Origin of the sequence: Geobacillus proteiniphilus (genome assembly GCF_001908025.1) — a bacterium.
GTDB lineage: Bacteria > Bacillota > Bacilli > Bacillales > Anoxybacillaceae > Geobacillus > Geobacillus proteiniphilus.
The window spans coordinates 1-45,595 of sequence record NZ_MQMG01000028.1 but is presented as its reverse complement, the minus strand read 5'-3'; the positions used below and the strand labels follow the sequence as shown (position 1 = coordinate 45,595).

The following is a 45,595-nucleotide window of genomic DNA, read 5'->3' as shown; positions in this document are numbered from 1 at the left end:
GACAATGACGACGAGAATCGCCACTCTAGATGTGTTTCGCAACAAAACCCCTCCACTCGGCTCTTCATGATGGCCGTTTTTCTTCCGCTAACGTAGAAAACGCCGATTTCTGGCGGCGAAATCGGCGGAATGGAAACATTATGGGGCTGGAAAATACGTTTTGATCGTTTCGAGTGCATTGTCGCCCATAATTTCAGTTCCGTATTCTTCAAGTCGATAAATCGTCAGCTGGGAATCGCTTCCGTATTCCAACAGAAGGCTGAGCATATTGTCCACTTCCTGCTCGGTGTAGCGCTCGTCAAACTCGACGAACAAGTAATAGCGGCCTTCAAATTGGAACAGGCGGTTCGACAACTCAGAGAAGTCAGCGCGATGGGCCAAGGAAATGACATCCTCGATATCCTTGAACGAAAGGATGAATTGAAGGACATCTTGCTCTTCTCTCTCCTCGGCGTCCCCGTTTTGACCAAAGTGGAAATGGTGGCCGAACAGCGATTCCACCTTTTCATCAGCTGACAGCGGAAACTCGCGCCATTTCTCTTCTGGAAGCGGCAGCTCGAGCTTGCTTCCGTCTTTAGACAACTGCGCTTTCGTCACGACGACTTCAAGCCCTTTTTCGAGCGCCTGCACTTGGATCCAAAGCGGGCCATCGAGCGAAAAATCGCTTTCCCCATGAACTTCATCCATCATTTCCCAAAATAATTCTTCGCTTCGTTCCCGATTGTACCAAATTTCCTCGCGGTCAAAGCCGCGCTCCTCTATATCAACATATGAAATGTAAAATTTCACGGTATGCTCGTTGATGCGTTCGATTTCCATTTTCTCAACTCTCCCTTCTAAAACAGAGAAATAAAAAAGGAAGGGATTGTGCCCCTGAAACTATTTAAATAAAAACTTATGATCTTGTACTTTTATTTTATGATAAAAAGCGAAAGAAGGGAAATAAAAAAACGCATTTTTAAAAATTGGTTATGAAACCGGCCATGCCCTACTATAATGATGATGAACACGGACGGAATGAGGGACGCCTATGGTGGATGAATACATCGTTTCCATCTTGCTGATTATCGGCATTGATGTCATTCTTGGCGGGGACAATGCGGTTGTCATTGCGCTAGCAAGCCGCAACTTGCCGGAACAAAAGCGGAATGTGGCCATCATTGTCGGCACCGCGCTGGCGATCGCTGTTCGCATTGTCTTGACGGTGGCCGTCGTTTGGCTGTTGACGATTCCGTTCTTGCAGCTCGCTGGAGGCGTCGTCCTCTTTTGGATCGCCTTGAAACTGATCGGGCAAAAAGACGAAAAACCGACTATGATCAAAGCCGAACCGTCGCTTTGGAAAGCTATCCAGACGATCGTCGCCGCCGATGTCGCCATGGGTCTTGACAACGTCATCGCCATCGCTGGAGCGGCTCAAGGCCATATCGGACTTGTTGTGTTCGGTTTTCTCTGTTCCGTTCCTATCATCATTTTAGGCAGCAAAATCATCCTTTATGCCATGGAACGGTTCCCGATTCTCATTTATGCCGGCGGCGCCCTCTTGGCGTACACCGCTGGAAAGATGATCGCTGCCGAAGAGCGGTTGCGCCCGTTTTACCCCCCGAATGGGGAGGCGCTGTTTCCAATGGCGGCGGCCGTTCTTGCCGTTTTGCTCGGCTTGGCGGCCAACCGCCGGTCGCGCGCCGCATAAAGCAAATGATAAAAAACTTCTACATGGCAGACCATGTAGAAGTTTTTTTATTACCCGTTCACCAGCCGCTGCGCTTCACGAAGCTGATACGCCCGCACTTTCCGCGGCAGGAAGCGGCGGATTTCATCTTCGTTGTAGCCGACTTGAAGCCGCTTTTCATCAATGATGATCGGCCGGCGCAAAATGCCTGGGTTTTTTTGAATGAGTTCGTACAAGTCTTGCAACGGCAGAGCTTCCAAGTTAATGTTCAGCTTTTGGAATACTTTCGAACGGGTGGAAATGATCTCATCCGTCCCCGTTTCCGTCATCCGCAAAATCTCTTTAATCTCCTCGACCGTGAGCGGCTCAGAGAAAATATTGCGCTCGACATAAGGAATATTGTGCTTCTCGAGCCACGCCTTCGCCTTCCGGCATGACGTGCAGCTCGGTGATGTGTATAGCTTGACCACTTCGATCACTCCTTTTGACAAGGAATCCCTTGCTTCCCTCGTCCGTCAGACGACAGACGTGCACCGCTATGCCGGTTTGACGTCTGACAGCATAGCGACACGGCCTGAACGCCAGTCTGGCGATCAGCCGCTTTGCCAATCGTTTGCAAATTGAAATGACTTTAACATGATATATTATACAATACATCAGACAAGAAAGATATAGTTTTTCGATGATAAATGCAATTTTCTTTCTTTCCCCTTCCAAAGTGAAGGAAAATCCTCTACAATCAAAGTAGAAGAGGAAAAGGGAGGAAGAACCGATGGCCGGCTATTTCATCGACTTTGCCATTGCTTCGGCATTGATCGTCGCCCTCACCGCATTGATGGGGAACATCAGCAACACGATCGGAGAGCGGATGTTCGGCCGAAACAAAAGTGGAAAGCATGTCGAGGCCTCTCGCCGCATCCAACAAGGATGGAAAGTCGTCGGGGGAAAAAAATAACGCGCCAAAACAGGCGCATAGTTGGGCGCCGCCTCTTTCACCGTTCGCATCACACGGCAGTGAAGGAGCAGCGCTCTTTTCTATTCTGCTAGGCATACATCGCCCGATACCGCTTATACTCTTCCTCCGAACAAAGCACAAAATGGCCAGGCGTAATTTCACGGAATTCAAGTTCCTCTCCATCTCTGTAGCCATGTTGCGCCGGGTCGTAAACGATCCGCTTGCGCGTCCGCTCCGTTTCCGGATCAGGAAGCGGAATGGCCGACAAGAGCGCCTTCGTGTACGGGTGGATCGGATTGCGGTACAGCTCTTCCGATTCGGCGAGCTCGACCATTTTTCCGAAATACATGACGCCGATCCGGTCGCTGATGTATTTGACCATCGACAAGTCATGGGCAATAAACAAGTACGTCAACCCTTTTTCACGCTGCAGGCGCTTCAGCAAGTTGACGACTTGCGCCTGAATGGAAACGTCAAGCGCCGAAATCGGCTCATCGGCGATGATGAATTCCGGCTCGACGGCAAGCGCCCGGGCGATGCCGATCCGCTGGCGCTGACCGCCCGAAAACTCATGTGGGTAGCGGTTCGCGTGTTCACGGTTTAAACCAACCGTCTCAAGCAATTCATACACGCGCTGCATCCGTTCTTCTTTCGTTTTCGCCAGCCCATGGATGTCGATGCCCTCAGCGATAATATCCGCGACCGTCATCCGCGGATTAAGCGACGCATACGGATCTTGGAAAATCATCTGCATTTTCCGATTTAACTCTTTCAGCTCTTTTTTTGATTTTTTGCCGTGCACATTGACGCCGTTAAACAGCACTTCTCCTTCCGTCGCTTCGTACAGCCGGATGATCGTCCGTCCTGTTGTCGACTTGCCGCAGCCCGACTCGCCGACAAGGCCGAACGTTTCACCTTTATAAATGTCAAAGGTGACGCCGTCGACCGCTTTCACCACTTCACCGCGGCCAGCAGGGAAATACTGTTTCAAGTTTTTGACTTCAAGCAGCTTTTGTCTAGCCACGCGGTTTCCCTCCTTTTCGGGCGACGATGTCAGCAAACCGTTCCATCCGCTCGCGCACAACGGCCGGCGGTTCCACTTTCGGCGCCATCTCATGCAACAGCCATGTCGCCGCATAGTGTGTATCGGACACTTGGAACATCGGCGGCTCGAGCTCGTAGTCGATTTTGAGCGCATACGGATTGCGCGGCGCAAACGCATCGCCTTTTGGCGGATTTAACAAATCCGGCGGCGAACCCGGAATCGAATACAGCTCCGTATCTTTATGATCAAGGCTCGGCATCGAGGCCAGCAATCCCCACGTGTACGGATGTTTCGGATTGTAAAAAATTTCATCCACCGTGCCGATCTCCACGATTTTCCCGGCATACATCACGGCCACTCGGTCGGCCATGTTGGCGACAACCCCTAAATCATGGGTGATGAAAATAATCGACATGCCGAGCTTTTTCTGAATGTCTTTCATCAACTCCAAAATTTGCGCCTGAATCGTCACATCAAGCGCTGTCGTCGGTTCATCGGCGATCAAAATTTTCGGATTGCACGCCAAGGCGATGGCGATGACAACACGCTGGCGCATCCCGCCGGAAAATTGGTGCGGGTATTGCTTCATGCGCAACTCGGCGTTTTTAATGCCGACCAGCTGCAATAGTTCAATCGCCCGTTTGCGCGCTTCATCTTTCGACAGCTTTTGATGCTTTAAAATCGCTTCCATAATTTGTTTCCCAATCGTCATCGTCGGATTGAGCGACGTCATCGGATCTTGGAAAATCATTGAAATTTTCGCACCGCGGATCGATTGCATTTCTTTCTCCGACAGCTTGGTCAAGTCTTTTCCTTCAAATAAAATTTCCCCTTGCTTAATCCGGCTCGGCGGTGTCGGCAACAGGCGCATCAACGCTTTTGAAGTCACTGATTTCCCAGACCCTGACTCGCCGACGATCGCCAGCGTTTCTCCCTTATACAAGTCGAACGTGACGCCGCGAACCGCCTGCACTTCACCGGCGTGGATGTCAAAGGAAATATGCAAATCGTTCACCTGCAAAATTTTCTCCATCGGTTTCACCCCTTCCGTCGGTTATTTGCGCATTTTCGGGTCAAGCGCATCGCGGATTCCGTCTGCCACCAAGTTGAAGCTTAAAATGAGCAAGCTGATGACAATCGCCGGAATAATCATCAAATGCGGATATGTTTGGATCGATTTGTATCCATCATTGACAAGCGAGCCAAGCGACGCTTCCGGCGGACGGATGCCAAGGCCGATAAAGCTCAAAAACGCCTCAGTGAAGATGGCCGATGGAATCGTGAACATCGTCGTAATAATGATCGGGCCGATGACGTTCGGGATCAAATGTTTGAAAATGAGCCGTGATGTCGGCGCTCCGAGCGTCCTTGCCGCCAACACGTATTCCATGTTCTTTAATTTCAACACTTGTCCGCGCACGATCCGCGCCATCGTCGTCCAACCGGTAATGACCATCGCCAACGTGATGGAAATGATTCCAGGCTCAAAAATCAAAATGAACAAAATGACCATAATTAAATACGGGATGCCGTTTAAAATTTCGATGATCCGCTGCATCACATTGTCGACGCGGCCGCCATAGTAGCCGGAAATGCCGCCGTACGCAATCCCGATCAATAAGTCGATCAACGCCGCCAGCAAACCAATGTAAAGTGAGATGCGCGTGCCATACCACGTTCTCACCCACAAGTCGCGTCCTAAGTCATCCGTGCCAAACCAATAGTACTCTTTCACGCCGCGCTGTTTATACACATCAACGCCGTTCGCATCCCGGCCGTCAAACGGAAGCCAATGAACATGCTCGAGCACCGGGATTTTCGGCGGAAGTTTCGCATGCCGCAAGTTTTGATCTTTATACGTCCGGTCGCTCGCCATCGGGGCGATGATCGCCATGAGCGTCAAAATGATAATCATCACGAGCCCCACGATCGCTGCCTTGTTTTCCCGAAGGCGAAGCCAAGCATCCTGCCAAAACGTCAAGCTCGGACGATTGATTTTTTCCTGCTCACCGACGTTCGGCGGGGCGGGCTGAAACCATTCCGGTGAAAGTTGTTCGTATTGTTGTTTCGCCATCATTTTTTCCCTCCCGCTAACCGGATGCGTGGGTCGACAACCCCGTACAACACATCAACGATAAAGACTGCCAAAATCAACAAGGCGGAATAAAACAACGTCGTTCCCATAATAACCGGGTAATCGTTCAGTTCAATCGAACGGACAAACTGCTCTCCAAGACCAGGGACAGCAAACAGTTTCTCAATGACAAGCGTTCCCGTCATTAAATTGACGGTCATCGGTCCTAAAATGGTAATGACGGGGATAAGCGAGTTGCGGATGGCGTGCTTGATGATAACCCCCGCCTGGCTGATCCCTTTCGCCCGAGCCGTCAAAATGTAGTCAGAGCTTAACACTTCAAGCATTTCCGTGCGCATAAAGCGGGCGATGCTGGCGATGACCCCGACAGACAGCGCCAATGTCGGGAGAATCGTATATTTGAAGCCTTCCCAAAAGGCGACCGGAAGCCATTGCAGTTTCACAGCGATAAAATATTGCAAAAACCCCCCTAACACAAACGACGGGATCGAGGCGCCCAACACCGCAATGACCGTAGCTGTGTAATCTTCCCAATGATTATGTCGAATCGCCGCGACAATTCCGAGAATCAACCCAACGATCGTCCCAAAAACAATCGCCTGAAACCCGAGCTGGGCCGACGGGCCGATTCGATCGCTGATGAGCTCTGTCACTGGGCGGTTGTCATATTGGAACGATACCCCCAAGTCTCCTTTCAACAAATTCCCTAAATATTGAATGTATTGAACAGGCACGGGCTTATCCAATCCGTACTCTTTTAAAATAAGCGCCTTCTGTTCCGGCGTTAATTTCTCTTGGTTTTGCAGCGGCGAACCAGGCAACAGCTTCATTAAAAAGAACGTCAACGTAGCAATGATAAACAACGTGATAATCATATAAACGAACCGCTGAAGCGTATACCGCGCCATGACCGCACCTCCTCTGCTTTTCTATAATCTTCGTTGTTTTTCGACATTTTTCGCCTTGGCAGGCAAAAGGAGAGTATATGCCTATGCATATACTCTCCTCCGCATCTCTCAAGAGAACGGTTACTCAATATACGCCCATTTCAAGCTGTAGTCGGCGCCAAACGTGTGCGTGACGAAATCTTTGACGTATTCGCGTTGCAAATACGCAGCGCCGCGTTGGTACAGCGGAGCGATCGGCATTCCTTCAAAGACGATTTTTTCTGCTTTCAGCATCGCATCCCAACGAGCTTGTTGATCGTTGGCAAGCGTCGTTTGCGCGTCTTTGATCAGCTTGTCGTACTCAGGATTCGACCAGCCTGTTTCGTTGTGCGGGCTTGTCGACGTCCAAAGCTGCAGGAACGTCATTGGGTCTTGATAGTCCGGACCCCAGCCGGAGAACGACAAATCATATTGCATGTTGCTTTCGAGCTTCAGTTTTTGTGCAAACGGTTGTTGCTTAATGTTGATCGTCAAGCCCGGCAAGTTTTGTTCAAGCTGCGCTTTCACATACTCGCCGATTTTCTTCGCGTTGTCGGTGTCATAGTTCAGCAGTTCAAGCGTAAATTTGTCTTTGCCCAGCTCTTTTTTCGCTTGCTCCCACAATTTTTTCGCTTCATCCGGATTGTAATTGACCAAATCGCCATTCACATCGCGGAAGTCTTTGCCATCCGGACCGGTGACGAAGTCTTTCGGAACGGTGAACTTCGCCGGAATCGAACCGTTGTTCAGCAGCGTATCGACCATCGCTTGCGTGTCGATTGCCATCGCAATCGCTTTGCGGGCATTGACGTTGTTCAACGGTTCTTTTTTCGTGTTCATGCGCAGCCAGAAGAGCGTCGGTTCCAATTTCGTATGGAAGTTTTTATCGTTTTTGTACTTATCAACGAACTCCGCCGTCAAGCCGACGCGGTCCGCTTGTTTTGTTTCATACAAGTTGACGGCCGTTGCCGTGTCTTTCACAACTTTCACATTGACTTTTTCCAGCTTGACGTTGTCTTTGTCCCAGTAGTTCGGGTTTTTCGTATATACCCAACCTTGTTCGTGCTTCCACTCGCTCAACACGAACGGACCGTTGTACAGCGTCGTGTTGGCTTCAAGTCCGTATTTTTCGCCTTGAGCTTTCACAAATTTTTCGTTTTGCGGCATAAACGTGCCAAACGCTGTCAAGCCGACGAAATACGGAACTGGGTTTTTCAGCTCGACTTTAAGGGTGTAGTCATCAAGGGCTTTGACGCCGACTTGGTCAAGCGGCACCTTGCCTGTGTTGGCTTCTTGCGCGTTTTTAATGTCGTACATAATGTACGCATATTCCGATTTCGTCTTCGGATCAAGCACGCGCTTCCAAGCGAATTCGAAATCGTGCGCCGTCACCGGATCGCCGTTGGACCACTTCGCATCTTTGCGAAGCTTGAATGTATACGTTTTGCCGTCTTGGCTCACTTCATAGCTTTCCGCGATCCCTGGCACCGGCTTGTTGTCTTTGCCTAAACGGTACAGACCTTCCATGACGTTGTTCAAAACGATGAACGACACCGCATCAGTGGCGAGCGCCGAATCAAGCGACGGGATCTCTTGGGTTTCAAGCAAGTTCAGCACCTGCTCCTTCTTCTCCGCCGGCTTTTCGCCGCCCTGGCCGCCTTGGGCGTTGTTGTTGTCCTTGCCTCCGCCGCACGCCGCTAAAAACGTCGACAGCGCGAGAAGCAGGACGAGGAATAAAGAGAATCGCTTCTTCACTAAAAAACCCCCCTTAAAATTTATGTAGCGTATTACAAATCTTCTGAACCATTTGATTTCAGAAGATTGTACTTACATCGCTTATTATATCCTGTGTTAGTATATTTGAAAAGGATTTTTTTATTTTATTAAATAAAAAAATTTCAAACTACTTACAAACGGGATGAGGACGGATTGCATTTACACCTGCATTGTAACGACTTTTGCCACAATTGTAAACAAAAAATTTCTGCCTACAGAAAAAAGAAAACGCTTACAATATAATTTTTTTGCCCTTCCTCTCAGCTTCGAAGCAAATCTCTCCTGAACTTCCAGGTTTCTTCTATATTTTTCAATATAATTTTGTTAATAATTTTGACAACCTTCCCGCCCACATGATTTATGATAAAATAAGCAGTGAGAAGGGAAAGGCGGGAACAGACGACATGAAACAAACGGCTGTGCGGACTGGATGGCTCGTCGCCGCGATGCTGGCGGTGAGCGCACTCATCGTAATAGGGCAAGGAGCATGGACCACGGTGGCCTTTATTAACGTTTCGTTTTTGCTCTCCCTTTTGCCTCTGTCGCTTGGCGGGCTTTTGTTTGTTTATGAACGCGGGTTTTTCAGCGGATTCGCATACGGGTTTCGCCGATTGCGCAGGAATCGAACGAAGGTGGAGCGGTATCTTGAGGAAGCGGCAGCAGAACATGAATCGGATGAGCTGCTCGGTCCGCGGCGTTTCGCCATCACGTATCCGCTTCTCTTTTCTGGTCTGCTTCTGTTTCTGGCGATGATTGCCGCCGGATATGCCGTGCAATAAGGTTGCAACAGCTGAATGTTTTCCGTATAATATAAGGCAAATCTAGGATCAACCGAGCGATGAGAAAGAAGAGTACATATGGGCGATGCCTTCAGAGAGCTTGTGGACGGTGCGAACAAGCGGCTAGCCATATGGAATGGGCTTTCGAGCTTCCCGCCGAACCGGCGACGCAGTAGGCGAGGACGTTTCCCCGCGTTACAAGGGGCCATGCGCTAAGCATGGGCTGAGCGATTGCGCTTGTCGGCGCAATAAGTAGGGTGGCACCGCGGTCCTACCGTCCCTATCAGAGGGCTGGCAGGGCCTTTTTTATTTTTTGCTTGAGGGAGTGAAGATCGATGAAAACCATTTTTTCCGGCATTCAGCCAAGCGGCGTCATCACCCTTGGCAACTACATCGGGGCGCTGCGGCAGTTTGTCGAGCTGCAGCATGAATACAACTGCTATTTTTGCATCGTTGACCAACACGCCATTACCGTTCCGCAAGACCCACACGAACTGCGGCAAAACATCCGCCGCCTCGCCGCTTTGTATTTAGCAGTCGGCATCGACCCGACGCAAGCGACGTTGTTCATCCAGTCAGAAGTGCCGGCGCACGCTCAAGCCGCTTGGATGCTGCAGTGCATCGTTTATATCGGCGAACTTGAGCGGATGACGCAATTTAAAGAAAAATCGGCCGGCAAAGAGGCGGTCAGCGCCGGACTGCTCACGTACCCGCCGCTGATGGCCGCTGACATTTTGCTTTATAACACCGACATCGTCCCGGTCGGCGATGATCAAAAGCAGCATATCGAATTGACGCGGGATCTAGCCGAGCGCTTCAACAAACGGTATGGCGAGCTGTTCACCATTCCCGAGGCGCGCATTCCGAAAGTCGGCGCCCGCATCATGTCGCTTGTCGACCCGACGAAAAAAATGAGCAAATCCGACCCCAACCCGAAAGCGTACATCACACTGCTTGACGATGCGAAAACGATCGAGAAGAAGATCAAAAGCGCGGTCACCGACTCGGAAGGAACGATTCGCTACGACAAAGAAGCGAAGCCAGGCATTTCGAACTTGCTCAATATTTATTCGACGCTATCCGGTCAATCGATCGAGGAGTTGGAGCGGCAATACGAAGGAAAAGGATACGGCGTCTTCAAAGCCGACCTCGCTCAAGTCGTCATCGAAACGCTTCGACCGATTCAAGAGCGGTATCACCATTGGATGGAAAGCGAGGAGCTTGACCGCGTGTTGGATGAAGGGGCGGAAAAAGCAAATCGGGTTGCATCGGAAATGGTGCGCAAAATGGAGCAAGCCATGGGGCTCGGGCGGCGGCGGTAAATAGCCGCATCCAGCGAAGCCATACAAAAACGGGCTGGCGCCTATCGCCTTGGCCCGTTTTTTAATTGACTTTTGGTTCTTGCTCCATTTCCCACAGTTTTTCGAAAAATGGCTGCCCTTTGATCAAGTTTTCGCACAGCTGCTCATGCCGTTCGGACCACCCGTATTTCGTCTCGTTATACAATTGTTCCCACGCTTCATCAAAAGACATTTTTTGAATAGCGGCGTATTTTTCCGGCGCCCATTCCGTATACCAATAGCGCATCTGGGCAGTATTTTTTGTCGAATAAAGCTGGTCAAGCGCCATAAACAACAGCTGTTTCAACTGCCGCTCTTTGCGCGTGAGTCCGCACATCAGTTCCGGAGCCGGCGATAAAATGTGGTATTCTTTTTCATACCTCTGCAGCGGATAGTCCCGTTCCTCCGCTTCGGCCGCCATTTCGTAGACGAGTTGTTCCTGACGCGGAATGAGACGGCTTTTGCGAATCGGGATTTGATAACCGATTGTATCGACAGCCAAAACGCCGGCGCCGTCCGTGACAACGAAACAATAGTCCAGCTGAATGCGTTCATGGTTTTTGCGGACATACGCCTTCTGATGCACATCGTCTAGCAGCGGTTTTGGAAGATCGGACAAGCTGTTTTCAATGTAATGAAACAGGGCCGGGGATACTTTTAACAGCGGCACTTGGTCGAGCAGCTCGATTTGATCGTCCTTGCGCCATTCATGGAAATGGCAGACGTTGTATCCGTTCTCTTCTCCTTCAAACCAGTTGACCCAAATGTCGTGCAGATAAAGCATGCGAGACCCCTCACTTCCAGACGTGTTTGTCCATCAGTATAGGCAGAGGGGGAGAATTTTATTCCATTTCGTCCTCTTTTCCCCTCTAGGGGCTGCGGCTTGGAAACGTCAAGCTCCCCCACATCAAAAGAAGGCCAATAGGGAATAAATAGCATTCCACCCTTGTCGAAATATAAGATAAGTATTCGCTAAAACCGCGCTCTGGAGTGATGATGTTCAAATAGGCGATCACCATCATGCCGCCGACGACCGAAAAACCGAAACCGACCAAATAAAAAAACAGGCGGACCACCGGGCTTTCCCTTCCTTCTTGTCCACGTCCTTGTTCTACATATATGTCGGCGCCATGGACAACATGCCTGTTTGCGCCCGATGTCCCTAAGATTCTTGTGATAACCGGACAGCGGCGGTCGCCATGCGGTTTCGAGCTAAGACGCTCCTTGCTGTTTGCCTGAAAAGCCCGCCAACTCCGCGATGTCTTTCGCTTCCATCGTCATCAATTGGGCGAGCGAATATCCTCTTTCTAGGCAACGACGGATGATGGCATACCCAACGGCATAGCCCCCCATTTTCGGATGCCATCCAAGTCCGTACAAAATGCGGGAAGTATGTGGGTGCGAAACGGGCAAATGTTGGTTCGGGACAATATAACGCCGCCAAAACCGTTCAATCTCTCGATCGGTGTAATACTTCGTCCAGACCGCGCACTGCTTGACGCCGACCGTCTCGGCGACCGCATGCTCCGCCAATCCTTCCATAACGACTGCATCCAGCAACGTCGCATCTTCGCCTTCGTTCGGCAACTGCTTGAGACGGCATACATGGTTGTATTCATGCGCCACCAACGCGGCGATCTCCTCGTCGCAATGATCAGGCAGCAAGAAGAAAAACAATTTATCGGCAAACGCCACCCCGCCTTTTCCTTGGAATTCGCGCGCAAGCTTCCGGTTTTCGTCATCGGCCGGCAGCAAAAATACCGGAACGTCCGGTCCCTTCCATATCCCCCGTTGCCGTTCGTACAAACGGCCAAGACGTTCCCAAAGACGGCGCTCTTTCATCTCCGGCAAAAGCCGCTCGGCCTGCCGAGTGCTTCGGTACATGCCATACAGCCGTAAATAGCTGTAAATCTCACGCGCCGGCATCTTGCCAAAAAGCGGCGCCAACCTCGCGCACAACCGGAGCGGATCGCCTTCATCCTCTTCAAGCCATCGATCGGTTGGAAGCAATCCCATCGCTTTTCCCTCCTTTTCTCCTACGTTATGTCGGCAGGGAAAAGACGGTGAAACAAAACAAAAAAAGAGAGCCCGGCGCTGGACCGAAACCGCCGTCAGTCACGCGTTTTCGGCTCCGCTTAACCAAGGCTCTCCTTTTCATCCATTACGCATATTTTTGAAAAATCAATGTCGCATTATGGCCGCCAAATCCAAATGAGTTGCTTAAGACCGCACGCACGTCTTGCTTGCGCGCTTCATTCGGCACATAGTCGAGATCGCATTCCGGATCCGGCGTTTCGTAGTTGATCGTCGGCGGAATGATGCCGTCGCGGATCGCCAGCACGGAGAAAATCGCTTCCACCGCGCCGGTCGCCCCGAGCAAATGCCCGGTCATCGACTTCGTCGAGCTGACGGCGAGCTTATATGCATGATCGCCGAATACTTCTTTGATCGCCGCCGTCTCATACTTATCATTATACTCGGTGCTCGTGCCGTGGGCGTTGATGTAATCGATCTCCTCCGGCTTCAAGCCAGCGTCTTGAAGCGCCTGGCGCATCGCCCGCACGCCGCCTTCGCCGCCCGGCGCCGGCGCGGTGATATGGTACGCATCGGCGGTCGCACCGTAACCGACAATTTCTGCGTAAATCTTCGCGCCGCGGCGCAACGCGTGCTCCAATTCCTCAAGAACAACGATGCCTGCTCCCTCACCCATGACGAAACCGTCGCGGTTTTTGTCAAATGGGCGGCTCGCCGTTTTTGGATCTGGATTGGTTGAGAGAGCCGTATTGGCGCAAAAACCGGCGAACGACATTTTCGTAATCGGCGCTTCCGTCCCGCCAGTGATCATGACATCGGCGTCGCCGCGCTGAATGACTTTAAACGCATCACCGATCGAGTTCGCCCCGGTCGCGCAAGCGGTCACCGTGCACGAATTGATCCCTTTCGCTCCGAGGATGATCGATACTTGCCCAGCGGCCATATCCGGGATCATCATTGGCACGAAAAACGGGCTCACTCGGCGATAACCGCGCTGCTGGAAAATCTCAAACTGCTGTTCAAACGTCTCCATGCCGCCGATGCCAGAACCGATCCAAACACCGACCCGTTCAGCGTTGCTTTCATTAATGTCGAGATTGGCATCTTTGACCGCCATGAGCGCCGCAACGACGGCGAATTGGGTAAATCGGTCCATCTTCCGCGCCTCGCGGCGGTCGATAAACAGCGACGGATCGAAGTCTTTCACTTCCGCCGCCACTTTCGCCGGAAAATCGTCCGGATTGACGCGGGTGACAATGTCGATGCCGGACTGGCCGGCGATAATGTTTTTCCACGTCGTTTCTGCGTCATTCCCAAGCGGGGTGACGGCGCCTATGCCTGTCACGACGACTCGTCTTTTTTCCATCGTTTCCGTCTCTCCTTTTATTTCGATAATATACGTGCCGTTAACGGCCCCAGCGCAAAGCGATCGCGCCCCACGTCAGCCCGCCGCCGAATCCGACCATAATGATGAGATCATCGTCATGGATTTTGCCCGCTTCCAACTCTTCGACAAGCGAAATCGGAATGGATGCGGCCGACGTGTTGCCATATCGACGGATGGTTGTCGATATTTTCTCTTCCGGCAGCTCGAGCCGCTGTCTGGCCGCTTCGACGATGCGAATGTTCGCTTGATGCGGAATGAGAAAGTCGACATCGTCTTTCGTGAGCCCGGCTTTTTCAAGCACACGCACGCTTGATTCTCCCATTTGCCGGACGGCGAACTTGAATACTTCACGGCCGTTCATGACGATATATTCGTCTTTGTATAAATGTTTTCCTCCTGTTCCGTCAGCTCCTAATTCGAAAGATAAAATCCCGCGCCCGGGCGACACCGGACCCATGACGACCGCTCCGGCGCCGTCGCCGAACAGCACCGCCGTGTTGCGGTCGGTCCAATCGGTGATTTTCGATAGTTTGTCTGCCCCCACTACTAATATATACTTGTAGGCGCCTGTGTCAATAAATTGGGCGGCCGTGACCATCCCGTACATAAACCCCGCGCAGGCAGCGCTAATATCAAGCGCAGCGGCGTTGACGGCGCCAAGCCGCTCTTGAAGCATGCAAGCGACCGACGGAAACGGACGGTCCGGAGTGACGGTGGCAACTAAAATGAGATCAATGTCCTTCGCCTCCATGCCAGCGTCTTGAAGCGCCTTTTCTGCGGCAAAATACGCCATATCGGACGTATCGATGTCATCCGGAGCGATGCGGCGCTCCTCAATCCCTGTGCGCGTCCGGATCCATTCATCCGATGTATCCATCATTTTTTCCAAATCAAAGTTGGTCAACACTTTTTCCGGCACATAGCGGCCGACCCCGATAATTCCTGCTCCCATATCATCCATCTCCTCTTTCTTTCCCAAAATGAAAAAAACGCTCGCGCTGACAACCAAACTTGAATGTACAATCAGTCTACATCACCAATTATTATTACTTGGTACTAATTTTAGCCGAAAGAGCGTGGATGCGCAATAGAAAACGAAAGTTGAACCAGCGCTTTCCGTGCCCCTAAGGCATTTGTCCAAACCGCTTTTTCCTTTCTGCCATACAATACAAATACGAGCAACCATCGCATGAAAGGGAGGATCGCCCATGGCCAACGGCGAAGCACGAGAACAACATCGCGAACGACAAGACCGTTTTTCCCGCCTAATGTTCGGATCTTTTCCTTCTCGCGCAACCGGCGAGCGCGAAGATCAAGGGAGCGGGGCAGAGCAGCCTTTACTGCCGAACATCGATTTCATGAAGCTGTTTGAAAACGTCAATACGCTAGCCGACTCATTGCAACAATTAAAACCGCTCGTGAAAAAGATCACCTCGCTCGTCGACTTATTGAAAAAATAGCAGACGCACCGGTCGATGCGTCTGCCCTTGTCGTTTACGGGAGTTCATTGTATTGGCAGAAAAATTGCCCGATTTGCCGAGCCAGTTGGCGCCGTTTCTCCGGCAGCTCGTAAACGACGCGCACCCGGTTGTTTGTCGTTTTCATCCATTGTTCATATTTACGGCTATGCAAGGCGGATGGATACGGGCTCACTCCGGCCAGCTGCCAAATCGTCACCGGAACGTCATGAGGACTGAGAAAGAGGGACGGAACAGCCTCCAGCACCTCCTCTTCTTTCAAGCCATAGGCAGTCGCGATTTCCTTCACCATCCGCCGGTACACGAATGGATGTTCCTGTTTATAGTCAAGCTGGGCGCGTACGTCAAGGCAAGGGTTGATCATGGCGACGGCGCGGATTTGACTTGGCATGGCGCCAAGCAGTTGCAAGGCAACGAGCGCGCCCATTCCTTCGGCAACGATATAGATGCGCTGGTTCACAATTTCGCTTTTCAACACCGAGTAAATGAGCTGGCGCGCCAGCCGGACCGCTTTCGGACTTCCCCAATGCCGGCCGTACAAATGGGACGAAAAGACCGTGTATCCGCGTTCCAACCAATCTTCCAGCCATTGGCGCCGCCCCGGATGCTCGAGCCAAAAACTCGTCTGTTCGTTCACAAAATGGTCGCCGTCGCCCATTAAAAAAAGGGCAAACCCATTTGGGCGCTCCGGCACGTGAACGATGCACCATTGCTCATCGAGTTGAAAAAACCGCCGTTGTCCTGCCATCGTTTCCATTCACCCTTGTTTGGCAATGCATAATGGTACAGTATACGATATGCGCGGCCAAAAAAAATCGTCCGGGTATATGCCTACGCGACAAATTGTGATAAGATAAGAAAAGGAATGACGAGAAGATGGGAGGAACAAAGATGCGCTTGTTTTGGACGTTTTTTTGGACGTTTTTGCTCGTGCAAATGGCAACGTACGTCATGGGCTCGATGCAAGGGATCGGCTATCACTTCGCGACCGGTGCTTTGCTTGGCGTCATCGTGACGATCTTAGTCTTCGTGATTGCAGCCTTGATTCCGGACGAGCCGGCCGGGGATCACCATCATTGATCATTCGCTTCATAAGACAACGCCTTGAGGTGAAAGTCCCAAGGCGTTGTTTTTTGTCATCTCTAACCGAGAATCCCCCCCACTTCAACACCTATATAGGGTAAGTGGAGGAGCACTCCATCCCTATTGATCTAGACTTGTGTTTTCCGTCCATGCTCAAACAATGCGACCAACCCCGGCAGACAGGAAGCACGTCTCTCCGCGTCGGCGGCGCCCCCTTCAGCTCGTTTGCGCCGACGGACGAATGACGATCTGCCCGTTGTCAACATCGACCGTGACGGTGCTGTAATCTTTCACCCGCCCAGCGATCAGCTCTTTCGCAAGCGGCGTTTCGATCTGCTTTTGCATAAACCGCTTTAAGGGGCGGGCGCCGTAGACCGGATCGAAGCCCGCTTCGGCGATGTATTGCTTCGCCGCTTCGGTCAGCACGAGTTCGATATGCCGATCGGCCAAACGGGCCGACAGCTCGCGGGCGAACTTTTCGACGATGCCTTTCACTTCATTCATCGACAATGGCTTAAACAAGACGATATCGTCGATCCGGTTTAAAAATTCTGGGCGGAAATGGGCGCGCAGTTGGTCAAACACTTGTTTGCGCGTTTCTTCATCGATGTCGCCCTGTTTGTTTTCCAACAACAGCGGCGATCCGATGTTCGATGTCATAATGACGACCGTGTTTTTAAAGTCGACCGTCCGCCCTTGCGAATCGGTGAGCCGTCCGTCATCCAGCAGCTGCAGCAGGATGTTGAACACTTCCGGATGAGCTTTTTCGATTTCATCGAACAACAGAACGGAATACGGCTTGCGCCGCACTGCCTCGGTCAGCTGGCCGCCTTCCTCATAGCCGACATAGCCGGGCGGCGCTCCGATCAAGCGGGAGACGGCGTGTTTTTCCATATACTCGGACATGTCAAGACGGATGAGCTGCTCCTCACTGTCAAACAGCGCCTCGGCGAGCGCTTTGGCCAGTTCCGTTTTGCCGACGCCGGTCGGTCCGAGGAACAAAAACGATCCGATCGGGCGGTTCGGGTCTTTCATGCCGGCCCGCGCCCGCAAGACGGCGTCAGCGACAAGCTCGACCGCTTCGTCTTGACCGATGACCCGTCTATGCAGCAATTCATGAAGGCGAAGCAGCTTTTCCCTCTCTCCCTCGACGAGGCGGGTGAGCGGAATGCCAGTCCAGCGTGACACGATTTCGGCAATCTCTTCTTCCGTCACTTCCTCGCGCAGCAATTTCCCTTCACTTTGCTCACTGATTTCTTGCTCGAGCTGTTTGAGTTGCTTTTCCAACTGCGGAATGCGGCCATGGCGAAGCTCCGCCGCCTTGTTTAAATCATACTCGTTTTCCGCCTCTTCCAGTTCGCGTTTTGCCCGCTCGAGCGCCTCGCGCAAACGGCGGACGCGGTCAAGCGCCTCTTTTTCTTTTTGCCATTGCGCTTTCATGGCGTTCGCCTTTTCACGCAAATCGGCAAGTTCTTTTTGCAATGCCGCAAGCCGCTCGCGGCTCGCTTCATCCGTTTCTTTGCTTAAGGCCGCCTCTTCAATTTCAAGCTGCATGACGCGGCGCATCACTTCGTCCAGCTCCGACGGCATCGATTCCATTTCCGTCCGGATCGTCGCGCACGCTTCATCGACCAAATCGATCGCTTTGTCAGGCAAAAAGCGGTCAGAGATGTAACGGTCGGACAAAACGGCGGCCGCGACGAGCGCGCGATCGTGGATTTTCACTCCATGGTGCACTTCATACCGTTCTTTCAATCCGCGCAAAATCGAAATCGTGTCCTCGACACTCGGCTCTTGGACAAGCACTTGTTGGAAGCGGCGCTCGAGCGCCGGGTCTTTTTCGATGTATTGCCGGTACTCATCAAGCGTCGTCGCCCCGATGCAGCGCAACTCGCCGCGGGCAAGCATCGGCTTGAGCATATTGCCGGCGTCAATCGCCCCTTCCGCTCTGCCGGCGCCGACGATCGTATGCAGCTCGTCAATGAACAATATGATGCGGCCGTCGCTTTTTTTGATTTCGTTTAACACCGCTTTCAGCCGTTCTTCAAATTCACCGCGAAACTTTGCTCCGGCGACGAGCGCGCTCATATCAAGAGCGAAAATCGTTTTGTCTTTCAGCCCTTCCGGGACATCTTTGCGCACGATGCGTTGAGCGAGCCCTTCGACAATAGCGGTCTTCCCGACGCCCGGCTCGCCGATCAACACCGGGTTGTTTTTCGTCTTCCGCGACAAAATGCGGATGATGCGGCGAATTTCACTGTCGCGGCCGATGACCGGGTCGATTTTTCCCGCTTTCGCTTCCGCGACAAGGTCGCGCCCGTATTTTGCCAACGCTTCATAGGTTGCTTCCGGATGTGGACTCGTCACGCGTTGATTCCCCCTTACGTTTCTCACTGCCGCTAATAGTGCTTCCTTCGTCAGTCCAAACGACGCCAGCTGCCGAGCGACCGGCTCGGCGCCATGAGGCAACGCGAGCAGCACATGTTCGACCGATATGTACTCGTCTTGCATTCGCTTCGCTTCGTTTTCCGCCTCCTCAAGCAGCCGCGCTAAGGCGGGCGCAACATACAGCTGCCCGTCCGCCCCATGCACTTCAGGCTTTTGGCGAAGCTGGCTGCGAAGCCAGTCAGCGGCCTTTTCCTTGTCGGCGCCGGAAAGCTCCACGAGCCGCGGCGCCAGGCCGCCTTCTTGTTCGAGCAGCGCAATCAGGAGATGCTCGACATCAAGCTGTTGATGATGTCGTTCTTTGGCGAGCGACTGCGCCGCCATCAGCGCCTCTTGCAGTTTTTCCGTCAAACGGCTTGCGTCCATGCCGTTCCCTCCATTTGACCTTCTTTGACCATAAATCATTATAGCCGATCGCGAAGCACACGGCAAATCAAAAGCCACTCCATACTTGGAATGGCTTTTGTTGTACTTCACGGTTTGCGCAAATACGTCCAATGCCGATTATGGTTCGACGTTTCCGGGAACGTATCGCCGGCTTTCAGTTTCAGCTTTTTCGGGTGTTTTACATTGTCGCCCGTTTCGCCGATTTCAATGTACACGCCGTTGTTCGGCGCTTTATCCCCTGGTTTGAAATGGCGCGGTTGGCCCATTTGTTTCATCCCCCTTGCTTCGATTGCATTTGTTAGCATTCCCGGTTTTGCCGCTGTTCATAAGAAGGGAAATGATGGGGCCGCCGCACACGGAGCGTCAAGCCTTCACAATAAAAACGTTTTTTCTCATGAAAATCCTTTTCCTTGCAAAGAACAAAAAAGGAACTCCCGAAACGGGAATTCCTTTTTCCTATAGGATCGACACTAAAATCGCTTTTTGGGCATGAAGCCGGTTGCCGGCCTGCTCAAATACGACCGAGTTCGGGCCGTCCATGACGCCGGCCGTCACTTCTTCGCCTCGATGGGCCGGCAGGCAATGCAAAAAGAGGTAATCGGGTTTGGCCGCTTTGGCGAGCTCTTCATTCACTTGGTACGGCTGGAACACTTGAAGCCGCTCGGCGCTTTCGCTTTCTTGGCCCATGCTCGTCCATACGTCCGTATAAATCGCATCCGCTCCGGCCACTGCCTCAAGCGGGTCGTGCGTCACAACAACTGTTGCTCCGGTTTTCTCGCCGATCTGGCGCGCCGCCTCGACGTATTCCGCCTTCGGCTCATAGCCTGGCGGACAGGCGATGGCAACATCCATGCCGACTTTGGCGGCCGCAACAAGCAAGGCGTTGGCGACGTTGTTCCCGTCGCCGACATAGGCGAGTTTGACGCCTTGGAACGTTTTCTTCGCTTCGTAAATCGTCAGCAAATCCGCCAGCGCCTGGCACGGATGATCGTCGTCCGTCAAGCCGTTGATGACCGGAACGGACGCATACTCGGCCAATTCCTCGACTTTTTGATGGGCAAACGTCCGAATCATAATGACATCGACGTATTGCGACAAGACGCGCGCCGTATCCGCAATCGTTTCACCGCGGCCAAGCTGCAAATCGTTGCCGTTTAAATACATCGCCTGGCCGCCAAGCTGGATCATGCCGACTTCAAACGACACGCGCGTGCGCGTTGAGGGCTTTTCAAAAATCATCGCCATTGTTTTGCCGGAAAGCGGCGCATACGGCACGCCGGCTTTTTGTTTCGCTTTTAAATCGGCTGCTAGCGCCAACAAGTCCATAATTTCGTCTGTTGAAAAATCGAGCAGCGTTAAAAAATCTCTCCCTTTTAATGACATCACTGCATTCATGCGATCACCGCCTGTTCTGCCTGTTTTTTCTTTTCCAACCAGCCGTGGATCGGCTGCACATCAAGATGATCCACATCGAGCGCCTGCAAGAAGAGCTTCAATGTCTCACGTTCCGTGAAGACGAGCAATTGTCGGGACAACGCAGTCATTCGTTTGTTTGCCTCGTCTTCCTCTTTGCCCAAGTTGATCACCGCGAGCGCCGTGTCGCGCTTCACCCAATCGGCAAATGAACCATCTGAAACGATGGTCAGCTGTTTCGCTGTCATCTCCGCCTCCAGTTCGGCGTCGATGTTGCCGATGACGTAGATCTCGTTCGCGTTCGCTTTCTTTTGCAAATACGGATAAAATGCTTTATACGCCGCTTCTTCCTTCGTCGCGGCGATGCTGATGCCTTCACCGGTCGATTTCATCTCCGGTCCAACCATCGGGTCAACCCCCGGCAGCTTATGGCTCGAAAAGACCGGATACTTTAACACGGCGTACGGCATGACCGCCAATCCGCGAGCTTTTTCGTCAACGATGTCGACGAGTGATTTCCCAAGCAATAACTTTGTCGCAATTTGCGCCAATGGCACGCCGGTCGTTTTGCTGACGATCGGCACCGTCCGGCTGGCGCGCGGGTTCACTTCCAGGACGTATACATTGCCGTCCGCAATGACGTATTGAATGTTCATGATTCCTTTAAAGCCAAGTTTTTTCGCAATCCGGCCCGCATAGTCGATGATTTTCGCTTTTTCTTCGTCTGTGAGCGTCTGCGCCGGCAGCCAAGCATAGCTGTCGCCGGAGTGGACGCCGGCTTTTTCGACATGTTCGATAATCGTCGGCAGTAAAATGTCCGTCCCATCCGTGGCGATGTCGGCCTCCGCCTCTTTCCCGTCCAAATACGCATCGATCAAAATCGGATATGTCAACTCGCCTTGCTCAATCAAAGCGGCGAGCTGCGCCTCGCTATGGACGATAAACATGCCGCGGCCGCCGATGACATACGACGGGCGAAGCAGCACCGGGCAGCCGATCTCGGCCGCTTTGGCGGCGAGCTCCTCGGCGTTGTTCGCCATCAAGCCCGGTACGTGCGGGATGTCAAGCTCCTCGAGCAACTGGTAAAAACGATCGCGATCCTCAAGCTGGTCAATCATATCGTACGTGACGCCCAACAGCGGCACACCTGCTTCTTCGAGTCCTTTGACCAAATTGATCGCCGTCTGTCCGCCAAACTGAACGATGACATGCTTGATTTGTTCCGCTTCAATGACATCCAAGACGCTCTCTAAGGTAAGTGGCTCAAAGTAAAGGCGGTCGGCGACGGCAAAGTCCGTGCTGACGGTTTCTGGATTGTTGTTGATCATCACCGTTTCATAGCCTTCTTTTTGCAAGGCGAACACGCTATGAACGGAGCTGTAGTCAAACTCAATGCCTTGGCCGATGCGAATGGGTCCAGCTCCAATGATCAGCACTTTCTCCTTGCCGCTCGCTTTCTTCCGCTCGTCTTCGCCGAAATAGGTTGAGTAGTAATAATCCGTTTCCGAATGAAATTCGGCCGCGCACGTGTCGACCATTTTGTATGACGGCACGATGCCAAGTTCCTTCCGCTTGTTGCGCACATCAAGCTCCGTCACGCCCCACGTTTCGGCCAAAAAGGCGTCGCTTGCCCCTTTTTCTTTCAAGAAGCGCAACGTCGGCTCATCGATCGTATCGATCGTGGTGGCTGCCGCCTGTTTTTCGAGCGCCACGAGCCGTTCGAACGAAGCAAGGAAAAAGCGGTCGATTTTCGTCCATTCGTGAATGGCTTCGACCGCCACCCCGCGGCGGAGCAGTTCCAAAATGGCGAAAAAGCGGCGGTCGTCTTTGTCGACAAGCAGCTGTTTCAGCTCGTCATCCGTTTTCGCCGAAAGCTCCGGCAAAAACAGTCCGTTGTTTTTTCCCTCGAGCGACTGCACCGCTTTTTGGAATGCCCGCTCCATATTGCGATCGATCGCCATCACTTCCCCGGTCGCTTTCATTTGCGTACCGAGCTTCCGGTCCGCGTGCGGGAACTTGTCAAACGGCAAGCGCGGAAACTTGACGACGACGTAGTCCAAGGCCGGCTCGAAGCTGGCGTACGTCGTTTTCGTCACCGGATTGACGAGTTCCGCGAGCGTATAGCCGACCGCCAGCTTCGCCGCAATGCGGGCGATTGGATAGCCGGTCGCTTTCGAGGCGAGCGCTGACGAGCGGCTGACGCGCGGGTTGACTTCGATTAAGTAATATTGTTTGCTGTTCGGGTCAAGGGCGAACTGAATGTTGCAGCCGCCGATGATCCCTAATGCGGAAATGATCTTCACCGCCGACGAACGGAGCATTTGGTACTCCTCATCGGTCAACGTCTGCGACGGTGCGACGACGATCGAATCGCCCGTGTGGATGCCGACTGGATCGACGTTTTCCATATTGCAAACCGTGATGCACGTATTCGACTGGTCGCGCATCACTTCGTATTCAATTTCTTTAAACCCGGCGACGCTCCGTTCGATCAAACATTGGCGGATCGGGCTTTCGGCCAGCCCTTTTTCCACGAGCGCGAGAAACTGCTCCATGTTTTCGGCAATGCCGCCGCCCGTCCCGCCGAGCGTATACGCGGGACGAATAATGATCGGAAAACCGATTTGTTCGGCAAACGCGACCGCTTCCTCAACGCTTGTGACAATTTCGCTCTCCGGCACCGGTTCGCCAAGCTCATGCATTAACGCGCGGAACGCTTCGCGGTCTTCCCCGCGCTTGATCGCTTCAATCGGTGTTCCGAGCAGTCTCACCCCATACTTTTCAAGCACGCCGGCTTCATGCAGCTGAAACGCCAAGTTGAGCCCTGTCTGGCCGCCAAATGTGGCGAGCAGCCCGTCCGGGCGTTCTTTGGCAATAATCGCTTCGACCGCATCGACGGTGAGCGGTTCAAAATACACGGCATCGGCATGAACTTCATCGGTCATGATCGTCGCCGGATTGTTGTTCACTAAAATGACGCGGTATCCTTCTTCCTTTAAGGCGATGCACGCTTGTGTGCCGGAATAATCAAACTCGGCGGCCTGGCCGATGACAATCGGCCCCGACCCGATCAGGAGAATCGACTGAAGCGAAGAATCTTTAGGCATAGACGTTCTCTCCCTTAAACACGGTTTGCAAAAATTCGTCGAAAATATAGCCGGTATCGTGCGGCCCCGGATGCGCCTCCGGATGGTATTGCACGGACAAAATCGGTTTATGGCGATGGACGATGCCCTCGACCGAACCGTCGTTGACGTTGATGAAACGAATGTCAAACGGTTTGCCCACCAAACTGCCTTCTTTGACGACATAACTATGGTTTTGCGATGTCATCATCACGTTTTGTTTCACCGCGTCCCACACCGGTTGATTGGCGCCGCGATGCCCGAAGCGGAGTTTTTCCGTATCCGCCCCGTACGCCAAGGCAACGAGCTGATGGCCAAGGCAAATCGCAAGCGTCGGATACCGGTCGATCAGCTGACGGATAGCGGGAAGCTGATGGCGTAACTGTTTCGGATCGCCTGGGCCGTTCGAGAGGACAAGCCCGTCCGGTTTCAGCGCGTCAATCGCTTCCGGCGCCGTATCATGCGGCACAACCGTCACCCGGCAGCCGCGTGCAAGGAGCGACTGCAAAATCGACTTTTTATAGCCGAAATCGATGAGCACCAAATGCGGCCCGGCTTCGCCGTATGTTTCGATCGTTTTCGTTGACACCGCGCGCACTGGAAACGCCGCTTCCTCATCAGCAACTGCTGGAATCGGCGACAAACTTAATTCCGCCATCATCGTCCCAGCGGTGCGGATTTCTTTCACAAGGGCGCGCGTGTCCACGTGCGTGAGAAGCGGAATGTTCCAGTGCTGCAAGTATTCTGCCAAGCTGTATTTCGCCCCGTAATGAAATCCTGTGCCGCTCGCTTCGTAGACGACGACCGCTTCGACGTGCGGCCGCTTGCTTTCAAAATCGTCTTCATTAATGCCATAATTGCCGATCAGCGGGTACGTAAAAACGATGATTTGGTTTTTATACGACGGGTCGGTCAACACTTCTTGATAACCGGTCATGCCGGTGAAAAAAACGATCTCCCCGCTCACCTTTTCTTCAAGCGGAGCGGCGAGCTCGCCGCTGAACGTTTTTCCGCTCGCCACATGCAAGTACGCTTTCATTGGCGCCACCTCATCGTTTGAGTTTTTATAACCGTTCAAGAATTTTTATGCATGAACAGGAATAAAAATTAAGCCGTCGGCCGTCCGTTTACAAGACGGCTGAGGCGTTGGCGTTGTTCAACACGTTTGTCAAAATGTCCACCGCTTCATCGATTTCCGCTTTCGTCACGACAAGCGGCGGCAGCAGGCGGATCACGTTCGGCCCCGCCGAAAGGACGAGCAAGCCGTTTTCATGAATCAATGGCAACAGCGGTGCGACGTCCGTTTGGCACTCGATCCCGACAAGCAGCCCGAGCCCGCGCACGTCCTTGACGATGTCAAGCGGGGCGAGCGCGTCATTGAGGCGCTCAAGCAAATAGCTGCCTTTCTCCTGCACTTCTTGCAAAAATACCGAATCGAACACAACTTCTAACGTCGCCTTGGCAGCGGCCATCGCGATCGGGTTGCCGCCAAACGTCGACCCGTGCACGCCAGGCCCAAACGACTCTTTCAAAAACGCTTTGCCGATCATCGCACCAACCGGAATGCCGCTGCCAAGTCCTTTCGCCACGGTGATGATGTCGGGCTCCACGCCGAAATGCTGGTAAGCAAACGGCTTTCCGGTCCGGCCGATGCCGGTTTGCACTTCGTCAATGATCAGAAGCGCCCCATGCTGTTGACACAGCTCCGCCGCTATTTGCAAAAACGCCGGGTCAACCGGGCGGACGCCCCCTTCCCCTTGGACGACCTCAAGCATCACCGCGGCCACTTCTTCGTTCATTGCCTGCTTGAGAGCGTCGACATCATTCAGCGGCAAGTGAATGAATTCCGGAAGCAGCGGACCAAAACCGCTATGCACTTTCTCCTGCCCGGTCGCGGCCATGGTCGCGAACGTCCGGCCGTGAAACGATTGGGAAAACGTGATCACTTTGTGTCGTCCGGTATGTTTGCGCGCCAGCTTCAGCGCCGCTTCGTTCGCCTCGGCTCCGCTATTGCAGAAAAAGACGCAGTCGCCGGCGCTGTGGGCGACAAGCAAGGACGCGACCTCTTCTTGAACGGGAATCGTAAACAAGTTCGATACGTGCCAATATTGATTCAGCTGCTTTTCAATCGCCTTTTGGACGTGCGGATGGCGATGGCCGAGATTGCAGACGGCAATGCCGGAGACAAAGTCGAGATATTGTTTTCCATTTACATCGGTCACAACCGTCCCTTCCGCCGCTTGGACGGCGATCTTCCAACGGTTGTATGTCGGAAACAGCGCGCTCATAAATATACCCCCACTTCTTTGCGAATCGTTGTCCCGTGCCATGTTCCGTTCTGGTAAAACGGCGTTTTGCCGCTGACGATCATCACCTCGGGCAGCGCATCGGACAAGGCGGACAGCGCCGCTTTCACTTTCGGAATCATCCCGCCAGTGATGACGCCGTCTTCGATCAGTCGTTCAATCGTTTCCGCCGTCGCCTCGGCCACGAGCGCGCCGTCTTGCAAAATGCCGGGCACGTTCGTCACAAACGCGAGCTGGCTGGCGCCGATGGCGGCCGCGACCGCCCCAGCCGCCGTGTCGGCGTTAATGTTGTATGTTTGCCCGCTTTGGTCGATGCCAAGCGGCGAAACGACCGGAATGTAGCCCGCCTCAAGCAGCGTGCGCAAAAGACGGGAGCGAACCGTTTTCACACGGCCGACATAGCCAAGTTTGGCAAAGTCAATCGGTTCAGCTTCAAGCAGCCCCCCGTCCACGCCGGAAACGCCGACCGCCGGCAAGCCGTTCTGCCTGAGCATCGCCACAAGCTGTTTGTTCACTTTGCCGGAGAGCACCATTTCCACAACGGCAAGCACCTCTTTCGTCGTTTTCCGCAAACCGTTGACAAACTCGCTCGGCACCGCCAGTTTTTTCAACATTTGCCCGATTTCCGGCCCGCCGCCGTGGACGATGACGACATCCATCCCTTGTTCCCGCATCATTTTCACGCTGGCAAAAAAGGCGGGAGACAGCTCATCGAGCACGCTGCCGCCGCATTTGATGACGACCGTTTTCCCCATCTTTCTCTCCCCTTACGTCCGATAGCTGGCGTTGATTTTCACATAATCGTACGTCAAGTCGCAGCCCCACGCGACGCCGAAGCCATCGCCTAAGTGCAAATCCACCTCAATGACGACCGTCTCTTGTTGCAAATACGCCGTCGCTTCTTCTTCCGAGAACGGCTGCGGCTCGCTTCCTTTCAGCATCACAATCTGCCCGATCGCGACATCAACGTTGTCCGGATCAACGTCAGCGTCCGCATAGCCGATCGCGCCGATGATCCGCCCCCAGTTGGCATCCGCGCCGTAAACGGCCGTTTTCACTAAGTTGGAGCCAACGATTTGCTTCGCGACTTTTTTCGCCTCATCGTCCGTTTTCGCGCCGCGCACGCGCACTTCAATGAGCTTCGTCGCCCCCTCGCCGTCTCTGGCGATTTGCTTCGCCAAGTCTTCGCACGTTTTCCGCAGCGCCTCGTAAAAGTGTTCCCAATCCGGATGATTCGGCGTCAGCTCGTCATTTCCAGCAAGGCCGCTCGCCATCACGACAACCATATCGTTCGTCGACGTGTCGCCGTCGACCGTAATTTGGTTGAACGATACATCGGTAATCGACCGGAGCGCATCATGCAGCACCGCCGAAGAGATGTTGGCATCGGTCGTAATGAACGCGAGCATCGTCGCCATGTTCGGATGGATCATCCCCGATCCTTTCGCCGCCCCGCCGACGGTGACCGTTTTCCCGTCGATGGTCGTTTGGTAACAGGCGCGCTTCATCACCGTATCCGTCGTTAAAATCGCCGTTTGAAACGCCTCAGCATCCGCCATCGTCGCCCCTGGAACGAGCTTTTCGATGCCCGCGCGAATTTTTTCCATCGGCAAATATTCCCCGATCACGCCCGTTGAAGCGACGGCCACATGGTGCAGCGCCAGGCCAAACTGTTTCGCGCACAGCTCGCGCATTTCATAGGCGTCGCGAAGCCCCTGCTCGCCGGTGCAGGCGTTCGCGCATGCGCTGTTGACGATGACCGCCTGCAATTTTTGTTCTACAGCGAGGCTCGCCTGCGTCACTTTGAGCGGTGCCGCCTGGAAGTGGTTTTGCGTATACACCGCCGCCGCCGAAGCTGGCACGTCGCATAGAATAACCCCTAAATCTTTTTTCGAATAGCGCAGCCCGGCGTGCACCCCAGCCGCTTGAAATCCTTTCGGTGTGACGATGGTTCCATCGGCAAGCGCCGTCACTTGCGCCGTTTGTTTCGTTGCTGTCATCGTTCGTTCCCCTTCCCTCACGGATAGATCGGCAGGAAGCGGAGGCCCTCGGCCTCATCCAAACCCATCATCAAATTGAAGTTTTGCACCGCCTGCCCGGCAGCGCCTTTCATTAAGTTGTCGATCACCGACACGACCGTCACCCGTCCCGTCCGTTCATCGTAGGCGAGGCCGATGTCGCAATAATTTGAGCCGTACACTTCTTTCGTCGCCGGAAATTGCCCGACCTTGCGAACGCGGACAAACGGTGAACCTTCATAACTTGTTTTATATAAATCTACCAAGTCGTTTGGCGAAAGCGGCTGTTTCGCCTTCGCATATATCGTCGCCATAATGCCCCGTGTCATCGGAATCAAATGGGTGCTGAACGTAATCGGCTCCATCGCTTCATTCCACGTTTGCAGCGTTTGCTCAATTTCCGGGATGTGCTGATGGACATTTACTTTATAAATTTTCACGTTTTCGTTCACTTCGGAAAAGTGCGTCCCGAGCCCTGCTTTTCGTCCTGCGCCTGATACGCCAGACTTGGCGTCAACGATGATCGAGTCTTCCTTAATCAATCCTTCTTTGACAAGCGGCGCCAGGCCAAGCAGCGTCGCCGTCGGATAACAGCCCGGGTTGGATAGGAGCACGGCCTCGCGCACCGCCTCCCGATTCCACTCGGTCAGCCCGTATACCGCCTTTTGCAAATATTCCGCTGGCGCCGCCTGCCGTCCGTACCATTGTTCGTACACCGCTCCGTCTTTCAAACGGAAATCGCCCGATAAATCGATCACTTTCACTCCCCGATCAATAAGCGCCGGCGCCCACTCCCCGGACACCCCGGGCGGCGTGGCGAAAAAGACCGCATCGTAACGGGAAAGCGCCTCGATTTCAAGTTTATGCAACACCGCACCATCGACCGAGCCGACGTGCGGGAAACTTTCCGATAAATGAACCCCGTCCTGCGACGACGAGAAAACGTCGCAGCGGCTCACATGCGGATGCCCGTGCAACAAGCGGAACAACTCCGCGCCGCTGTACCCCGTCGCCCCGATAATGGCTACGTTCATCATGTTCCCCCTCACCCGTATGCCTCATGTAGTTCTCATTATAATACTGTATAAAAATAAAATCAAATGTATATTTAATAATTTTCGAGGATTTTTTTCTTGTCCCTCCCTAAACCTATGGGAAACGAATACCGATTTGTCCCGGCAGCCAAAGTGCATCCTTGGCTCAACCGCCCTCATGCCCTCCGGATGTAAAGACTTTCACAAACGATTCCATCGATGTTCAACAAGTTTTCAATCTTTCCACTATCCTTATATTGACTTCCCTCTTTTTTCCTGTACACTTTTATATAGCGATACATTTTACGTAAGGTTGTGATCGGATGAACGAGATTGAATCTCGTGAATGGCAGAAGTGGCTTACATCGCTTGGGCGCGATCTTCGCCTTGAGAAGGGAACGTACTTGTTTCAAGAAGGGGAAAAAGCAGACGACATTTACTATATCCAATCGGGGAAAATCCAAATCAGCAAAATGGACATGGACGGACGGGAGCTCGCGCTGCGCATTTGCAGCGAGGGCGATTTGATCGGCGAGCTGACGCTGTTTTGCCCTGGCGCCCGCTACATGCTGACGGCGAAAGTGCTCGAAGACAGCGTTGTTTCCGCCATTCCGCGCGAAATGCTCGAACAAGAGCTCGCCAATCATCCGACGCTGGCGATCGAGTTTATGAAATGGATGAGCCTCCATTTCCGCAAAACACAGACGAAATTCCGCGACCTCATTTTGCACGGCAAAAAAGGAGCGCTCTATTCGACGCTCATCCGTTTGTGCAACAGCTACGGCGTCATGCAGGAAGACGGCATTTTGATCGACGTGCCTCTTACGAACCAAGAGCTCGCCAACTTTTGCGGCACCGCCCGTGAAGTCGTCAACCGCATGCTCGGCGATTTGCGGAAAAAAGGCGTCATCTCCGTGCAAAAAGGAAAAATTCGCGTCCACAACTTGCAATATTTGCGTGACGAAATCGCCTGCGAAGGCTGCCCGCCCGAGCTGTGCCGCATTGACTGACGGGCGGGTGCGGCAAAAAAAGGAGCTGACCCAAAAGAGCGGTAATGTTCCTATTTAGGGCGACATGGAAAAACAGGCCACCACGAAAAACCCGGTAAAACCAAGGGTTTCAGAGGTGGTCTCTTTCACATACTTCGGTTAAATTTCACCAAAAAGGGGGCTTTTGAGTCAGCCCCTTTTTGCTCTTTTCGGAGCAATCATTCACACCGCACCTTACTTCACTATATCGCGATCCATCCAACTCAGACGGCCATCGTCTCCATTAAAAAAGATAACAAAAAATGCGCAAATACACACCTCTCGCTGCCCTGTAGGCAAATACGATGTTTACTGATGATGATCGTTAAGAAAAGAAAACAAGCCCACAAACAAAAAAATCCCCCCTAGCGTTTTATAAGTGCTTATATATTCTTTTAACATTTGCAAATATTCTTGAGAATCCACAGATCCCCCCATGGATCGAACCCAGGATGAAGCAAAACGACTCCCTAATTCAGGACTATTTAACATCAACCACAATCCGATGAGAGAAAGAACGAGTGAAACAAACTTCATTTTGTTTGGACTTTTTAAAATATTCATTTTGCATCCCCCTTTTTAACTATCCGTTATGCTTAAACGAAACACAAAAAACAGAAGCAAGTTCCATCAGGAAACTTGCTTCAATATTTCTATAAATAACGGAACACAGAACATTACTCATAGTAATAAAAACATACCCCTACAGGCTTAGCAGCATATCCATACCCTACTTTAGAATCCCATCCAATAAGTGGGTCGTACCAAACTTCAAAGTTATAAACTTTGTAATACGGTCTAGCTATTATGGTATAGGTTTTTCCTGCTGGAACTTGAATTTGATAAGTGTCTGTAACTTCATAAGATTTTGTTACGTTAAATCCCAACGCTGCCGAAACTGTTTCAGCGCTTATATTTGTGTTCGATGACCATGTGGCAGAAACCCCTTGTTTTATAGACATGGTAGCTGTTGATGGTCCTTTAAAAGTAGATTGTCTTATTATTTCTGTTCCACATGCTTCACTAGTAGTAATGTTTTTTAGATAATAACCCGTTCCTAATTGTGGAGTCACCACAGGACGATCCCCTGGAAGGGATGACTCTTGTGCTTGAGTGTATGCGATTGAAACCCCAACTAGTTTTTTCCCTTTTGGTCCAGGAACAGAAGTTTCTAATCTTTTAAGAAATTCTAGGTCTGTTATTTCAACCACCTTGTTCCCGCTTTGAGATACGACCACACTCGATTCTTTCGCTCTATCTAAAAACCCATTTACTGTCACATTCGTCTTGCTACTGAGTGAACATCCTGCATTTGAAGTCCCTTCTTCGGCAGAAGCGATGATACTGCCACCCAGCAACAGACCGAAAACTAACGAAAAAGAAAGGATTGATTTGAGAAGATCTTTTATCATTATAACCTCTCTCCAATTACAAAAATTATGTCCTCCAAAAGCAGCCAAGCAACGCGATCTGCCCACTATCTCTAAGCGCGAAACATTTTGACGGCAACTATTCGCACCCCCTTTTTTTAACCTTTATTTTACAATTAGATTATATTTCGCCTTTACTAAAATTGTCAATAAAAATTTGAATTGTTTGTTTTTTTTGTCACATAAAGTAAGATTTTTAAGCTTTATCGAGTTGTTTTTTGGCTCATCACCAAATTTTGTGATTTAGTGACAAAAAAGAGAAAGCACTGACGAGATCCTGGCCATAATGTTAGCGGTGAAATCAACATTAAGGAAGTCTCGTAAGGGCTTTCGATACCACTAGGATTGCTAGAATTGAAAACGATTGATTTCCCACTCATGTTGAGTGACTTCCATGCGAACCACTGGGAAGTCGAACACTTGGCGAATGTCTACTTGAAGTGGATCGACATGTTCTAATTTTTATTTATTTGAGAGCGAGCATAGAAGAAGAGGTAGGCTTTTGAAACGACCCTTTGCAAAACCGTTACAAGGAATTCATGCCCATTTCACATCATGCTTGTGCAATGAAAAAGCAATACCGCCTAACCAAAAGAAAAAACCCCAAACGGTCATGGATGCCTCCCGTTTGGGGTTCGCTCAAGAGTAGAGCACGATCATCGCGATGAAAAAGTACGCCGCGTTGGCGATTTCCAAGATGCCCAGTTTCATGATCGGCAGCGACTTGCCGTATAAATAGACGGCGCGGATGACGCTCGGGGCATAGGCCAAAACGGCGAACGGCTCGCCGATGGCGATGAGGCCGACGATCAACAAGGCGTGGTAGCCCCATGACAGCCATTTGTACCGCTCGTTTTTCTTTTCGCGAATCATCGTTTTGACGTAAAACGTGCTGCCGATGAAAAAGAGGAAGGAAAACGCGGCCAATTCGAACGCCTCCACCGTCAATTCCCCGCGCCCGACATAAAAGGCGCCCAAGCCGCCGATGCAAAACGCCGCGATGGCGGCTGCATCATTCCAAAAGGCGCGCTCATTCTTTTTCTTGCTGTAGTAGGTGTTTACTAGGAAAAACGGGATCATCGCCAATCCGAAGAGAACAAGGGTCGGCCGCTGCCAAAGGGAAACGGCCAGGGCCGGCGCGGCGATGGCGCCATAGCGGGCGGCAGCGGGCACGTACGGCTCTTTCCGCTTCGTTTTCACCGCCATCAAGAGCGGATACGTCGCCAAATAGAGCGCAAGCCAGGCGACAAAGAGCGGCGCGTGAATCCACGAAAGCCCACCGGCGTACGCCCCGAGCCAAAACGGGATGATGAGCATCGCCCAGGCGCCGTGTTGTTTTGGCATCACCCATTTGCTTTTGTTCGCCATCCGTCTCATCCTCCGCTTACCGGTGGAATAAAGGCGACCGTGTCGCCGGCGTGAAGCGGCGCTTCGTCGCGGACATACTCCTCGTTGACCGCTGTCATGACGCGCCCGAGCGAGATGCCGTAGCGCTCTTCCACTTCGTCTTTCAGTTTTTTCACCGTTTCCGGAACATTCGGCCACATCACTTCCCGCTCGCCGATTTGCTCGCCCAAATGGGCGAAAAACAATAGACGGATCATTCCTCTTTCACCTCCGGTTTTCCGGACGGATACGCCGTTGTTTCCAACTGGTCGCCCACCCAGGCGCTTCCGTCCTCCCATTGCTCTTTTTTCCAAATCGGCACGATTTGCTTGATCCGCTCAATGGCATAGCGGTTCGCCTCATACGCTTCGGCGCGGTGCGGCGAGGAAACAGCGATGACGACGGCGATGTCGCCGATCTTAAGCCGCCCGATCCGGTGGGTGATGGCGGTTTTCGCCCCTGGCCATTTCTCCGCAATTTCCGCCCCGATTTGCGCGAGCATTTTCTCGGCCATCGACACGTACGCCTCATATTGCAAAAAGAGCGTCCGCTTGCCGTTTGTCCATTCGCGCACCGTGCCGGCAAAGACAGCGACCGCCCCCGCTTCCGGACGCATCACTTTTTTCATCACATCCTCGACCGAAATCGGCCGGTCGGTAATGGCAAACAACGGTTCTGTCATGTTCGTGTTCTCACCTCGTTCATGAGCCATGGAATATATTCGTCATCATCGGCCAGCGAAAACACAGGGTGCGCTAGCGGCCCTTCGAGCGGCTCCCAGGCGATGACGGCGCGGATATTGGCGAGGTGCTGAAGCGATGCCCAATCTTCCCAAGTGCGGACGAGCACGACCTTCGGGTGCCGCTCTTGTTTGTAGCCTTCGACCAACACGAGATCGAGCCGAAGCGGCGCATAGAGCGCCAACACATCATCCAACCGCCACAACGGGCGGCGGAGATGAAGCTGCAAAAGCCCGTCCCCTTCCACCGCCGTTGCCACCGCCCCGGCCCGCTCATGGCGGACGGAATCGACGCCTTCCGGCCGCGCGGGCTCGCCGCCATGGCCGTGGTGCTTCACCGTCCCGACGCGCCATCCTTCCCGGACAGCGGCCGCCACCCATTTTTCCACCAACGTCGTTTTGCCGCTATGTTTATAACCGACGACTTGCCAGACGTTCATTCGCTTGACCCCTCATCGTCATCCAAAAGCCACACTTCCACCTCATCGCCAACCGCAAACCCTCTCGTTCCGCCCGGCAGCACCATCAAGGCGTTCGCAAAGGCAAGCGAGGTGACGATGTTCGACTTGTCCATGCCGACCGGCTTCACGACAAGCCGACCGTCAACCGCCTCGACCCGGCTGCGCACGAAGCGGGTGAACGGGTTCGGCTTCGGAAAATCGGCGCCAAGGGTGGCTTTCGCTTTTTTCAAATACGGCTTGGCCGAAAACAGCCGCGTGCGCACGACCGGGCGGACGAACAGCTCATACCCGACGTAGCACGCCGACGGGTTTCCGGATAGACCGAACAGCAGCTTGCCATCAATCTCGGCGACGGTCGTCACGCTCCCCGGGCGCATGGCGATTTTGTTAAACAACACGTTCGCTCCGAGCCGCTTGTAAATGGCGGGCAAATAATCGAAATCCCCGACCGAGACGCCGCCGGTCGTAATGAGCATGTCCACTTGATCGAGCGCCTGGCGCACAGCGTGAAAACACGCATCGAGGTCGTCGGCGAGCTGGCCGAAATAAATCGGCTCGGCGCCGCTTTTGAACACCTGCGCCTCGATCATGTAGGCGTTGCTGTTGCGGATTTTTCCCGGCACAAGCGGTTCAGAGACGTCAAGCAGTTCGCTTCCGGTCGCAAAAATGCCAATCCGCGGCTTTTTCGCCACCTTCACTTCGGCGTAGCCGAACGTCGCGAGCAGCGCCGCCACCCCGGGATTGATGCGCGTTCCTTTTTCGACAAGCGGCTGCCCTTTTTTCGCATCTTCCCCTTGAAACGAAATGTTGTCGCCGGGGCGGAACGGGCGTTTAATGGCCATATACGTTTTTCCATCCCGCTCGTACTGTTTGGCGAGCTCCAACATGACGACCGCATCGCATCCTTGGGGAATTTGCGCCCCGGTCATCAGGTGCACCGCTTGAAACGGGCCGACGGGCTGCTTCGCCACTTGCCCGGCGCCGATCGTTTCAATGACTTCAAACTCGACCGGATGGTCAAGTCCCGCTCCTTCCGAGTCGGCGGCGCGAATGGCAAATCCGTCATACGGCGAGCGGTCAAACGGCGGCACGTCATGGTCGGCGCGCAAATCTTCCGCCAAATAGCGGCCGTACGACTGCCTTAGCGGCACGATCTCCTCTTCCCCTCTTCCAGCGTAACGCATCACCCGATTGATCGCTTCCGCTACAGGAATGGGGGTTCGTCTTTCGACCATGTCTCTCTCCCCTTTCGATCATACGGCTGGCGGCAACCATATCGTTCTTTCAACGTTGTTGCCATTATTGCAGCCGTTTTATGCCGTCCGCCAACTTTTCCTCCACAACACGAGCATCGGCAATATGCCGCAAAATCATCTCCCGCGTTTCGCCAAACAAAGCGGCGGACTGTTCGAGCTGTTGCATCACTTCATCCGCATAGCGGCATTGTTCTTGAATATAGTTTAGCACGTCTTGAGCCCGATTTTCGACTCGATCGATCAGCTGATTTCGTCTGTTTTATTTTACCGGAAAGAAGAAGAGCACCGTTGTGATGTCAATCACATTCCCTTGTTGTCCGCTTGTTTTTGCTTGTGTGAGATGCATCACAACGTTGACGCGGAAAACAAGGTATGCTGAAGCTGCAATGATTTGACGATGGAGGGATCCAAAATGGAACAGCGGTTTACTGAGCAATCGCTGATTGGCGATATTGTCACAAAACTCCCGAAAGCAGCGGATTTGTTGAAATCGCATCGCATTGATTTTTGCTGCGGCGGACAGCGCCCGTTAAAAGAAGCCATCGAAGAACGCGGGCTGGATGGGGAAGCGCTCCTTCGCGAGCTGAACACCCTTTACGCGGAGGCGCAAAACAAGCCGGCCGGAAATTGGAGTGAAGCGCCGCTAGCCGACTTGGTCGATCATATCATCAACACGCACCACCGCTATTTGAACGAGGAACTGCCGCAGCTCAGCCCGTATGTCACGAAAGTATTGCGCGTGCACGGCATGCACCATCCGCATCTTTCCCGGGTGCATAAACTGTTTCATGAGTTAAAAACAGAACTCGAGCAGCATCTCATTAAAGAGGAAACGGGAGCGTTCCCGCTCATTTTGCAATTTGCCGACAACCCGTCGCCGGAAAACCGGGAGGCGGTCGAGCGGGCCGTTCGCGAACTGGTCAATGAACATGACGCAGCCGGCGATTTGATTAAAGAAATTCGTGAAATCACAAACGACTTCACCCCGCCGGAAGACGCATGCGGCACGTACCGGCTCGTCTACAGCCGGCTCGCCGCGCTTGAAGACGACTTGTTCACCCACATCCATTTGGAAAACAACATCCTCTTCCCGCGTGTGTTGGCGGCGGTGAAGGAATAAAGGAAGAGAGACGCCGATTCGCATTTCCGAAAACATAAACCAAAAACGGGATCGCTTCTTCTATGGAAAGAGCGCTCCCGTTTTTTTCATCCCCCAATATACGACATCTCAATTTTCCGCTGTTGTTTTGCCGTTTCTGCCGTCCGTTCTTCGGAATAGCGGTCCGTCCGTCGGTCCCAGACCGTTGTGATCAAGGCCTTGATCTCCTCTTTCCCCGCTCCGGCGCGCAGTTTGTCTTTCAACGACACACCCTCAGAAGCAAACAGGCACGTATACAGCTTGCCATCGGCGGAAATGCGCGCCCTCGTGCAGCTCCGGCAAAACGTTTCCGTCACCGAGGCGATAAAGCCGACTTCGACGTTCGTGCCCGCGTACCGGTAGCGGCTCGCCACCTCGCCGAAATACTCTTTCTCGACCGGCTCGAGCGGATGCATCGCGTTGATTTGTTCATAGATCTCTTTTTTCGTCACGACATGGGAGTAATCCCAGCCGTTCGTGGTGCCAACATCCATAAATTCAATAAAGCGGAGCGGAATGCCCAAGTCTTTAAAGTAGGCGGCCATCGGCACGATTTGTGAGTCGTTCCATCCTTTTTTGACGACCATGTTCACTTTCACGCCGAGCCCCGCCGCCAGGGCGGCTTCAATGCCTTTCAACACCGGAGCGGCGCCGACGCCAATGCCGTTCATTTTGCGGAAAATGTCATCGTCCAACGCATCGAGGCTGACGTTGACGCGTTTCAACCCGGCTGCTTTCAACCGTTTCGCCCATTTCACTAAATGGACGCCGTTGGTCGTCAATCCAATATCGCGCAGGCCAGGGATCGCGGACAGCCGCTCAATGAGCGCATCGAGGTCGCGCCGAAGCAACGGCTCGCCGCCGGTCAGGCGGATTTTTTCGACCCCAAGTTCGACAAAACATTCCGCTAAAAGCGCCATTTCCTCAACCGTCAGCAACTGCCCTTCATCCAAAAAGCGAAAATTCGGCCCGAACACTTCCGCAGGCATGCAATAGACGCAGCGAAAATTGCATTGGTCGGTGACCGACAACCGCAAATCGCGAAGCGGGCGGGCGAGGCGGTCGGTGATCTTCACCCGGTCGCGCTCTTCCATGGCGCTCCCTCCTTTCCCTTTCATGGGCCGCGTGATGTTCAAACGGCCTGCTCCTCTATCGTTGCAAACGACCTAGTTTCGCCGCACAGGACAACAAACTAAATGACAATCCAATGGTGACCGCCACCCATGCCCACGCCAACTCCATCCGCCCCGACTCCATCGCCATATAGACAGCGGTGGGGATCGTTTGCGTTTTTCCCGGAATATTCCCGGCAAACATCAACGTCGCGCCAAACTCCCCCAGGCTGCGGGCAAACGACAGCACCGCCCCGGACAACAAGGCGTTTCTGGCCAGCGGCAGTGAAATATGCCAAAACACTTGGCGCTCATTCGCCCCGTCGATGCGCGCCGCTCCTTCAATGGTTGGATCAACGGCTTCCAGACCCGCTTTGGCCGCCTGGTACATGAGCGGAAACGACACAACAACCGCCGCCATCACCGCCGCGCCGGGTGTAAACAGCACCGTTGTGTGAAACCACGTTTCCATCAACTGTCCGATCGGGCTATGCCGCCCAAACAGCACAACAAGCAAAAAACCGACAACCGACGGCGGCAGCACCAACGGCAGCATAAACACCGTCTCAACGATCGTCTTCCCACGAAACCGGCGGCGCTCCATCCATCTTGCTGCTGTGGTCCCTAAGACTACAACAATCAGGCCGGCGAGAAGCGACACTTTTATCGATAACCATACCGGTGACCAAAACTCCGTCATGGATCAACCCTTCTCTGTCTCATCTCCACCTTATCATACGGAAATGAGCGGTCCAACGCTGTGACCGTGCTCACATTGATTGTATCATACGATCGGGAAAATCAGGTTTAGAAAAAATTGTGACGATGTGCACAAAAAAGTGGCAAACGGTAATTTTTTTCACTCTGTCCCCAATATGATATTTTTTACAATAAACATAGCTGAAGAAATGGAGGTGCCCATGATGAACGGCGAAAGCCGCAAAGCGGTGAACCGCGATTTTTCCCACCTGCGTTCGTTGCTGCAATCGTCGAAAAAAGTGATTCTGTTGCGCAAGCACTCCTTTTTGTTCCAAGAAGGGATGCCGGCCAATGAGTTGTACTTGATTCTTTCCGGCAAAGTGCAAGTGAGCAAAATTTGCCCGGACGGAAAAGAAATGTGCTTCCGCATTTGCGGAAGCAGAGAAATCGTCGGCGAGCTGACGCTGTTTACGAACGATGCACGCTACTTGCTGACCGCCAAAGTGGTGGAACCGGGCGAAGCGGCAGTCGTAAACAAAGAGGAACTGGAACAGCAGCTGCTTATCAATCCGACCCTTACTCTTGAATATATGCGCTGGATGAGCAAGCATGCCCGGCGGACGCAGACGAAGTTTCGGGATCTCATCATGAACGGCAAAAAAGGAGCGCTTTATTCAACGCTCATTCGCCTATGCAACAGCTATGGCTTCCCGCTTGAGGACGGAAGCATTTTCATCGATGTCGCATTGAAAAACCAAGATTTAGCTAACTTTTGCGGCACAACGCGCGAAAGCGTCAATCGGATGCTCAATGCATTAAAACAACAAGGGATCATCTCGACAAAACGGGGGAAAATTACGGTTCATGATTTAAACTATTTGAAAACGGAAATTCAATGCGAAGACTGTCCGGCGGATATTTGTTGCATTGAATGAGTGCAACAGCGATGCGGAAAAACCGCATCGCTATTGGCTAATTCGCAAGGTCGGAATACTTATTCATAAATCGATAAATAATCACCGCTAAATCAGCCCGTGTTAACGGAGAAGAGGGCTGAAATTCATTTGACTTCGTTCCTGGCATAATTTTCAATTTACTAATCAATCCAACATGGCCTTTATGTTGAATCTTATCCGCATCTTTAAACGAAAGCGGGAACAAATCGTTCTGTGAAGCAAGTTTATCATACCCTAGAGCACGGACAAGAGTCACAGCGACAAATTCTCGCGTGACCTGACTTGTCGGGTGAAAATATTCTTCATCTATTTTAATGATTCTTCGGTCAACCGCTCTTTGTAAATACGGGTAGTAGGCTGCCTCTTTTTTTACATCTTTGAATGGCGCCGACGCATTTTCGTTATACCATATTCCGTAATCGCCGATCGCTCTCATGACAATCTCAACAAACTCGCCTTTCGTCACGATCCGATCTGGATATACTTTCCCATTTTCTACATCGTATATGTTGTAATCAATCATGGCCTGCAACGCCTGCTCTTGTTTGTGTCCTTTTATATCTGTTGCTACATTTTGATCATCGACTACCCTTCCAGTGGATAGATCTTTCCATTTCCCATCAACAGCATCTAAATATTTTTCCTCCCAAGACGGGGTTGGTTGATAAACGAGAACAGCTGTCTGATTATTTTTTTCATTCATCGTTAAGGTCGTAAAATAGCTTAAGGCAAGCTTTTTGTCCTCGATATACATTTCTTTCGCTTGTTCTAACGGAATGATCTTGTTTGGCAATGGAAATGATCCGTTGCTCCATTCGGTAAAAAAGCGAATGATTTCCCCCGTTTCTGCCGAAACCGCCACGCTGATCCCTTGCCCTTGTACGGGAATCCCGTTTTCTTTTCGATAAAAATAGATTTCATAAAAGAGAGGAGGCGTTTTGTTATCATATCGCACTTCCTGCGGCACCGTAGCATATAAACGATCCACTTTATCAGGAGCTGCTCGTTTGACCAAACGTTTCGCGATTTCCAGCGCCTGTTCTTTCGTATAGTTCACTTGCGGGTTTTTGTTTGCTTCCGATTCCTTGTACATTACATTGCGTTCAAATCGAGTCAGTTCTCCTGTTTTTGCGTTGATTTCTGCATACATAACGTTGCTGTCTTCCCTGCTATTTTTAAAACTCAACACCCATGCAGAAGCGTCCCCGCGATCTTCATAATTCACGGAATCAAGTTCAATCGAATCCGGCAGCTCCATTGTTCGTTTCACGGTTTCTACTGCTTCTTTTTGCGTTAATTCTTGGCTTCGAGGCGGCAGCGGAACAGCCGTTTCGGCTAACGGCTTATCGTCCATTGGCGCTGGTTCCTCTACCGGTTTTCCATACATATCAATAAATTTTCCTGTATGAGCGTCGATCACAGCATTTAGGTTGGCTTGATAATAGGCATACGGATTCGTTTTCGGTACGTAAATCAATTTCGGAAACTGCTTTGACGAACCGACGGGTTGGTAGCGCAACTCCAATTCCATTCGGTCTTTTAGCAATTTTCTTGCTTCGTCTAAAGAAATGATGTTTTCCTTCTTTTCAAATGTCACTTCATCATTCCAATTATATTGAAAATTCCGAATCCCTCCATTTCCATCGATTGCGATCATGATATTGTTGTCGTAGTATGGTACATCATTCACCAGCTGATAAAAACGGATCGCATAAAAACGCCGTTCTCCATACGGCAATCGGCTTTGCTGTTTTTTCAATCGTTCATCGATGACAAGTTCTTTCAGTTTATCTGGATACATTTTTTGAATGTATTGCTTTGCCACATCAACTGCTTGCTCATAACTCACTTTCGGCGGAAACGGCATGTTGCCATCTTGGTCATGATAAATATAAATATTTACGACATTTCCCGTTTGGGCGTTTACCGTTATAGAAATCCCGTGATATCCTTTATCCTCTTTATACCATGACATTTGCCATACAGGTTGATTTCCATACCATTGTGTCGAAAAAGTAATTCCTTGAAATTTATAGTCTTTTTCGATATGAATTGTTTTTTTCGCAATTTCAATGGCTTGTTCTTTCGAAATCTTTATCTCTTCCATATCAATTGCTGTTGAGTTGATGCCCGCTTGTTGGTACAGCTTTTGCTGCGGCGGCAAATAGATTCCCTTTTCCGCCGCTTTGGCGGTCATTGGTCCTGTGCTTGCAATAAGCACAGCAGCGACGACGAACTTCGAAAGCCAGTCTTTGTTCATCATAGCCCTCCTTTTTACGATCATTGAAAATTTTGTCATGCAATCCATTTATTTAGACGAACATCACATCACAAAGTTTCTTAAAAATCAAGAAAATTTAAGAGCGCTCGTCGTGTAAGCGAGCGCTCTTTTGATGTGTGATTCACGCCTCTTCTTGTTCGATATAACATTGATCTTTACGACGCGCACCGTTTCGCCGGTTCGCCGGCTTTTTTGCCAAAAACGAGCCGGTTCAGCAAGAAGCAGATAAGGGTAAACAAGCTAAGGAGCAGAAAACCGAGCACGTACGAACCTGTCGCATCTTTGATGATCCCCATGACAATCGGCTGAAAAAAGCCGCCAAGTCCGCCATTTTGTCAAAGCCGCTGTCATTGTTTTGTCACATACAGAAAAAGAAAAAGTCCGTCCCCCAAAAGGAACGGACATGATTCGGCAGAACGTTTTCCACATATGAAACCATAGGAACGCCGTTCGGACGAACACGCGCCCCTCCCGAACCGCTTGTCGAAAACGGCCTGTTCCCTCACCCACTCGCCCGTATCTCCTGCCTCATAAACAACAGATAGGCGATCGCAAAGCAGACGAGGGTGGCGGCAATCAACGCGGTCGCTTGCGGCCAAATGAGCAATAAACTTTGCGAGAACGGCAGTGGGGCCGCAACAGCGCCGGCCGTTTGTTCCACCGTGACGATCCCTAACGTCCGGACGTCCGGCGAAAGCAAAGCGGTCGTTGATTCATTGAACAAGTAGCTCGGCGACAATCTCATGAGGCCAAGCACCAACTCTTGACGGCCGACCGCCTGCTCGACGGACGTAATGGCGTCAGACTGCAAAAACGATTTCGCAAATACTTCCACGATCATCGAGTAGAAAAGATTGAAAAACAGCCAAACGGCCATCGATGACAAAGCGGATGTCGCCGCTTGGCGGAAGACGACGGAAAACAAAATGCCGAGATTCAGCCAAAAGGCGATATACACAAGGCATAACAACAAAAAGCAGACAATGCGGGCAAACTCTTCGAAAGTAGGCGGAATCCCCAAGACCAAAATGCCCAATGCCGTCACAAGCAGGCCGAGCGAAAGAAACAAAACGGCATTCAACAACAACGCAGCGACAAACTTGCCGTTGATCACGTAATCGCGCGGGATCGGCTGGGCCATGAGCCGGCTTAACGTTCCCCGGTTCCGCTCCGAATTGATGGCGTCAAATCCAAGAGAGATGCCGAGCAGCGGCCCGAGAAAGCTGACAAACGTCAGAAACGAAGGCAGTGTTCCGTCCGAGACGGTGAATAATTTTAGAAACAAGTAGGCGCCTTTCGCGATTTCCTTGGCCTCTTCCGAGGAATCCAACGCGTCCCGGATCGTCGTCATCGCCGTATACAGCGACCCGAAGCAAGTGAGCAAGATGAGGGCGATTAAAATGATCATGCGCCAACTCGTCAAATAATCGGCCAGTTCTTTTTTGACAATGGCCGAAAAGGCGCTGTTTGCCCCTCTTGTCCGTTTCTTCTCATCAAGCGCACCCGCCTTCAGCCGTTCGCTCCATCTTTTCACATATGAAAAAACATCGTTTGCCCATCGCCCCTCCTTACTGGCCTTCACGTACATCCCTCCCTTCAAAATAGCGGTGATAAATCTCATCGAGACCGAAATTGCGGCGACTCAGATGAAACAAGGAAGCGCCCGATTGGATGATGGTTTTGCTGATGTCGGCGCTCACATCCGTTTGGCAATACACATCCAATCCATTTTCCGTTTGCACCACTTTGTTGACGCCCGGAATCGCCTCGATTTTGGACCGTAAGGAAGCGTCAAGCGGTGAAGCGACCACATGGATGACATAGGCATCCTGCAAAAACAGCTGTTGCGCCAGACGTTCCATATTCCCTTCGGCCAACAATCGGCCGCCCACGAACAAACCGACCCGGTCGCAAATTTGCTGCACATGGTGCAATTGGTGCGAGGACAGCAGGACAGTGATGCCTTCATGGCGGCTCAAATCGCGGATCAGCCGAAGCAGCTCGCGCACTCCCTCAGGGTCGATGCCCAACGTCGGCTCATCCAAAATGATCACTTCCGGGCGCTTCATCAACACATCGGCCAAGCCGAGCCGCTGCCTCATTCCCCGCGAGTATTTCCCCGCTTTTTTATGGGCCGCATCGGTCAAATTCACCTTCTCGAGCAGCTCCCACGCTCGCTTTTCCGCCTCGGCGCGAGGAATGCCGTTTAACGCTGCCGTATACAGCAAGTTCTCCAAGCCTGTCATGTGATGGTAAAAGCCGACATCATCCGGCAAGTACCCGACTTTCCGTTTGACGTCAATGGGATTTCGCACTGGATCGATCCCGCATACCCTAACCATACCGGACGTCGGCTCGGTGAGCCCGAGCATCATCAAAATCGTCGTCGTCTTTCCGGCCCCGTTCGGGCCAAGAAGCCCAAAAATTTCCCCTTTTTGAATGGAAAGCGACAAATGGTCAACCGCCCAATGGTCGCCATACGTTTTGCACAAGTTGTCAAGCTCGATGACGGCAGGTGCTGCCATGCTTACCTCCTCCCGTATGTTTTGATCAAATAGTACAGCCCTCCGGCCACCCCGAGAATGATCAACACCGCCACCACGCCCCAAACGGTCGACGTTTTGACCGAGACGCGAAACGCCGCCTCCGCCGACGTTTCCGCCGTTTGCGCCTGGAAGTTGACGACATAATCCCCAGCGATCGCTTCATCCGACGCTTTCACTTTCGCCTTGACTGTTTTGGAATCGCCCGGGTTCAGCTGGGCGATCGTGCTTTGATCGAATTCCACTTCCCAATCAGGCGGAGCGTCAGCCGTCATATTGATGTTCAAAAGCGGAGCGCTTCCGGTGTTTTTGACGACAAGATCGATCACCCGTTCATGCCCCGCCGTCACATCGGTGCTTAAGTTTCCTGACGGCGTCGTCAGTTTGAGCGCATACGTGCCCGTAATGACCGCTTCTAACGTCAGCTCAGCCGACGTATCGCTCGTTTGCGCTTTGATCGGGATTTTGTACGTGCCCGCTTTCACATTTTCCGGCGGTTTGACCTCTACGGTAATGTCTCTTGATTCATTCGGCTCGAGTTTCACCGACGTAACGGAATTGCCTTCCGATTTGAACGTGACTTGCCACCCTTTTTCCGCCGCCGAACTTAACGCGTAATTTTGCGTCTTGGCGGTTCGGTTTTTCAGCGTGACATCATACGTGAAGCTCGAATCCGCGTGCCCCTCGAGGTTCGTTTGTTCCGACGTCAGTTCCGTTTTAAACGATCCTTGTTCCGTCACGCGGACAAGCAGCGGCAATTTCGATGAACCACTCTCCCCTTTCGCGACGAGCCAAAAGCGGTAATCCCCTTTGTCGACATCCAGCGGCACGGTCACTTCCAACGTGACCTCTTCTTCTTTTCCGCCTCGGACGGACAGCTGCTCAATCGTTCTCCCCTCAGCGGTAATCGAAGTCGACCATCCTTTCGGCAGGTGGTCAAACGAGAAGGTGACGTTTTCAATGTTGGAACCGTTGTTGATGACATTGACCGTATAGTCGATTGTTTCCCCCGGCGTCACGGAAAGCCCGGTGTATGGCGTGAAGAGAACAACATCGCTTGCCGCCGATGCCGGGCGGATCGGAAGAAGAAGCGAAAAGAGTGTCAAGATCATGGCGAACATCATGATGACCCTGCTTCGCACGACGTTCACTCCCTCCTTCTGTTTTCACTTCGTATACGCCAGAAATGGATCAATGGATTTGTTTTGCAGGAGAAAAATGAAATTGTAGAATAGATGCAGTAGGGGCAACAATTCCATCAAGCATGTGGG

Annotated in this window: 45 protein-coding genes, 1 pseudogene and 1 other annotated feature; of the genes and pseudogenes, 9 read left to right on the top strand and 37 right to left on the bottom strand. The window is 52.2% G+C overall.

The window, feature by feature from the left end:
- Positions 1–138: 138 nt before the first annotated feature.
- The gene (gene mecA, locus BRO54_RS10845) at positions 139–819 is read right to left on the bottom strand and encodes an adaptor protein MecA (protein WP_074043915.1); all 681 of its coding nucleotides are present in this window, start codon (positions 817–819) and stop codon (positions 139–141) included.
- 211 nt (positions 820–1,030) lie between these two features.
- Between mecA and BRO54_RS10840 the strand changes: the two genes are divergently transcribed.
- Positions 1,031–1,690 carry a TerC family protein gene (locus BRO54_RS10840; protein ID WP_074043914.1) on the top strand — a complete coding sequence of 220 codons (660 nt, stop codon included), beginning with the start codon at positions 1,031–1,033 and terminating at the stop codon, positions 1,688–1,690.
- Positions 1,691–1,740: 50 nt separating this feature from the next.
- Here BRO54_RS10840 and spxA read toward each other — a convergent pair whose 3' ends face one another.
- Positions 1,741–2,139 carry a transcriptional regulator SpxA gene (gene spxA / locus BRO54_RS10835; RefSeq protein WP_011230318.1) on the bottom strand — a complete coding sequence of 133 codons (399 nt, stop codon included), beginning with the start codon at positions 2,137–2,139 and terminating at the stop codon, positions 1,741–1,743.
- 302 nt (positions 2,140–2,441) lie between these two features.
- Between spxA and BRO54_RS10830 the strand changes: the two genes are divergently transcribed.
- On the top strand, positions 2,442–2,624 hold the full coding sequence (locus BRO54_RS10830; protein ID WP_074043913.1) for a hypothetical protein: 183 nt from the start codon (positions 2,442–2,444) through the stop codon (positions 2,622–2,624).
- A gap of 88 nt (positions 2,625–2,712) precedes the next feature.
- On the opposite strand, the gene BRO54_RS10825 is transcribed toward BRO54_RS10830, so the two are convergent.
- From BRO54_RS10825 to BRO54_RS10805, 5 genes are all read right to left on the bottom strand, one after another.
- A complete protein-coding gene (locus BRO54_RS10825) occupies positions 2,713–3,648 on the bottom strand; it encodes an ABC transporter ATP-binding protein (protein ID WP_074043912.1) in 936 nt (311 codons plus the stop codon).
- On the bottom strand, positions 3,641–4,702 hold the full coding sequence (locus tag BRO54_RS10820) for an ABC transporter ATP-binding protein (protein ID WP_033004676.1): 1,062 nt from the start codon (positions 4,700–4,702) through the stop codon (positions 3,641–3,643). The genes BRO54_RS10825 and BRO54_RS10820 overlap by 8 nt, the downstream gene beginning before the upstream one ends.
- Positions 4,703–4,723: 21 nt before the next feature.
- Positions 4,724–5,746, bottom strand: a complete 1,023-nt coding sequence (gene opp3C / locus BRO54_RS10815) for an oligopeptide ABC transporter permease (RefSeq protein ID WP_044732061.1) — start codon at positions 5,744–5,746, stop codon at positions 4,724–4,726.
- Positions 5,743–6,672 carry an oligopeptide ABC transporter permease gene (gene opp3b / locus BRO54_RS10810; protein WP_011230313.1) on the bottom strand — a complete coding sequence of 310 codons (930 nt, stop codon included), beginning with the start codon at positions 6,670–6,672 and terminating at the stop codon, positions 5,743–5,745. Before opp3b ends, opp3C begins: the two co-directional genes overlap by 4 nt.
- A gap of 120 nt (positions 6,673–6,792) precedes the next feature.
- Entirely contained in the window at positions 6,793–8,445 is a 1,653-nt protein-coding gene (locus BRO54_RS10805; protein ID WP_074043911.1) for a peptide ABC transporter substrate-binding protein, read from the bottom strand.
- A 425-nt stretch (positions 8,446–8,870) separates the two neighbouring features.
- On the opposite strand from BRO54_RS10805, the gene BRO54_RS10800 reads away from it, so the two are divergent.
- Together BRO54_RS10800 and trpS are read left to right on the top strand one after the other, a co-directional pair.
- Entirely contained in the window at positions 8,871–9,245 is a 375-nt protein-coding gene (locus BRO54_RS10800) for a DUF3899 domain-containing protein (protein ID WP_042379610.1), read from the top strand.
- A 50-nt stretch (positions 9,246–9,295) separates the two neighbouring features.
- Positions 9,296–9,530 (top strand) — a binding site (T-box leader).
- A gap of 50 nt (positions 9,531–9,580) precedes the next feature.
- Complete coding sequence (gene trpS / locus BRO54_RS10795) at positions 9,581–10,567, top strand: tryptophan--tRNA ligase (protein ID WP_015374152.1); 987 nt, start codon at positions 9,581–9,583, stop codon at positions 10,565–10,567.
- A gap of 61 nt (positions 10,568–10,628) precedes the next feature.
- On the opposite strand, the gene BRO54_RS10790 is transcribed toward trpS, so the two are convergent.
- From BRO54_RS10790 to BRO54_RS10770, 5 genes are all read right to left on the bottom strand, one after another.
- Complete coding sequence (locus BRO54_RS10790; RefSeq protein WP_042379603.1) at positions 10,629–11,369, bottom strand: YjbA family protein; 741 nt, start codon at positions 11,367–11,369, stop codon at positions 10,629–10,631.
- Between the two features lie 85 nt (positions 11,370–11,454).
- Positions 11,455–11,661, bottom strand: coding sequence for a YuzI family membrane protein (locus tag BRO54_RS10785; RefSeq protein WP_011230308.1), 207 nt, complete (start codon positions 11,659–11,661; stop codon positions 11,455–11,457).
- Between the two features lie 136 nt (positions 11,662–11,797).
- Positions 11,798–12,601, bottom strand: a complete 804-nt coding sequence (locus BRO54_RS10780; RefSeq protein ID WP_042379600.1) for a DUF2268 domain-containing putative Zn-dependent protease — start codon at positions 12,599–12,601, stop codon at positions 11,798–11,800.
- Between the two features lie 145 nt (positions 12,602–12,746).
- On the bottom strand, positions 12,747–13,985 hold the full coding sequence (fabF, locus tag BRO54_RS10775; protein ID WP_042379598.1) for a beta-ketoacyl-ACP synthase II: 1,239 nt from the start codon (positions 13,983–13,985) through the stop codon (positions 12,747–12,749).
- A 40-nt stretch (positions 13,986–14,025) separates the two neighbouring features.
- A complete protein-coding gene (locus tag BRO54_RS10770) occupies positions 14,026–14,958 on the bottom strand; it encodes a beta-ketoacyl-ACP synthase III (protein ID WP_013523164.1) in 933 nt (310 codons plus the stop codon).
- A 256-nt stretch (positions 14,959–15,214) separates the two neighbouring features.
- Here BRO54_RS10770 and BRO54_RS10765 point away from each other — a divergent pair, with 256 nt between their 5' ends.
- Positions 15,215–15,466, top strand: coding sequence for a hypothetical protein (locus BRO54_RS10765; protein WP_074043910.1), 252 nt, complete (start codon positions 15,215–15,217; stop codon positions 15,464–15,466).
- 34 nt (positions 15,467–15,500) lie between these two features.
- On the opposite strand, the gene BRO54_RS10760 is transcribed toward BRO54_RS10765, so the two are convergent.
- Positions 15,501–16,241: an alpha/beta fold hydrolase gene (locus tag BRO54_RS10760; RefSeq protein WP_074043909.1), complete on the bottom strand. Its 741-nt coding sequence runs from the start codon at positions 16,239–16,241 to the stop codon at positions 15,501–15,503.
- 134 nt (positions 16,242–16,375) lie between these two features.
- On the opposite strand from BRO54_RS10760, the gene BRO54_RS10755 reads away from it, so the two are divergent.
- Positions 16,376–16,564 carry a YjzD family protein gene (locus BRO54_RS10755; RefSeq protein WP_042379809.1) on the top strand — a complete coding sequence of 63 codons (189 nt, stop codon included), beginning with the start codon at positions 16,376–16,378 and terminating at the stop codon, positions 16,562–16,564.
- Between the two features lie 219 nt (positions 16,565–16,783).
- Here BRO54_RS10755 and clpB read toward each other — a convergent pair whose 3' ends face one another.
- From clpB to argC, 9 genes are all read right to left on the bottom strand, one after another.
- Entirely contained in the window at positions 16,784–19,378 is a 2,595-nt protein-coding gene (clpB, locus tag BRO54_RS10750) for an ATP-dependent chaperone ClpB (RefSeq protein WP_021321873.1), read from the bottom strand.
- Between the two features lie 107 nt (positions 19,379–19,485).
- A complete protein-coding gene (locus BRO54_RS10745) occupies positions 19,486–19,665 on the bottom strand; it encodes a YjzC family protein (RefSeq protein WP_011230299.1) in 180 nt (59 codons plus the stop codon).
- A gap of 190 nt (positions 19,666–19,855) precedes the next feature.
- Positions 19,856–20,794 (bottom strand): ornithine carbamoyltransferase, encoded by a 939-nt coding sequence (argF, locus tag BRO54_RS10740; RefSeq protein WP_074043908.1) that lies wholly within the window; start codon positions 20,792–20,794, stop codon positions 19,856–19,858.
- On the bottom strand, positions 20,791–23,919 hold the full coding sequence (locus tag BRO54_RS10735) for a carbamoyl phosphate synthase large subunit (RefSeq protein WP_033845508.1): 3,129 nt from the start codon (positions 23,917–23,919) through the stop codon (positions 20,791–20,793). Before BRO54_RS10735 ends, argF begins: the two co-directional genes overlap by 4 nt.
- Complete coding sequence (locus BRO54_RS10730; RefSeq protein WP_074043907.1) at positions 23,912–24,976, bottom strand: carbamoyl phosphate synthase small subunit; 1,065 nt, start codon at positions 24,974–24,976, stop codon at positions 23,912–23,914. Before BRO54_RS10730 ends, BRO54_RS10735 begins: the two co-directional genes overlap by 8 nt.
- Positions 24,977–25,064: 88 nt before the next feature.
- Positions 25,065–26,225, bottom strand: a complete 1,161-nt coding sequence (locus tag BRO54_RS10725; RefSeq protein ID WP_074043906.1) for an acetylornithine transaminase — start codon at positions 26,223–26,225, stop codon at positions 25,065–25,067.
- Positions 26,222–26,998 carry an acetylglutamate kinase gene (gene argB / locus BRO54_RS10720; RefSeq protein ID WP_074043905.1) on the bottom strand — a complete coding sequence of 259 codons (777 nt, stop codon included), beginning with the start codon at positions 26,996–26,998 and terminating at the stop codon, positions 26,222–26,224. The genes BRO54_RS10725 and argB overlap by 4 nt, the downstream gene beginning before the upstream one ends.
- A gap of 12 nt (positions 26,999–27,010) precedes the next feature.
- Complete coding sequence (gene argJ, locus BRO54_RS10715) at positions 27,011–28,243, bottom strand: bifunctional ornithine acetyltransferase/N-acetylglutamate synthase (RefSeq protein WP_074043904.1); 1,233 nt, start codon at positions 28,241–28,243, stop codon at positions 27,011–27,013.
- A 17-nt stretch (positions 28,244–28,260) separates the two neighbouring features.
- Positions 28,261–29,295: an N-acetyl-gamma-glutamyl-phosphate reductase gene (argC, locus tag BRO54_RS10710; protein ID WP_042379565.1), complete on the bottom strand. Its 1,035-nt coding sequence runs from the start codon at positions 29,293–29,295 to the stop codon at positions 28,261–28,263.
- A gap of 323 nt (positions 29,296–29,618) precedes the next feature.
- On the opposite strand from argC, the gene BRO54_RS10705 reads away from it, so the two are divergent.
- On the top strand, positions 29,619–30,305 hold the full coding sequence (locus BRO54_RS10705; RefSeq protein WP_044743382.1) for a Crp/Fnr family transcriptional regulator: 687 nt from the start codon (positions 29,619–29,621) through the stop codon (positions 30,303–30,305).
- A gap of 327 nt (positions 30,306–30,632) precedes the next feature.
- Here BRO54_RS10705 and BRO54_RS10700 read toward each other — a convergent pair whose 3' ends face one another.
- From BRO54_RS10700 to BRO54_RS10665, 8 genes are all read right to left on the bottom strand, one after another.
- The gene (locus tag BRO54_RS10700) at positions 30,633–30,887 is read right to left on the bottom strand and encodes a hypothetical protein (RefSeq protein WP_013146091.1); all 255 of its coding nucleotides are present in this window, start codon (positions 30,885–30,887) and stop codon (positions 30,633–30,635) included.
- A gap of 113 nt (positions 30,888–31,000) precedes the next feature.
- The gene (locus BRO54_RS10695; protein ID WP_013146092.1) at positions 31,001–31,735 is read right to left on the bottom strand and encodes a DUF6426 family protein; all 735 of its coding nucleotides are present in this window, start codon (positions 31,733–31,735) and stop codon (positions 31,001–31,003) included.
- 657 nt (positions 31,736–32,392) lie between these two features.
- A complete protein-coding gene (locus BRO54_RS10690; RefSeq protein WP_044743380.1) occupies positions 32,393–33,121 on the bottom strand; it encodes a YwiC-like family protein in 729 nt (242 codons plus the stop codon).
- 5 nt (positions 33,122–33,126) lie between these two features.
- On the bottom strand, positions 33,127–33,357 hold the full coding sequence (moaD, locus tag BRO54_RS10685) for a molybdopterin converting factor subunit 1 (RefSeq protein WP_023633820.1): 231 nt from the start codon (positions 33,355–33,357) through the stop codon (positions 33,127–33,129).
- On the bottom strand, positions 33,354–33,821 hold the full coding sequence (locus BRO54_RS10680) for a molybdenum cofactor biosynthesis protein MoaE (protein ID WP_033027975.1): 468 nt from the start codon (positions 33,819–33,821) through the stop codon (positions 33,354–33,356). Before BRO54_RS10680 ends, moaD begins: the two co-directional genes overlap by 4 nt.
- A complete protein-coding gene (mobB, locus tag BRO54_RS10675; RefSeq protein ID WP_033027974.1) occupies positions 33,818–34,318 on the bottom strand; it encodes a molybdopterin-guanine dinucleotide biosynthesis protein B in 501 nt (166 codons plus the stop codon). Before mobB ends, BRO54_RS10680 begins: the two co-directional genes overlap by 4 nt.
- A complete protein-coding gene (locus BRO54_RS10670) occupies positions 34,315–35,574 on the bottom strand; it encodes a molybdopterin molybdotransferase MoeA (protein WP_074043903.1) in 1,260 nt (419 codons plus the stop codon). Before BRO54_RS10670 ends, mobB begins: the two co-directional genes overlap by 4 nt.
- 64 nt (positions 35,575–35,638) lie before the next feature.
- Positions 35,639–35,806 carry a hypothetical protein gene (locus BRO54_RS10665; protein WP_239691250.1) on the bottom strand — a complete coding sequence of 56 codons (168 nt, stop codon included), beginning with the start codon at positions 35,804–35,806 and terminating at the stop codon, positions 35,639–35,641.
- Positions 35,807–36,007: 201 nt separating this feature from the next.
- Between BRO54_RS10665 and ric the strand changes: the two genes are divergently transcribed.
- On the top strand, positions 36,008–36,715 hold the full coding sequence (ric, locus tag BRO54_RS10660; protein ID WP_074043902.1) for an iron-sulfur cluster repair di-iron protein: 708 nt from the start codon (positions 36,008–36,010) through the stop codon (positions 36,713–36,715).
- Positions 36,716–36,801: 86 nt separating this feature from the next.
- Here ric and moaA read toward each other — a convergent pair whose 3' ends face one another.
- Entirely contained in the window at positions 36,802–37,827 is a 1,026-nt protein-coding gene (gene moaA, locus BRO54_RS10655; RefSeq protein WP_074043916.1) for a GTP 3',8-cyclase MoaA, read from the bottom strand.
- Between the two features lie 55 nt (positions 37,828–37,882).
- Positions 37,883–38,545, bottom strand: coding sequence for a molybdate ABC transporter permease subunit (modB, locus tag BRO54_RS10650; RefSeq protein ID WP_011229489.1), 663 nt, complete (start codon positions 38,543–38,545; stop codon positions 37,883–37,885).
- 223 nt (positions 38,546–38,768) lie between these two features.
- On the opposite strand from modB, the gene BRO54_RS10645 reads away from it, so the two are divergent.
- Positions 38,769–39,479, top strand: a complete 711-nt coding sequence (locus tag BRO54_RS10645; RefSeq protein ID WP_139268060.1) for a Crp/Fnr family transcriptional regulator — start codon at positions 38,769–38,771, stop codon at positions 39,477–39,479.
- A gap of 37 nt (positions 39,480–39,516) precedes the next feature.
- Here BRO54_RS10645 and BRO54_RS10640 read toward each other — a convergent pair whose 3' ends face one another.
- The 5 genes and pseudogenes from BRO54_RS10640 to BRO54_RS10625 all read right to left on the bottom strand — a co-directional run bounded on the left by BRO54_RS10640 (position 39,517) and on the right by BRO54_RS10625 (position 45,475).
- Positions 39,517–41,760, bottom strand: coding sequence for a YcdB/YcdC domain-containing protein (locus BRO54_RS10640; RefSeq protein ID WP_074043900.1), 2,244 nt, complete (start codon positions 41,758–41,760; stop codon positions 39,517–39,519).
- A gap of 176 nt (positions 41,761–41,936) precedes the next feature.
- Positions 41,937–42,110: pseudogene (locus tag BRO54_RS19485) on the bottom strand (MFS transporter); the annotation flags it as partial.
- 173 nt (positions 42,111–42,283) lie between these two features.
- Positions 42,284–43,363 (bottom strand): ABC transporter permease, encoded by a 1,080-nt coding sequence (locus tag BRO54_RS10635; protein ID WP_074043899.1) that lies wholly within the window; start codon positions 43,361–43,363, stop codon positions 42,284–42,286.
- Entirely contained in the window at positions 43,350–44,306 is a 957-nt protein-coding gene (locus BRO54_RS10630) for an ABC transporter ATP-binding protein (protein WP_074043898.1), read from the bottom strand. The genes BRO54_RS10635 and BRO54_RS10630 overlap by 14 nt, the downstream gene beginning before the upstream one ends.
- A gap of 2 nt (positions 44,307–44,308) precedes the next feature.
- Positions 44,309–45,475, bottom strand: a complete 1,167-nt coding sequence (locus BRO54_RS10625; RefSeq protein WP_074043897.1) for a COG1470 family protein — start codon at positions 45,473–45,475, stop codon at positions 44,309–44,311.
- Positions 45,476–45,595 lie beyond the last annotated feature (120 nt).

What these genes read in the sequence shown, in the direction of transcription:
- argC (WP_042379565.1), bottom strand. Translation starts at nt 29,295, where the DNA reads ATGAACGTAGCCATTATCGGGGCGACGGGGTACAGCGGCGCGGAGTTG.
- BRO54_RS10765 (WP_074043910.1), top strand. Translation starts at nt 15,215, where the DNA reads ATGGCCAACGGCGAAGCACGAGAACAACATCGCGAACGACAAGACCGT.
- BRO54_RS10690 (WP_044743380.1), bottom strand. Translation starts at nt 33,121, where the DNA reads ATGGCGAACAAAAGCAAATGGGTGATGCCAAAACAACACGGCGCCTGG.
- BRO54_RS10630 (WP_074043898.1), bottom strand. Translation starts at nt 44,306, where the DNA reads ATGGCAGCACCTGCCGTCATCGAGCTTGACAACTTGTGCAAAACGTAT.
- clpB (WP_021321873.1), bottom strand. Translation starts at nt 19,378, where the DNA reads ATGGACGCAAGCCGTTTGACGGAAAAACTGCAAGAGGCGCTGATGGCG.
- fabF (WP_042379598.1), bottom strand. Translation starts at nt 13,985, where the DNA reads ATGGAAAAAAGACGAGTCGTCGTGACAGGCATAGGCGCCGTCACCCCG.
- BRO54_RS10830 (WP_074043913.1), top strand. Translation starts at nt 2,442, where the DNA reads ATGGCCGGCTATTTCATCGACTTTGCCATTGCTTCGGCATTGATCGTC.
- BRO54_RS10800 (WP_042379610.1), top strand. Translation starts at nt 8,871, where the DNA reads ATGAAACAAACGGCTGTGCGGACTGGATGGCTCGTCGCCGCGATGCTG.
- BRO54_RS10755 (WP_042379809.1), top strand. Translation starts at nt 16,376, where the DNA reads ATGCGCTTGTTTTGGACGTTTTTTTGGACGTTTTTGCTCGTGCAAATG.
- BRO54_RS10735 (WP_033845508.1), bottom strand. Translation starts at nt 23,919, where the DNA reads ATGCCTAAAGATTCTTCGCTTCAGTCGATTCTCCTGATCGGGTCGGGG.
- BRO54_RS10820 (WP_033004676.1), bottom strand. Translation starts at nt 4,702, where the DNA reads ATGGAGAAAATTTTGCAGGTGAACGATTTGCATATTTCCTTTGACATC.
- BRO54_RS10780 (WP_042379600.1), bottom strand. Translation starts at nt 12,601, where the DNA reads ATGGGATTGCTTCCAACCGATCGATGGCTTGAAGAGGATGAAGGCGAT.
- opp3C (WP_044732061.1), bottom strand. Translation starts at nt 5,746, where the DNA reads ATGATGGCGAAACAACAATACGAACAACTTTCACCGGAATGGTTTCAG.
- BRO54_RS10840 (WP_074043914.1), top strand. Translation starts at nt 1,031, where the DNA reads ATGGTGGATGAATACATCGTTTCCATCTTGCTGATTATCGGCATTGAT.
- BRO54_RS10760 (WP_074043909.1), bottom strand. Translation starts at nt 16,241, where the DNA reads ATGGAAACGATGGCAGGACAACGGCGGTTTTTTCAACTCGATGAGCAA.
- argB (WP_074043905.1), bottom strand. Translation starts at nt 26,998, where the DNA reads ATGGGGAAAACGGTCGTCATCAAATGCGGCGGCAGCGTGCTCGATGAG.
- modB (WP_011229489.1), bottom strand. Translation starts at nt 38,545, where the DNA reads ATGACGGAGTTTTGGTCACCGGTATGGTTATCGATAAAAGTGTCGCTT.
- BRO54_RS10695 (WP_013146092.1), bottom strand. Translation starts at nt 31,735, where the DNA reads ATGATAAAAGATCTTCTCAAATCAATCCTTTCTTTTTCGTTAGTTTTC.
- moaA (WP_074043916.1), bottom strand. Translation starts at nt 37,827, where the DNA reads ATGGAAGAGCGCGACCGGGTGAAGATCACCGACCGCCTCGCCCGCCCG.
- BRO54_RS10670 (WP_074043903.1), bottom strand. Translation starts at nt 35,574, where the DNA reads ATGGTCGAAAGACGAACCCCCATTCCTGTAGCGGAAGCGATCAATCGG.
- BRO54_RS10640 (WP_074043900.1), bottom strand. Translation starts at nt 41,760, where the DNA reads ATGAACAAAGACTGGCTTTCGAAGTTCGTCGTCGCTGCTGTGCTTATT.
- BRO54_RS10790 (WP_042379603.1), bottom strand. Translation starts at nt 11,369, where the DNA reads ATGCTTTATCTGCACGACATTTGGGTCAACTGGTTTGAAGGAGAAGAG.
- argJ (WP_074043904.1), bottom strand. Translation starts at nt 28,243, where the DNA reads ATGACAGCAACGAAACAAACGGCGCAAGTGACGGCGCTTGCCGATGGA.
- BRO54_RS10645 (WP_139268060.1), top strand. Translation starts at nt 38,769, where the DNA reads ATGAACGGCGAAAGCCGCAAAGCGGTGAACCGCGATTTTTCCCACCTG.
- BRO54_RS10725 (WP_074043906.1), bottom strand. Translation starts at nt 26,225, where the DNA reads ATGAGCGCGCTGTTTCCGACATACAACCGTTGGAAGATCGCCGTCCAA.
- opp3b (WP_011230313.1), bottom strand. Translation starts at nt 6,672, where the DNA reads ATGGCGCGGTATACGCTTCAGCGGTTCGTTTATATGATTATCACGTTG.
- BRO54_RS10745 (WP_011230299.1), bottom strand. Translation starts at nt 19,665, where the DNA reads ATGGGCCAACCGCGCCATTTCAAACCAGGGGATAAAGCGCCGAACAAC.
- mobB (WP_033027974.1), bottom strand. Translation starts at nt 34,318, where the DNA reads ATGAACGTCTGGCAAGTCGTCGGTTATAAACATAGCGGCAAAACGACG.
- BRO54_RS10680 (WP_033027975.1), bottom strand. Translation starts at nt 33,821, where the DNA reads ATGACAGAACCGTTGTTTGCCATTACCGACCGGCCGATTTCGGTCGAG.
- BRO54_RS10705 (WP_044743382.1), top strand. Translation starts at nt 29,619, where the DNA reads ATGAACGAGATTGAATCTCGTGAATGGCAGAAGTGGCTTACATCGCTT.
- BRO54_RS10700 (WP_013146091.1), bottom strand. Translation starts at nt 30,887, where the DNA reads ATGAATATTTTAAAAAGTCCAAACAAAATGAAGTTTGTTTCACTCGTT.
- argF (WP_074043908.1), bottom strand. Translation starts at nt 20,794, where the DNA reads ATGAATGCAGTGATGTCATTAAAAGGGAGAGATTTTTTAACGCTGCTC.
- BRO54_RS10770 (WP_013523164.1), bottom strand. Translation starts at nt 14,958, where the DNA reads ATGGGAGCAGGAATTATCGGGGTCGGCCGCTATGTGCCGGAAAAAGTG.
- mecA (WP_074043915.1), bottom strand. Translation starts at nt 819, where the DNA reads ATGGAAATCGAACGCATCAACGAGCATACCGTGAAATTTTACATTTCA.
- ric (WP_074043902.1), top strand. Translation starts at nt 36,008, where the DNA reads ATGGAACAGCGGTTTACTGAGCAATCGCTGATTGGCGATATTGTCACA.
- BRO54_RS10730 (WP_074043907.1), bottom strand. Translation starts at nt 24,976, where the DNA reads ATGAAAGCGTACTTGCATGTGGCGAGCGGAAAAACGTTCAGCGGCGAG.
- moaD (WP_023633820.1), bottom strand. Translation starts at nt 33,357, where the DNA reads ATGATCCGTCTATTGTTTTTCGCCCATTTGGGCGAGCAAATCGGCGAG.
- trpS (WP_015374152.1), top strand. Translation starts at nt 9,581, where the DNA reads ATGAAAACCATTTTTTCCGGCATTCAGCCAAGCGGCGTCATCACCCTT.